Here is a 57,671-nt window from a genome sequence, read left to right as displayed (position 1 = left end):
CGGCAATGGTCGTATGTACATAGCCCATCGCATGCAGCACAAGCAGCAGGTCCGAGGTGACCAGCGAAATCAGCAGCAGGAAGTAGATGGACAGATAGTACAGGATATCGAAGCGGATTTTGGCCGCCGAGCGGTCGAACAGCAGCGGAATGTTTTTGACAATGACATAGATATTCCCCTTGGCCCAGCGCGTTCGCTGTTTGAACCAAACTTTCACAGTCTGCGGCTCCTGCTCCCAGGTAACGGATTTCGGCTGGAATTTGATCCGGTAGCCCATCATGTAAATGCGGAAGCTGATCTCCGTATCCTCAGCGATTGCTTTGACATCCCAGCCGCCGATGCTCTCCACAATAGACCTGCGCATAATGAAGTTGGTGCCGGGTATCGTGCACAGCTTGAACAGCTTCCAGCGCCCGGCCTGGGCCATCCATTGAAACGACAGCGTCTCAATGTTAATAAACCGGGTGAGCAGGCTCGCATCACGGTTGCGGGTCCGGAATTTGCCGATCACCGCACCAAGCGTGGCATCACTGCTGATCTCGGCGACCAGATACCTCAGCGCGGTCCGCTCAGGCGTGTTGTCCGCATCATAGATTGCAATTAATTCTCCTCTGCTGCGGGTGAAGCCGATATTCAGGGCATTGGACTTCCCTTTCCCGCCCGTGACCGCATCCGTGTTGATAATGATTAGATTGCGCTCCGGCTGGCGGCTCTGAATACGGCTCAGCAGCTCAGCGCTGTTGTCGGAGGAGTTGTCATTGATCACAATAATCTCGTACCGGTCATGCGGATAATCCAGCGCCAGCAGGGATTCGACGGTTTTGCTGATGACAACGCCCTCGTTGTGCGCAGGCACCATAATCGTGACAAAAGGATACTCGCCCTTAATCTCCGGGACATCCTCATTTTCGGTTTTAATATAATACAGATAGCCCGCTATAATCAGAGCCACATTGACCAGCAGCAGGGACCAGATGCAGATCACCGCAATTACCATCAGCACATCTGAGATCGTCATGTTTTCTCCTACATAAACTGAATTTGAGATCTTATATTTTGGTTATGGTCTTCACTACAGGGAATGTATGGACTTCCGTCTCTCCAACCTTTATATTCCTTTTTCAATTTCGCATTATTTGGATCTACTTTTCATTATTTGAAATATTTCTTCCGGTACAGCCTGTACCCGATAGAGAGCAGGCCTCCGAACAACAGCAGGGTCACAATAATCACGATGATAAAAAATTTGCTCTGCACACTGAACAGCTTCGTGAAGCTGCGTACCTGCTCTTTTTTGTATTGGTAGTCACTGCTCACAGCCTCCGGGGCATAACCGACATTCAGGGGAGCACCGTTCACCAGGACCACTCCATCCCCCGAGACTACCGTATTCTCATCCGTAACGGTCTTGTGCGGCCCCTGCTTGTAATCGGCAAAAGAGATCCACCGCCGCTCCAGCATCTGCAGCAGTGCATCCAGGCCGGCCTCATCTTCCGGAAGCTCTGCGGTTACTGCTGCATTCAGCGGCAGCTGCGGCATGGCATGGGAAGCGTGCTCCAGTTCCTGCAGAAACTCCGGTGTCAGACTGTAGAGAGAGGAAGCGAAAGCCTTGGAGACATTTGAAGGATCCATGTGCAGGACAGTCTTGTCCGGGAACAGCACAGCAGAGTCGAAAAAGCCCATTCCCGCCTCCGCATACTCCCTGTCATACGCCCAGTATAGGTTCGCACCGATGCCAAGCGGCGCAATGCCGTTTTTCACCAGCAGATTCACAAATCCGCCCATCTTCTGCCCGAGCGTATGATCACTGCTGTTAATGGACGGCATCACCTCCGGTGCATTCACCAGGATGCTGCCATTCCGCGACTGAACCACCTTCAGGGCGTCCAGGTAGCGCTGCATCGCCGGAAAACCGGTATTGCTGAACACCGGGCGGACGCTTGCGATAAACGGAATGCCCGCCTTGTACAGACGGTCTGCGGTTTCTTCCAGCAGGTCAAGATCGGAGAACGGATAGATCTCTCTCAGGACAAGAAAGGTCTGCGGCGCAGTCTTGTTCCCCAGCCATTCCCTAAGCACATAGGCCATGCCCACTACACTGGCATTGTCCCGCTCCAGATAAGGGACATACGTATAACTTCCGGCCGACGCCGCGAAGGGCAGCTTCCGGCCGCTGCTCTTCAGGATAAAGCTGCCATAGGTGCGTTCCGCCTTCACAGCCGCAATATAAGGCATATCCCTTACCTGAAGATCAGAAGCAGTGAATTCACCAACCGCGAGATCGGCAAGGTCTTCATCAGCAGTTCCCGTAGTCAGCTGCATGTCCTTCAACAGCCTGGCGGGAGGATGATAACCTACATGCAGTGCCTGCCCCGTATAGTGCTCCGTATCCTCAAGATAACTCCGGTTGGCAGGAGCAAGATCCGCAGCATTCATTACGGTGATGACCCGGGCAAACGAATCCATGGTCCCCGCCCCGTAATGATCCAGGCTGAGAAGCGTCACCTCGCTGCCCATGGCTGACAGCAGCCGCTGCAGCTCACTTACATTGCCTTCCCGGACAGTGCCTTTGCCCAGGCTGTCGTACAGAAGCAGCATCCTCTGCGGAGCGGAGGCGTCCTGCGCGGCCTGGGCCTGTACCGGCGGAGCGGCAGACAGCAATACAAGAACAGTAATGATCAGCGGCAGCAGCAGACTGGCAATCCTCCGTTGGTTCAAGCGCTCACACCCTTCTGCACCTCAGGATATTGTCCTGCCTTGCTGGCAGCAGGCTTGCGGCCGGCGGACACCTTGCGGCCGATTACGTCAGCCGCCAGCATGAAGGTGACCAAATCGAAGCACAAGGTGAACAGGAATTCATGCTTCGAAATGTCAGCGTCTCCCGCTCCGATAATCGAGACGAAAATTCCCGACAGGCCGACCCCCATGCTGGCCAGAATCAGCACCATCCGCTGTAAGGCCCGCATATTCCGGGTTCTGACAGCCTTCACGCAGGAAGGCATGTAGAGGCCAATAACCAGCGCCATCCAGAGCAGGATGAAACCAAAGGTTTTGGGCGCGAGCTTTTGCTTAAGCAGACTGTAGGCGGTAAAAAAATGGCTCTGGGCCCGGAAAGCCTTGCCCTCCGACTCTTCATAATTCCCCATCGCCGCAGGCTTGATTGAAAAAGCGCTGCGGGCCGCCACATTCAGGATGGAACCAAGCTGATCGGGATTCGCCGCATAGTGTTTGAGAATAGAGCCAAAGCCGTAGCGGCTGTAGAAATCCTTTTCCAGAATCGGCGAATTCACATCCACCGTCCCGTACTGCTCGTAATAAATACTGTCCTTCAGAATGGCGTACTGCTCATTGATTCCGAATGATTTTAGCGTTGTTTCCGGATTGGAGGATTCTTTCAGCACACCCCGGGTCATGGCATGATATTGGTTGATATTCACGAATTCTTTGGAGATATTCAGGTAGGTAGCTATCCCGGACAGCATCAGCAGCGCCATGGAGACAAGCGTCAGGCTGCGGAACAGACGGTCCCGCCGGATCCAGACGAGCGATATTCCGAGCACAGCAATAATCATCCCCACCGGGGCGTTCTGCTGCTTCGAGGTCGTCAGAATGATGCTGCTGAGGACGAACAGGCCGAGAAGGGCATAGTCGTTGTATCTTTTGCGGTAGAGCAGCAGCCAGGAGGCAAAAACGAAGATCATCATGATCATGACGACACTTTCACTGTAAAAAGAGTTGAAATAGGCGGTATAACCCGTATCTCCGAACACCAAAACGGCAATAACGGCAATAATCATGCCTTGCTTGCGCGACATTTTGCAGGTGACCGCCTCAATTAAAAGATAGATGGCGGCAACATAAAGAACCGTGTAAATGGCTGCCTGAAAACGGATGTCGAACACGGTGCTGCTGAAGAACAGCTTATTCAGGCCCATAGACAGCTTGATGAACAAGGACTGTGAGGAATCCAGGGTCGCGCCATTCTCGTTATAGTACTGATAGATTCCAAAATGCTTCACGAAATAGCCAAAATACTTGCTGTCATAGTCAGGCAGGCTGAAGTAAAGGCCATTGCTGTATATATTGCGGAAAAAGTCGCCGTTGTCGGCCATTCCTATGTAGGGAGCTGTAAACAAAGCAATCACCGTAACCAACAGTACACCGAAGGCTGCTGCAAAAGCGGGCGTAACCCGCAGTCCGGCGGGCATCAAATGCTGCCGCAGCGTTGTTTTTACCATGTTGTCTTCAATCATGCGGACTCACCTTCGTTACTGTGGTTTAGTGTGAATAAGAGTAGGCCAATAAAGCCATAAGATTGTCAAAAGAATACGCCTGTCCGGTATCCGTATTGCCGAATCCCCCGAATAGCGGACTGTCCGCATCCCTGATCTGGAATTCGTTCATTCTCGCAATAGCTGCTTGATAGAGTGACTCGTCTCCGGCCTCAGCGCCGATCATGGCCGCCAGGGCGTAGATCGCTGTGGAACGGATATCATTCAGCGGCTTCCCTTCACGGGAGTATTGCCCATACAGGGTTCCGGCCGCGACCTGTTCCTTGATATAGCGGATACTCGCAGGCTTCTGCTGGCCCGTCTCTGCCAAATGTAAAATGCTCAGCAGTGATTCCACCGTATTGATATTTTCAGAGCTGTAAGCTCCTGTATGATAATCGAATCTTGTCTCATAGAAAGGGAACGAATCCGAGAGGTAGCCCCCCTCCAGAATTCCATCCATGTTATGCATTAATATACCGCGTAATTCGCTGGATATCGATAGTTTTCGCAATGTGCCCAAATCAATATAACACAAAGTTACGAAGTTGTTCGTAGTTTTGTAATTTTTGTCATAAAAATCGTGCATGTATCCTTCTTTTACATTATTATCATAGAACCGCTCGGCGTATTTATCTGCCTGCTCCGTATAAGCCGGCTCATCAAAAACCTCTCCCGCCTCATACAGGGCGCCAATCAGCCGCAAGTCATCCACCGCAGCATTCACAGGATACTGCTTCTGCTGCTTGGGGCTGTAGCGGTAGCTGAAGCCGCCTTCCATGTCAAAGGTTTGCTGCGCCAACGCCCACTGGCCGGCAAACTGCTCCTTATCGCCGGCAAGCACAGCTGCGCTCATCAGGAGCGAGGCAGACTCGCTCAGCACCTCATGACCGCTGGCCGCTTCCCCGGATTCGTCTGTCTCCAGCAGATTAGTGTACACACCGTAAGGACCGGTAAGCTGTTTCGCAATAAATGTGCTCAGCTCCTGCCGCTCTATCCGGTTATCTGTACTTCGGCTGGTAATGGCCGATGGAGATGGCGATGCAGTTACCGTCTCACCCGCTGTAGCGGTGGGGCCGGTAGCTGCTTCTTTGCCGCCGCTGCAGGAAGCCAGCAGCAGAGAAAGTACAAGTAGGGTTGCTGCACTGCGTTTACTTGTCAATCCATCACATCCTAAGGAGGACTATCTGTCATCTATATTATATAACGGTAACATAAGTCACAGAATTAACTATACAATTGATCATTATGTGTCAAAATCAATAAAGGATGCAATTTTTTCTGGAGCAAACGGCTACGCCGTCCTTTCACTGGACAGTGTAGCCGCTTCAGTTCTCTTAGCCGATTATGATTAAATACCTTAAACATGTTCGGGCATTGCCTGCGAATGCCAGTTCAATGCGAAAGAGTTACACCGTTTTCACATAACGAAACCCCTGTACAGCAAACGACTCCGTAGTTGGAAGTACGATTTTTTTTCGTCGCTGAAAAAGCCTCGCCCAACAGGAGTCCGACAAGGCTCAAACTCTAACTTAACCAGTTGGAACCTGAGGATGAATCCATTTCAACGACCTCACCGCCACGGTGTATTAAGCTTAATTCGCTAGCCCTCAGTTTAAAGGCAATATACTTAGGAAACGTAAGGACATTTCCCTTCTCATCTGTGTAGCTGCTGATAGGTTCACCTTTAAACTGATGATTGATCGTATTGTCTTCAGTTACATGGGTTGTCCGATATTCACCATATTGAATCAAGAAAAATGGGGTATTCGGATTTTATGGTGGAAAAATCGATTCCCAGCAAGATTAATTCTTCTGACTCACGAACAACTCCAATAGGTGTCGTATTAAACATCGGGAAGTTTTCCTTCCGTAGATCGTAGCTATCAAGCCGCCTCTGGTACTTAGGCTTACGTTGCTTTTTAAGTCCCTCTGCAAAGAGTATTTTAGCTCGTAGGGCTTCAAAAGAGTATCCCCTACCTAAACGATTAATGACTCTAATAAGGCTGTTTAGAGACTCCGTATAAGCGTTTGTAATGCGATGGTCGAAGTAGGCGAATATTTCCTCTTCCCAGTTCTTCATAGCCTTTGTAAGTGGTTCAAAAGAGGATTGCAGTTCAGTTGGTATTTTAGCTTTCCATTCGATGTATTTAAGGAATGCCGTCTGTCTGCTATCACATTCCCAAATATCGAAATATGATTCCTTTAAGTCATAAGCAGTGCCGAGAGAAGGATGATTCTTTGTCCAAAGGTCAAGCGTAATTTTATCCATCTCTGTAAGCTCTATATGGCGTTTTAGGAGGATAAAACGGTCGTGCATCAGCCCGCGGCGTTCTTTTGCGATAATCCTTCTCGGAGCTGCTTACGAATGGTTTCTAACGCTTGGTTTGCCATACAGACAACGTGAAACTTATCGACGATGATAAGAGCTTTTGGCAATATAGCCCTCACGGCGTCCTTATACGGTTGCCACATATCCATTGTGACGTATCGTATTTGTCCTCTATTTGGAAGGCTTGAGAGGTAGCCTACAACGGTTGCCTTGTTACGATTGGGCAAAACATCTAATAAAGTACGTTCCTCAATGTTGGTTAAAACGCATCTTGGCTTAATAATGTGCTTCTCTATATAAGACAATAATCGTTTGGTGCAGTTTCGCTTTTCGTCTATGGTGTGGTCTAAGTGTTCCCAAAAGGTTCGATTGCAGTCTCTACAGCGATACCTCTGACGCTTTATAAGAAGGCCTACACGCTTACCGTGAATAGGCAAGTCCATGCAGATCTGTTCCCTGCTATCGTGTTTGTAGAGGTTGGCTATACATCCACAATGAGGGCAAGCCAAAGGTGGAGAGTTCGTCACCACTTGTATTAGAAAATCAAATTCATTCTCACTAATACTTAGGATGTTGAATTTTGAAAGATTTAGAATATCCATATGAATTTCTTCTATGCATTTATGATGCAAACTCCTTCTTTGTTTTCGCATGACTGGTCAAAATACCGCTGAATATGAAAGAAAACAACGAACCGGCAAAGCATATAGCCGCAAATATGCCTACGGCGGAAAAACCGTTAAAAGTCGCGTAAATCAGGCCTGCGATCCAAGAACCGAGCGTTGTCGCAGCGTACATGATTGAATTGGCTAAGCTGGAGATCGTGCCGCGGATGGTCGGATTTAATGAATTCAGCATTCCCAATATTAGGGGAAAAGCGATCCCCATGTTAACGAATATGAAAAAGTAAACACTTTCGAAAGCCGCAACCGATGGCAAATGAGGCAAAATAATAAAACATGCGATAGAGACAAGAAAGCCCATAACCAGCGTATTGAAACGGTTTAACGTTTTGATCACATAGGCACCGCCGAAGCTCCCGACTATATTCCCGAGACCAAGAAAAAACATAACGTACCCCGCTTGATCAATTGAAAGGTGAAAGCGATCCGTCACCCATTTTCCAATGAAAGAAAAGGCAGCAAAGAATCCACATTGAAATAAGAAATGAGCGAGGAAAGCCTTTCTCGCCATTCGGCTGTTCAATAGTGGGATGTATCTACTGAAAATCGGAGTCTTGGTTTTTTGGCCTTGATTCGGTTTCATTTCGGGCAAAGCATAGAAGATGAATACCGCTACCAATAATGCACATGCACCGATTGTAAAAAAAGGATAATACCAATGGGTTGAGGCAAGCAGACTTCCAATAGGGATGCCGAACGCTTGAGAAGCAGCCAAGCCTGCCATGACGATTCCTGATACTTTGGCGATTTTTGACGTTGGAAACAGAGCAGGGATCGAGGCCCAGACTTGAGGCGCCGTAAATGCTGCGCTGACTCCGGCTAAAAAACGGAAGAAGAACATCGACCAAAAACCTGTGGCAAAGCCGCATAACATGGTTGAAACCGAGAAGCATACCATGCCGGAAAGCATTACTTTTTTGCGATCCCATCCATCGGAAAGCGGTCCAGCAATCAGTGCAAAAATGGCATAACCTAAAGCATAAGACCCCACCATCCAACCGGAAAATTCGGTCGGGATATGAAACAAGCTCTGAAGAGTAGGGATAAGCGGAGAAATCAAAAACGTATCCGTACCGATAACAAACATGATGAGGAAAAATAAAGCAGTTAATTTGATCATTCTATTCACCCTTTGTAGTTAGTTCTATAGTTCAAAGATTATTGAACTAATGAAAAAAAAAGAATTTCTTTCTACAACGTATCCAGAAATCCGGGTAAGTAAGTTTGAAATGTCTCCAAATCGATGCTCATATACTTCGCTTGAGCTTCTTTTCGTACCTTGATCAATTTCGCCTCCTTTAAAGTACGTAAGTGATACGAAGTATTCGATTTCGTAGTATCGCGAATGTGTCCTACTTCTCCACAATTCATCTCCTTCTTGCTGGCGTATAGAGCTCGTATGATGTCCAATCTTGTTTCATCAGCTAACGCCTTAAATATTTTGACTCTGAGCTCATCATTTATTATTTTTTGAGTAGTCATAAAACCATTGTACTAAGATATCGCTACAAATCAAGTCTTTAGCAAAATACCACCATATTCTCCGATTTTTAAGGCAAATATTTTGATTTTGTCTCCACCATAAGATCCGAATACCTGAAAAATGTGATGAGCGCCATTATTAATGATACCGCATAATTTTGCCTGGACGGCTCATAACCTCCGGTTACGATCCGCCAAGTGTAGACCGACGTTGAAATCATACCCAAGGCAATCGCACCCAAAGGAAAAACGAACAAGATGGAATACGAATATAACTCGAAGTCCGTCAGACCTAGTATGCCGAGGGCAATGACTACCGACAATAACATTCCGAACAGACCGATTAGGTATGCCGGTAGAGCCTTCTTTGCGTTCTGCTCATTCTTGTTAATCCTGAAACTCATGAAATCGCCTTCATTCTGGACAACAGCCGAATTCATCATGCCACGGGGGTAAGTTGGAAAAAGGTTAACTAATTTGCCCCAGGACCCTATTCTCTGCAGATGAAGTGGAAAAAGGTACACTAATTCAGCTCATTTCGGCCCTAACGGAGTAAACTAGCCCAATTAAATTCCCTTTTTTCCACTTAACCCTCACAATTGTTTATTTTAGGTAAAATAAGTCCCTTTTTTCCAACTAGTCTTGGCGAATGAAGCCGGTGAGCAAGCCGTTTCCTGGATAACAAGAAAGAGAGCTGCCCGGGCCAACCCATCCCCTGCAGCTCTCTGGTTAATGTATTAGGATATGAGGCCTGCCGGCCTGCTAGCCCTTAATCTGCCGGTAAGTCTCCTCATCCGACACGATATAGAGCCTGGCGTCCTGCGGGATCGGCTGGTCCAGCTTGCGGTTGATGCCGAGATCTCCCCGGTCTGACAGCAGCGTCGCCCCCCGGCGCAGCAGTGCCTGAAAGGCATCGCCATAGGTATGCCAGGCGGCATCCCGCGGAATTTCATAGATGTCATCCCCATGCTCACGGCTGAGCAGCTGGGTGATGACCTCGGAATTCCCTTCCTGCAGCGCGGAACGGACTGCCAGTCTGGAAATGGCATCATGCGACAGCACGAACTCATTGACATGGACATGGCGGAAGTTTTGGATGTTCTTTTCCTGCATAATCTCCACAGTGGTATGTACCTCCGGGGCAATCCGCTCAATACTGGAGGCAATCAGCAGGGTTTTGCCATCCGTCAGGGAAGCCTCGTCGATCCGTGTATCCCCGAATACGATGGCAGCCTTGGCTCCTTCAATTCCAGCCTTCAACAGGATGTCGTCGCTGGAAGGGTCGCCGCTGATGAAGTGGACATGCTCCAGCTGCTGTAGCGGGTGCTGGCCGCTCTCGTCAATGATGACAATCCGGCAGTCCGGCGTATAGCAGAGAATCTCGTCAACAGCAGCTTGCGTTTTGCGGTTCCAATTGATCAGTACCACATGGTCTTTCCCGTGAAAGCTCAACGTCCCGGCTCCTCTCCTTCTTTGCAGTTCCCCCATGGCATCAATAACTTTCCCGATAACCAAACTGAGCAGTCCTATGCCAAAAACATACAGGAACATGGTAAACAGCTTACCTGCCACCGTGGCGGCAAAAAAGTCGCCGTAGCCCACGGTGGACATCGTTGTCATGACCCAATAAAAAGCGTTGAACCAGTTACTGAAGGTTCCCGGCTCCAATAAAAAGGCAATAGTTGCGCTAATCACAACAAAAGCCAGGATAATCAGCCCAATGGACTTCTTCTTCAGACGCATCAGCTTGCCGGACAAACGAAGCAGAAAATGCATCGGCTTAAATGATCAGACTGCTGACGGCAAATGCCGTGCCGACGAACACCAGGCAGAGCATCACGCCTACAGCAACATTCCCCTGCTTCAGATGATCCGAGATCTTGAACCCCGGCGTGAACAGCTCGAAGATCCAGTAGGCGGCAATCAGGCAGACATAGCCCACCGCGAACCAGAGCATCATGAACCAGATTGAGGTATTTGTATATGCCGCCACACCAAGGATAATCGCCGTAGCCAGAAATTTGCCGCCAAGGGCCAGCGCTACAGCCACATTGCCCTTCTTCAACTCATCCATGTCCTTGAACGGAGTCATCAGGGTAAATACAACCATCCCGAGCACCTGCAGCAGAATAATCGTCAACACACTCACTACCAGATTAATAACAATCGTCAATTTGCCCACCCCCGGAATTTTGCGTAGGCCGAATCATAATCGGCGAAATCATGCACTTCCTCCAGCACCACGGAGGCTTTCTTTTGTTTCTCCAGCGCCTTATACCGCTTATCATCGATCGGCTGCTTGATCCGGTTGCCGGAAGGCAGCTCAACCACGGCAAAATTTCTTGTTTTGTTCTTGTACTCTGTCTTGTATACCCCGACAAGATCCACATCCGTCGTAATGGACACCTTCAGACGGGTCAAATCTTCGGCAGCGGCCTTCTGGCTTGCATACGATTTGATCGTGGACCAGGAAGACAAGCGGATATCATTCTTCTGGTCCGCATCGGTTACCAGTTCGGCATCCATAAACTGCAGGGTCCATATCTTGTCGCCGGTGGCATAATTGCCGTCGTTCGGAAGCAGCTCATTGTCCGGCAGTACCGTCATATCGCTGCCGATAAGGTCCCCCACCGTACCTTCCACCACCCGGTAGTCCCACGGCACGCGCGATACGCTGTCGGTCGTCTCCGTATCTGTATGAAATACACTGTCCGAGTTGCCGGAACATGCGCCAAGCAGCAGCACTGCCATCAACAGCATGCCAAGAACTGCTCCAGCACGAATCTTGCTGCTCCATCGGTTACTATCCTTGTTCATCTTCAAGCCCTCTCACTCCTAACGCGATAAAATGGCTGGCGTTGCCTGTAATCGGCCCGCCTGCGCGGCCCAAAAGCCCGCAAGGCACGCCGTTGATCACGAACATGCCGGTCAGCAGGTGAAGCTCCCCTTCCGGGGTTTGGATACGGGCCAGCTCTGCCCGCTTCTGATATACCGTCGGGAACAGCACACTGCTGTCGAAGCCATCCTCATCGGCCAGCTCCAGCGCCCCGCTGTCATCGAAGATCCGCACCGAGCCGCCTTCACGGCCGAAGACGGACTTGGACACAAAGCTGCCGGAGAATACCGGCTTGTTGTAGGTTGGGAGAATGTAGCTGGCTATCGCCCGGCGTTCCTCCTCGCTGAAGAGCAGCCCCAGCTCATACATTCCCCATACGGCGGCGATCAGCCCCTTGGACTGCAGCAGGATGCTGTGCGGGCCGTTGAACAGCTGAAGCTGTCCGCTCTCAATGGCGTAGGCAAGCGCCTCGCCGCCATCGTCCACCGCCATCCATTCCTTCGGATAGAGGGCGAACATCCGCTTGATGATCCGGTTCTCCGCATCCCTGACCGTTCCTTCGTCGATCCACAGATCCAGACAGTCGACGCAGCGGATATCCAGACCGCTGTGCGCCACCAGCGCCTCAATCGTTCCGGAATCCTCCTGATGGGTCCCGTAAGCGACACAAGCTGCCGTATCCGGCTGTTCGATGCCCCAGGCAGCTGCCAGCTGTTCCTTCATTCCATTGTTCCGGCTTGAAATACCGGCTTGCCCGCAAATCCAAGGCGTAGCAATGGATGCTTCTACATAGCCGGTTGGTGTATCCGCATTCAGCTCCAGCAGCTTGATCGTGCCGTCGCCGGCTACCGCGAAATCGAATCTGGCGTACCGGCTGATCAGCCCCGGCTCCGGCAGCGGAGTGTCGTCCAGCATCTGCCACAGTACCGGAGGAATGCCCAGCAAATCATACAAATCATGCCGCCGGTGCACATAGCGGACGGCCTTGTCAAGGATGCTCCAGAGCTTAACGGAAGCCTCCTCAAGCTCCTTATAAGTCTCGCCGCGCATCACGGCCACCGCGTCGAGCCAGTATTCCTCATCTTCCAGATCAGCCCAGGTAAATCCAAGCTTATGCAGCTGTTCTACACGGGGTGCCCGTTCCAGTCCCGACTGGTCAAGGTATTCAAAGACGCTGTCTGCAGGGCTCATCCGCCAAAACCGCTTTTGCCGGAGCCTGATCTCGAGACAGAGCCTGATTTGCTGCTGGAGCTGCCGCTCTTGGACGAGCCCAGACCACTGGATTTGCCGCCGACTCCGCCTGCCTTGCTCGAAGTGTTCCTTCTGGTGATCGAGCCGGTGGACGAGGTGGAGGTACGGGGCTTAACCACTGAACCGGCTACAGGTTTGTTCTGAAAGCTGCCGCTGTTATAGCTTGGTGCCTTGTACTTAGTCCGTGTGCCGCCATAATAAGTTGGGCGGTCATTGTACCAGCTTCTTGATGAATAAAATGAGCCGCTGTTGAACAACATGTGGTACAGCAGCAGATCGTCCCAGCCGAAGCCGGAATTATAGCCGCCGTAATTGTTGATTACCGTTGTTCCGCCTGAGGTGACTACTCCTTGTCCTTCCTGCAGCACCTCTCCGGCATTTTCTTCCGGGTAAGGGATATTCCAGTCTACATTCTTGTCAAAATAAGCTTTGACTTCCTCCGTGGACCAGGACACCAGTGTCGGTTCCTCAGAGCTGCCGCCTGCTGCACCGGCTCCCCCCGGAATAAATAAAGCATTGGCCAGCAGGGCAATGCCCAGCGACGTAGACAATACCCGGATTGGTTTGCCGTCCGGGGTGAATAGTCTGGATGCCGCCGATTCTTTCACTGGTTCTTTCGCTGGTTCCTTTGCTTGTTCATCTTGTGCCAATTTGAGACCCTCCTCTCTGACCTTATTCTTCTGTGCGCATAGGGACGAGCAGGAGCTCAAGCTTTCCCGCATCCACATTCAGCCGCCCTTCCACGGCTTCATACTCCCGGCTGCCAACCACAATATAATTGACATGCTCCAGAGCCGCAACCATGTTCATGCTCCAGGTGCGCTCCTCAATGACACGCAGTTCGCCTTCCGGCATCTTTTCAAACAGAATCACATTCATTCCAGTATCCACTTTTTCCTCATCCTTCCTGATCACTATTATGCTTCTGATACGCTCTTAGCGCCATTTCGTTTCAACTCCATCCATCGGGAGCGCCGATATAAAAGCACCAGGCTCAGGGAACACAGACTTACCGCAAGCAGAAGGCCATAGACATTGCGGTAAGCGCCCGCTGGCGCCAGTGTCCGCTGGGCATGCAGCAGCAATCCGCAGACGGCAACGGAGACCGATCCGCCGAAGAACTGGATCAGCTGCAGCAGCCCCATCCCTGACCCGATCCAGGTGCGCGGCAATATGCCGGAGGCCTCATTATTCAGGGAAGCCATGGTTGCCGAAAAAGCCGGCGAGAAGCACAGGTACCCGAACAAGAGCACGAGCGGTGATGCCGGCAGCTCCAGTGCAAAGACAGCCAGGACAGCGGCCAGCACCCCGTGGCCAATCAGCAGAAAGCGCAAATTTCCGTACCGGTCAATCCAGCGGCCGACAAAACGGGTCAGAAATGCCGATACAATGGCACCGGGGGCAATATACAGCCCGATCATCAGCGCCGATTGATGGAATAGATTGGCCAGTGCAAGCGGCATCAGAAATAAATTACCCAGGTTCAGCACCAAAATACTGAAGCCGATGGCGGTCAGCTTCAGATACCCGGGCATTTGGAGCAGCTTGGGATTAATGAAGGAATCCCGGGCTTTGCGGAGATGTACGGCATGAATCCCAAAAGACACGGCACTCACCGCAAGCCATATGTAGGATTGGCTGGTTACAGCCACAAGCAGGCTCCCGGCATTGATAACCGTCAGCGCTGCTCCGTACAGATCAAAGACCGCCGCCTGGTGCTGCTCCTTGGGCAGCAAGTACAGCAGCACCGGCAGAACAAGCAGCACCAGGCAGGTAATGCCAAACAACCCGTTCCAGCCAAAATATTGGCTGATAAGGCCGCCTGCGATCGGTCCCAGACCGAAAGCCATAGCGCTTCCGACTGAAATCATGGCGATGGCGGCACCGCGTCTGGCCACGGGCACATACCGGCTGGCGAGCACCAGTCCAAGGCCAGCCATCACTCCGGCGCCTGCGGATTGGAGAATCCGCGTAATAAGCAGAACATTGAAGCTGTGCGCAAACAGCCCGGTTACCGAAGCCAGACCCAGCGTAGTCAGGCCGACCGTCAGCAGCCTGCGGATGGGCACCAGATCGGATAGTCTGCTGTAGATCACCGTAGACAGGGCATAGCCGATAGAATAGCTGGAGATCACCCACGATCCCAGATCGGCGGAAATATGCAGATCTTGAATAATTGTGGGCAGCGAGACATTGAACATAGTGGTGTTCATCACAACGATAAAGAGGCAGAAGGTCCATAGCGGCATTACGACTTTGTCATTCATTCTTACTCCATCCCTATCTATATTATCTGGCATGGCTCCACTAAATTCTATGCTCTTGCAATATTATTGGCAATATATTCTACAATACTCTCTGGACCCAGCTGTCTATAAGGCTGCCGGGATGGACGCCAAGCTCGCTATACAGCAGGGCCTTGTATTTCTCGTAGTGTTTCCTGAATCCGATAAAATCACCCAGGTCGGCATAACTCCGCAGGGCCAGCCGGCAAATATCCTCCGAATACGGATCGATCTCCTGCAGGGAAATCAGGCGGGCCAATGCCTCACGCGGCCGGGCTGAGCCCAATTCGTATTCCGCAGAACGAAGAGCCATCTGCAGATAGGCGGTCTGCAGCTCCTTGCGCTTCGGCTCGGCCCAGTCATAATGATTCTCGGCAAGATAGTCCCCCCGGTACAAGGACAGCACCTTTTCCCGGCTGGCCCATTCCTGATCGGTCTCCACAGGAGTTCCACGCCACCCCCGCACGAATTCCTCCACATCGTAAGACACGTTCTTATAGGTTAGACGGTAACGTTCCTGCGAGAACTCGACAAGCACGTCCATGCCCCAGTTCTTCAGCAGCTTGCGGATATGATAGACTGTCGTATGCAGATTGGTTACCGCCTTCTCCGGCCCGAAGTCCGGCCAGACCAGATCAACAATGGTATCCTTGAGCATCCATTGCCCGTGATTATGGAGCAGCAGGGCAAAAACCTGCTGCGCTTTGCTGGTCCGCCACTGCAGCTTCCTTCCAGGTTCCCCGGTATCCAGAAATTCCAGCCGCTTGAAGCCGAGAATAGAGAGGGCCCGCGCTTCAGCAGCGGGCTCCGTTTCCCTCACGGACTGCTTCTCATAGCTCTCCAGCCGCTCCAGCGTTTTGCCTAACCGCTGGGAGGTTACCGGCTTCAGCAGGTAATCAATCGCGTTCAGCTCAAAAGCCTCAATAGCATACTCGCTATAGGCAGTAATGTAGACGACACGGATACTACGGTCCAGGACCGCGATATGCTCCGCGGCCTCAAGCCCGTTCATCTCCGGCATGCCGATATCGAGAAAGACAATATCGGCCCGCTCCTGCTGCAGGTGCTGCAGGCCCAGCCGTGCCGAGGTATACTTTCCGCTGATCTCCAGCCGTCCATCCTTGGCCAGCAGACGTTCAAGGTGCTGAAGCGCAGGTTTCTCATCATCGATCAATATTGCCTTCATGGGCCGGATTCACCTCTTGTTTCCTATTCTCGGGTTGTGCCCGTTCTCGGTATGGTATAAGAAATCGTCGTTCCCTGGTCCGGCACGCTTATGACAGACAGACCTGCCCCGTACATTTTGAGCAGCCGGCGCTGGATGTTGCGGAGGCCGATGCCCCCTTCGGTCCGCTCTTCCGACAAAATCTCAGCGATCCGCTCCTGCGGCATGCCGACGCCGTCATCCGTTACGGCAACAACCAGATGCCGGGGAAGCTCTCTGATGGACAGGGTCAAGGTACCGCCGGATTCCTTCTGCATCAGTCCGTGGTTCACGGCATTCTCCACAATCGGTTGAATGGAGAGCGGCGGCACCAGCGCCATCGTATCCTGCGGCAGATCAAAAACAATGTTGAGGCGGTCATCAAAGCGTGCTTTTTCCAGGGCAAGGTATGATCTTACCAGCTTCAGCTCTTTCCCGATCGGCACGGTCTGTCCGCGGTTCTGGAAGTCGAAGCTGCTGCGCAGATACTGGCTTAGATCCAAGAGCAGCTCCGTGGCCATATCAGGATCATCGGGACAGACCGAGATAATGGCATTCAGCGCATTGTACAGAAAATGCGGCTTGATCTGGGCCTGCAGAAAAGCGATTTCTGTCTGTACCGAGGTGCGGATGGATTTGCGCATATCCAGCAGCGTACGCACACGCGCCTTGAATTCACGAAGCTCTACCGGTGTACTCAGGTAATCATTGGCGCCCGCCTCAAAGGCCGCCTGGATATCTTCCGGCCGGTTGCTGGCTGTAAGCACCAGAATGGGCAGCTCCGACAGGATAAACCGTTCGCGGATCGCCTTGCATAATACAAAGCCGGACATACCGGGCATGACCCAATCGGTAATAATCAGATCCAGTTCAGGAAAGTCCCGCATTTGCAGAAGCGCTTCGGGACCGCTCTCCGCTGTGATGACTGTATGATTCTCCAGACGCAGCGCATTAGCCAGCACCTGGCGGTTGACGGGATCATTATCGACGATCAGTATGAAGCAGCTTTCTTCTCCGCCAGGGAGATCGGGCAGCCCGCTTGCCATTTCCATAGCGGCTGCAGACTCCCATCCCGTAGGCTCCAGAACCTCCTGATCCGTAAAGGCCGTTCTCTCCTTTAATATCGGCAGTGTAAAGGTAAATTCCGAACCTTCCCCGGGGGTAGACTGCACTTCAATACTTCCGCCGTTCAGCTCCACCAGCTTCTGGGTAATGCCGAGGCCCAGACCGAGCCCATGATAGGTTTTTTTGGCATCCGCGGCCTTTGGATCATAGGCATCAAAGATCGTTCCCAGACGCTCAGGGGCAATCCCCTGTCCGGTATCCGCCACGATGACGGCCACATACTCTTCTTTAACCTTGGCAGAGAGTGTTATCACACCTTTATGGGTATGGTTCACGGCATTTGCCAACAGATTGAACAGAATCTGCGACAGACGTTCCTCGTCCGTCTCCAGCAGCGGCAGCGGCTCCGGCAGCTCCAGCCTGAACTCCAGGCCCCTCCTTGCGGATATGTGGCTGGTAACCTCCAGGACAGAGGACGCAACCATACGCAAATCCACCGCCTGCCGCTTCAGAAACAAATCCCCGTGGTTCAGCTTGGCGAAATCCGACATGTCGTTGATTAACGAGCCCAGGCGTTTTCCCGTCGAAACAATCATGGACAGCTGTTCCTTTTGCTGCGGATTTAAAGCTCCTGAAGCGCCATCAGCCAGTGTCTGGGCCATATTCACAATGCCCTGCAGCGGCTTGCGCAGTTCATATGAGGTATCCGCCATGAAATCGTCCTTCAGGCCATCCAGGGTAACCAAACGGCGGGACAGCTGCTCTACCTCAAGAAATGAGGACTTGTATTTTCGGGTCATCATTATGGCCTGTACGAACCCGAACAGGATGATTTCATAAGAAATTACATTATAGCTGAGGTGTATACTCGATAAGCTAATCAGATAATACAGGATCACCACGCTCAGACTCTCAATGCTGACCATCATGAGAAACGTATTCTTGGGCTGCTGCTTGGTGCCCTTGACCATGACATAAAGCACAAAGCTGAGGCTGACAGAACCCCAGGTGAGCAGCAGAGCCTCCAGGAAGCTGAAATAATAGGCAGGTACGCATACCGCGATAACCAGCAGCAGGGAAGTAATGAACTTCGAAGCCTTCATCACAGCCTGGGGCATCGGATAATTAATGGAGTTGGCCACGTACCGGAGCAAATAATAGTAGACCAGCGTGGAAGAGATTAACTGCAGCTTTAGTACGATTTCATAAGGCAGGCCCGGCAGGCCGCAGGCAATCAGCTTTTCTCCGTGGGTCAGAATGTACACGAACGCCGACATGCAGAAGAGACCCAGATACAGCGTAATCCCCCGGCCTTCCCTGACTCTGGAGAACATCAGCAGAAATATGGATAGAATGAAAAAACCGCACATCGCCGCCCCATCCGCAATCAGCGCAAATTCCCGGTGCTTCAGAATGGCGGTCTGGTCTCCAAGGATGACCGGCTGGACAATCCCGCCCGAAGAGTAGCTGTAATTGGACACTTGCACAATGATCTCCAGCCTGTCCCCGGTGACAGACGCAAAGCCCGTATAAGGGATGTTGTTCTGTTTGCCGGCGGAGACAGAACTGGACGGAATACCGCTGCTGCCGATTTCCTGGCCGTTCATATACACTTTGCTTGCCGTGCGGATATTACTCGTTCGCAGGCCGTAAACGACGGTTTCACCCGGCGTGATCAAGGCCTGCATCCGGTATGTGGCATAGCCTTTAGCCGTACTTTTACCTCTTGCGGAAATATAATCATTCCACTTATCCGGGACATTGATCATTGTGGAGATAGCAGGCGGAGACGCATGCCCCGGCTGGAAATCCCCGGGCTCAAGCAGCCTATTGCGGTAGAACTCCCACTCCCCGTTAAGCCTGACCAGACCATCCGCTCCAAAGTCCCAACCGCGTAAATCCATGAGTCCCTGCCGCAAAACCGGCTTGTGCTGTGCATCCGTTATCAGTTGAACGGTCGAGAACAGCGGAAGAATGAGAACCAGCAGGAGACTGCCTGCAATACTCTGCCAATATTTCTTCATCCTCTCTCCCCTCTCATCCGCGATTAGCAAATTATACCGTGGAACACTTTAATAGATAAAGCAAAAAAAGCCGATTCCAATTATATTTCGGAATCGGCAGAATAACTTTTTAGCGTTCAGGACTTGCAATATTTTACTTAACTTGGACTTCGGGTGCTGCGGCAGCAGGGGCAACGTTGTCCTGTGCTCTGGAGAGGAAGATATTCAGAATAATGGCGGTCAGCGAGCCGGAGACAATTCCATTCTGGAGCAGCATTCTGGCGAATTCAGGCAGCTGGTCGAACATGGAGGGCAGCACTGCTGACCCCAGTCCCACAGCGATACTGCAAGCCGCAATCAGCAGATTGCCGTCCTTGCGCAGGTCAACCTCAGAAAGGATCGACATCCCGGATGCCGCCACGGAGCCGAACATGACAATCATCGCACCGCCAAGCACGGCATTCGGTACCACGGTCGTCAGCGCCGCCAGCTTGGGCAGCAGCCCGAGCACAACCATAATTCCGCCTGCCGCAAAAATAACATTGCGCGTCTTGACGCGGGTCAGCGACAGCAGGCCGACATTCTGGGAAAACGCCGTATACGGGAAGGCGTTGAACAGACCGCCCAGCATGATTGCAAGCCCTTCGGAGCGCAAGCCATTCACGACTTGCTTCTGCTCCACCTGCTGGTCCGTAGCCTTGCCTACGGCAAAATACACACCCGTTGATTCCACCATAGAGACGATGTTGACGATAATCATCGTGAAGATGGCGGTAATGCTGAATTCAGGCCACCCGAAATAGAAGGGCCGGGCAATGCTGACCCACGAGGCGCTGCCCACGGTAGAGAAATGAACGATACCCATTGCATAACCGATCACGGTACCGGCTACGAGCCCGACCAGGACCGATACCGAGCGCATAAAGCCTGTCGTGAACCGGTTCACGGCCAGAATCACAAGCAGCGTGATAAGGCCCAGCAGCAGATTGCGGGGCGCTCCAAAATCGGCGCTGCCCTGGCCTCCCGCCACATTGTTCATGGCTACCGGAATCAATGACAAGCCAATGATCGTGACTACAGAGCCGGTAACTACTGTAGGGAAGAACTTCAGCAGCTTCCCGTAAACCGGGGCTGCCAGAACGACGAACAGGCCGGAAATAATGATCGCTCCGTAGGCGGTTGCCAGATTAGAGCCCGAAGCGATAGCGATGATCGGGCTGACTGCAGTGAACGTACAGCCCAGCACAACCGGAAGCCCGCTGCCGAAATGTTTGCTGCTGATAATCTGCAGCAGAGTAGCCAGACCGCAGGTGAACAGATCCGCCGCGATCAGGTAGGCCATTTGCGTTCCGCTTAGATTCAGCGCCCCTCCGACAACAAGCGGCACAATGACCGCTCCGGCATACATCGCCAGCACATGCTGCAGCCCGAGGGCTAATATTTTCTGTTTGCTTAACATTCCACACTCTCCTTGATCATTTCTGCTGTTTCTGGATTTCCGATAAAATGGACTTCCCCCGGCGACATCGACGCGATTCTGGCCAGTGCATGGACAGCAATGCCTCTGTCTTCAAGCAGGCTCCGGCCTGCCTGAAAGCTTTTCTCGATCACACAGCCCACGCCCAGCAGCTCCGCTCCCGATTCATTCACAATATCCGCCAGTCCCACCAGCGCTGCCCCCGTAGCCAGAAAGTCATCGATAATCAGCACTTTATCCCCCGGACCCAGGTACTTCTGCGAGATGCTGATCCGGTAATCCTCCTGACGGGTAAAAGAATGCACCGGTGCCGAATAGACGCCTTCGGATTGGGTAACAGCTTTCTTTTTCTTGGCATAAATGAACGGCACTCCCAGCGCAATTCCGGTGGCCATGGCGAACTGGATGCCGCTGGCCTCAACGGTCAGGACCTTGGTAACCGGCAGATGCCCGAAGATGCGCCCGAACTCTTCTCCAATCTGCAGCGCAAGCTGCGTGTCCACCTGATGATTCAAAAAAGAGTCCACCTTAAGCACCGTATCCGACAGAATGAGACCCTCTTCCCTTATGCGTTCCTCTAGAACTTTCATGCTGCAAATGCCCTCCCTTTTCAAGAACTGAACGGCTACGCCATCCTTGACTGAATCAATTTTTAGTTTAGCTATGCTTGGATAACCCTTTATCAATCCTTCGCCGACTCTAAGTGGAAAAAGGTTAACTAATTGAGCTCATTTCGCTCCTGACGAAGGAATATGACCCCATTAAGTTCCCTTTTTCCACTTAAATCTCTCAATTGTTGATTTTTAGGAGGAATAAGTTCCCATTTTCCACTTAGCATTGCTCACCTGCGTCAAGAAGTGAAATCATAATTTCCTAAACACAAAAAAAGACAGATCCCCTTGAGCGCTTCTCTCAAGTGAATCTGTCCTTCTGGGTTTTTGTCCCTTAGTGGTGTAACACATACCTGTGTCCGCATCGCTTGGACCAGCCTCTCTTATGCCATAGCATAAAAAAGCGGAACCCTAGATGCGCTATTTCACTCATAGTCGGATAATTACAATGGTTATCCGGTAGAAACTTATGGGCCTTATTCCCAAGATTATATGAGTTATAGAATAGTCTTTTATTAAAAACCTTCGTATATCTTACACGCTCGATACGATCCATACAAGCAAAATTTTAAATACTTTCAGGAGTTTTCCCGGCTTTTCATTGGAGTTTCATTTTTGTTCAAAAATCAGGGCTGCTGGGCTGCTGCTGGTTTATCCTCCTGCGGCGCCCGGATTGCTCACGCTTCCCGGCTGACCGCATTAATGGTAAGGGAACCTATACTACGGGAGGAATGAGACGGATGGCTAGACCCATACAGAAACGGCAGGACCGGATCATCGTCATTATTCAAAAAGGAGCACGGAAGATCATTACCCGCACCCCGCTGGCAGGAGTAGACCGGCTGGTGTTCGTCATCAACAACCAATATACCAATGCGGCGAATACGACACAGATTGCCAGCGGAGCCGGAAGAAGCAGCGCCAGCGGGAGCAACGCAGCCATTGCATCACCCTATACCCGCCAGCAGCAGAGTGTCGGTGCCGGAGGTGACGCAACAAACCTGGGAAGCAGAGGACGGCGCGGCGGCAAGGCATACCTGCCCCTTCCCTACCTGCACGGCAAAGAGGTGGTCGTTGTCATTAATAACCAGACCGTTAAGCTCCCTAAGGGCAGCAGGACCTCCTCAGCGACTCAAGTCGGCAGCGGGGGAGGAACGTACAGCGCAGGGGGAACCAACGCAGCCATTGACAGTCCTGCAACAAGACAGCAGCAGGCAGTCGGCGGCGGGACGGGCGGTCATGCGTTGAACAAGGCTGCTGCCAAGCGGCGGCGGGGCAGCAGGCATTCCCGTTAGCAACCTTCCGGACACAAAAGCGCGAATTTCATAGACAACACCGAAAATTTCTGTAAAAATAGCAATTTTTCGGTGTTTTTTCGGTGTTTTCCTTTCATCGCATCGCTTCTTTTCTTAACGGCTCTCGTCTCCGAACTGGAGAACGTGAGCTGGAGTACCGCAGGGAAGCGGAGCAGGAGAACTTAGCAAAAACCGCAAGCTCCCTTGGATAGGGCTTGCGGTTTTTGCTGTGCCGCGATGCGGCCGCCTTGAAATGCTGGAGCAGGCTTACTCTTGCAGGCCGCCGGCAGGAGCCGGATGTGCAGCGATGTACTCCAGCGCGTTATAGATCATTTCCGCCGCTTCGGCGCGGGTGATACCGGCAGCCGGATGGTATTTGCCCGCACTGTCCAGACTGGCGATATGGAGCGCCAGCGCCCGCTGAATGGAGCCGTCGTAGCCGTTGGTGAAGTCAGCACTGTCTGCAATGTCCACCGGCATGATTTTGATCATCGGAAGATTGCTGTGCTTTTCGATTGTCAGCATGAGCTGATGGGTGAACTCCTCACGGGTCCAATTCTTCGCAGGATCAAGATCAGGGGATAGACCAATGTCATTGTTAGCTGCAATAATCAGGGCATTTGCATACCAGGCATCGTTATTGGCATTGGCAAAATAGTCGGTAGCCTGCGGTGCCTTGACGAAACGGAGCAGATCAATATTCAGCCCAAAGGCATTAACGAACATCTGAATACCTTGGGCCGCTGTAACCGCCGCATTTGGCATAAATTGAGTATCGCTGACTCCATGAATAACACCACGCTGCTGCAATTGGGCGATTTTATCCCTGGCCGGCGTGCCGGAAAGATCCTGAAACGCTGCGGCTGCGGCAACGCCCTGTCCGGCAAAAGCCAAAGCCAGCAGTACTGCTGCGGCAGTTGATGCCATTTTCTTCAATCCATTCGTCTTCATTGGGGTCACCTCTCAGCAGGATTTATAAGTAAGGGATCGGCCTCTTCTTTCTTCCAGACGAATAAATTGCTAAAAGGTTGCAGCCCTAATGGTTCAACACATTGTCCTCCAGTACGGCGAATTTATCCCCATACTCCTTGATGATATGCTGCTCTCCCCAGGCACATAAGGAATCGAGAATCGACTGCAGCGTCCGCCCGTAATCGCTCAGCTCATATTCCACCTTCGGCGGCACCTGATTGTAGCTGATCCGGTTGACAATTCCGTCCTGCTCCAGCTCTCTCAGCTGCTGGGTCAGCATTTTCTGGGTGATGTTCGGCATATGGCGTTTTAAATCGCTTGTCCGCATTTTACCATGCGTCAGATGGCAAAGGATCACACACTTCCACTTCCCTCCGATGACTTCAAGTGTAGCTTCAACCGATATATTATATTTTTTGGCCACGATCAGCCCTCCTGATTGGTTATAGTTACTTTTTAGAACCTATAGCACCAAAAAGTGCGTACTATCCTTCGCCGCTGCAATAATTCATAATAGCACTTACCGGCCGGTGATTACTATAGTGTAGGAGTGAGAAATCATGTCTTTGGATCGAAAAAGAAGTACTCTTGCGCTGCTGGCTCTAGCCATTAGCGCCTTCGCGATTGGAACAACCGAGTTTATCAGTGTCGGGCTGCTGCCCCTGATCTCTGATGACCTGCATATATCCCTGACGACAGCAGGATTAACCGTAACGCTGTATGCGCTTGGCGTCACCTTCGGCGCACCGGTGCTGACCTCGCTGACCACGGCCGTCTCGCGCAAAACCCTGCTGCTGGCGTTAATGCTGCTCTTCATCGCCGGTAACAGCCTGGCGGCCGCTGCGGGCGGGATTTCCATGCTGCTCGTGGCCCGCATCATTTCCGCGCTCGCTCATGGCCTGTTCATGTCCATCGCTTCTACCATCGCCGCGGACCTGGTAACTGAGGACCGGCGGGCAAGCGCCATCTCTATTATGTTCACCGGTCTTACGGTAGCTACTGTGACCGGGGTGCCCCTTGGCACATTTCTCGGGCAGCAGCTTGGCTGGCGGGCTGCTTTTATCGCCATCGCCGCTGTCGGTCTTATCGCACTGATCGCGAACCTGCTCCTGATCCCTTCTGCCCTGCGCAAAGGTACACGGACCCCGCTGCGCGATCAGGTCAAGCTGGTGACGAACGGACGTCTGCTGCTCGCTTTTGCCATTACCGCTCTGGGCTACGGGGGGACCTTTGTTGTGTTCACGTACCTCTCCCCTCTGCTGCATGAGATCAGCGGTTTTCAGGAACAGACGGTTGCTGTGATTCTCCTGGTCTACGGAATAGCCATTGCCATCGGCAACGTCATTGGAGGGAAAGCGGCCAACCGCAAGCCGCTGAACGCTTTGTTCTACATGTTTGCCTTCCAGGCAGTGGTCCTGCTGGTGCTTACCTTTACGGCTCCCTTTAAAGCCGCTGCTCTGATCACCATTTTCTTCATGGGTCTGCTCGCCTTCATGAATGTACCCGGCCTGCAGGTCTACGTAGTGATGCTGGCTGACCGGTTCGCACCCAGTGCGAGAGATGTCGCTTCAGCGGTGAATATAGCTGCCTTTAATGCGGGCATCGCCATCGGTGCCTATCTTGGAGGCCTGGTGACCGATCATCTGGGACTGATCCATACTCCATGGATCGGAGCCATCATGGTACTGGGGGCAGTGATTCTTACCGTCTGGAGCCGGGCGCTCCAAAATAGGGACGGGCGCAAGCTCCCGAGCCAGGCAGCCTGAGCCTTAACAAAGTTGCGGATAAGGATTCGCTTTAGAGGATTTATTTCCGCTCATCTCAGATTCATGCATTTTCATACTATACCCATTCAGGAGGTTTTTTCATTATGGCATTGCATTTACAGGATACGACCCGCTTGCATAGCGGTGTGAATATGCCCTGGTTCGGGCTGGGGGTTTTTCAAGTGGAGGAAGGCGCAGAATTGATACAAGCGGTAAAATCCGCTATTGCCCACGGCTACCGCAGTGTGGATACCGCTGCCATCTATCAGAATGAGCGCGGTGTGGGCCAGGCTGTGGCTGAAGCTCTGGCCGAGAACAAGCTGGACCGCGAAGATCTGTTCATCACCTCCAAGGTGTGGAACGCCGATCTCGGATATGAGGCGACCCTTGCCGCCTATGATGCCAGTCTGGAGAAGCTGGGGCTGGACTATCTGGATTTATACCTGATTCATTGGCCGGTACAGGGCAAATACAAGGAAGCCTGGAGAGCGCTCGAAACCTTGTATAAGTCCGGACGGGTCAAAGCCATCGGAGTCAGCAACTTCCAGATTCATCATCTGGAGGATGTGATGCGGGATGCGGAGATCACACCGATGGTCAATCAGGTGGAACTGCATCCTTACTTGTCCCAGCGGGAGCTGCGCCGCTTCTGCGAAGCGCAGGGTATCCAGATTGAAGCCTGGTCGCCCCTCATGCAGGGACAGCTGCTTGACCAGCCTGTGCTTCAGGAGATTGCCGCCGCACACGGCAAATCGGTTGCTCAAGTAATCCTGCGCTGGGATCTGCAGCATGGAATAGTTACCATCCCCAAATCCACCAAGGAACACCGGATCACCGAGAATGCCTCCGTGTTCGATTTCGAGCTGAGCACCGGGGAAATGGAGCGGATTGACGGGCTTAATCAGGACAAGCGGACCGGCCCCGATCCAGACCATTTTGATTTCTAAGCAAGCACTGATCCGGTGTTTGAATCTTTATAACTGAAATAGACGGCTGCGCCGCCCCCCACGGGACAGTGCAGCCGTCTTGAATTTCAGTCTAGCGTTACCTGGAGAACGACTCCTCATGAACCCTACGGAAGCTCCAAGTCGAAAAAGGTTAACTAATTTGCCCCGGCACCCTGCTCTCCGCAGGTTAAGTGGAAAAAGGTTAACGAATTCAGGTCATTTCGCTATTGGACGGGGAATATACCCCGAACAAATTTACTTTTTCCATTAAAATCTCAGAATTTTCGAATTCCGGGAAAAATAAGCTCCCTTTTTTCACCTGGCGCTTGTGAAGAAGCCGGTGAGCAAGCGCCAGGTGGAATGAGGATAACTAATGGAGCCGGTTTACGCTCTTACCTGTGAATTTACTTTATACTTTTCCCCACTATTCTCTCCTTTCAACAAGCTTTCAAAGCCATTGAAGTAGATGATTTCCGCTTCGCTTCATTTGCCTCGCCTGCAGCTCCCCCGTGCCCCGTGATTCTCCTCTTCCGTTTGCCCCATTCCTTCCCGGTCCCTCCTGTACAGAAAAATCCAAAGGTCCAGCACAAACCGCACGCATTCAGGTCACACGCTGCCTACAATAGAGATCAGGATCGGCAGCACCAGGAAGGACGCGAGTGTTGTCCACAGAATACACCGGGACACAAGCGCAGGTGAGCTGCCGAAGCGTTCAGCCAGCACCACTGAATTGACCGCAACCGGCATGGAAGCCAGAATAAGCAGGACGGCGAACAGCGTACCCGAAATGTTCAGCAGGAACAGCAGCAGCGCAGCGGTCAATGGTGCCAGCAGCAGGCGGACCGACATGCCCGTCCAGAAGGCCAGCTGCACATTGCGTGCAGCCTGTGCGGTCTGCACCCTGACCATCTGCACCCCCAGTATGGCCAACACCACCGGGGAATACGCTCCAGCCACCATTGACACGCCCGAAGCAATCTCCTGCGGCATATGCAGGCCGAGCGCCCGCAGAAGCAGCGCCAGAATCGCTGCGTAGATCGCCGGCAATGCGAACACTGAGCGGACAGCGCTGCCGGCAGAGAACTGGGACCTTGCCGCAAAATACACCCCGATGGTGTTGACAATGACCATCTGGGCAATGACATAGACCGAAGCTTTGTCCAGCCCCAGCTGTCCAAAAGCCAGCAGCACCAGCGGCAGACCGTAATTGACACTGTTGGTGAAAGTGGAGACTAGGGTCAGGCCTGCTGCCTCGGCCGGAGCCAGCTTCAGCACTCTGCCGATCAGCTTCGCCAGCGCCCACAGCACCAGCAGGTTCAGCAGGGAGAAGGCCAGTGTTTTGTACACGTCGTTGAAGGAAATCTCCGCCGTCTCGAGCGTGTCCAGAATAATCGCCGGACTCAGGAAATACAGATACAGCGTTAACAGCGGTTTGGTATCCAGGTTCTTGTACCGTCCCAGCAGCGCCCCCGATATGACCGGAATGGACAACGGCACAATCACCTCGACCAGAGTGGACAATACCTTGTCAATCAATAGCGAGGACTCCTCTATTCTAATGTTACTTTTACTATAAGCCCCACGGATGGACCCGTCTAAGATATGGAAGCAATATGCTTAATAGCAAACGCCTATGAACAACATAACTTCCCAAAGGATAGTATTGTGGTATGATTAGCACAAATTGTGATGATCACAGGAGGTTGACTGAAATGGATATTACGGAGCCCGTCATTCTGACCAAAGGAACCCCCGGCGAAGCCTGTCCCATTGCCAAAACGCTGGATGTCATCGGAACCAAATGGACGTTCCTGATTATCCGTGATCTGCTGATCGAAGGCACCATGCGCTTCAGTGATCTGCTGCGCTCTCTTACAGGCATCAGTCCGAAGACACTCGCCTTGCGGCTGCGTGAGCTTGAGAACCACGGAATTCTTATGCGCACTGTATATCCCGAGGTGCCGCCGCGCGTGGAATACACGCTGACGAAGAAGGGGGAACAGCTGGAGGGCATTTTTATTGAACTCAAGAGATACGGGCTTGCGCTCTGAGTAGTAACGTTAAAAAAAGTTCATACCTGCCAGCTCAGCCCCCGCAAAAAACTTTCTTTCCGGTAACTGTATGTACAGAATGTAACTACTTCCCCAAAGGAAGTATGAGGACTATACTCTCCTCACAAGGCAGTTCATTTTGAGGAGGAATCAACATGTTAACAGGACAGAAAATAGTAATTATCGGCGGCAGCTCGGGCATCGGCCTGGCAACCGCAAAACTCGCCGCCGCGGAAGGAGCCGAAGTGGTTCTTGCCAGCCGTTCGGCACAGAAGCTGGGGCAGGCCAAAGCGGCATTGGGACCTGATGCAAGCGTGGCTACCTATACGCTGGATATTACGTCCGAGGATCAAGTGCGGTCCTTATTCGCAGAGCTGGGAGCCTTCGACCATCTGGTGATCACCGCAGCCGAAACCAGCGGCGGCCCCTTTCTCACCACAGCCTCCAGTGCCGCGCGGCAGCTGATGGACAATAAGTTCTGGGGCCAGTATTATGCGGCCAAATACGCCGCGCCGCACCTGAACCCCCACGGCTCCATCACCTTGTTCTCGGGGGTTGTAGCCTTCAAGACCATGACGGGATCGTCTGTACTGGGCGCAGTGAATGCAGCCGTAGCCAATCTGGGCCAGACCCTGGCTCTGGAACTGGCCCCGCTGCGGGTGAACACCGTATCGCCGGGGATCATCGACACCCCCTCCCGCGCGGGAATGGCCGAAGAAGCCCGCAGTGCTTTTTACAGCGGCGTAGCGGCTAAGCTGCCCGTACAGCGCGTAGGCACAGCCTCCGACGTTGCCGAAGGCGTGCTCTATCTGATCCGTAACGGCTTCGTCACAGGCACAGTACTTCATGTAGAGGGCGGGCACACCCTCATTTGACCTGTCTGTTTGCGGAGAGAAGCTTAACCCAGGCAATTTCCTCAAAAAACCCTGCCTCCTTAACAATACAGGAGGCAGGGTTTGGTTTTGCAGGGACCGCTTTTTACAGCAATTTGATCTCCAGCAGCTCATATTGGATAATACCCATGGGTGCGTTTACGCTGATGATGTCGCCGACTTTTTTGCCGAGCAGCTCTTTGCCCAGCGGACTTTCATACGAAATCTTGTTGTTCAGCACATCAGCCTCAGCCGGTCCGACGACTCTATATTCAATCTTCTCGGAGTACTCCACATCATTTAGAGTGACAATAGAGCCGACACTGACCTTGCTCAGGTCCATACTGCTCTCATCCACAATCTGTGCTTTGGTCAGCATTTTCTCCAGGATCATGATGCGTGTCTCCATAAACGACTGATCTTCCTTCGCCGAATGGTACTCGCTGTTCTCCTTGAGGTCCCCGTAGCTGATCGCCAGCTTAAGCCGGGCCGCAAGCTCCTTGCGCTTCACGGTCTTCAGATCCCTCAGCTCTTCCTCTAACTTGGCTAGTCCCTCTTTTGTCAGAAACACTTCTTCATTCGACATGGTATACAACTCCTACTTTCGCTCGCTTTATTATATATTCTACCCCATAATCGGCTAACATGCGAAGAGAAAGCGCCGCCGCGACAAATTGCCACAAATCCAGCACAGGTAAAATCACCCAAAATCGTATAGAATATTAACAGGTGCTTTTTAATGCTTAAGTAAATGTAAGGTACCCAATCCCACAACAGTCAGGAGTACAAGAAGTCCATGTTCATGCAATCCCGGAAATTCCACCGTATTAAAAGCTGTCTGGCTGCGCTGGTTCTCCTATCGGCAGCAGTCCTGCCTACCACCGCTGCGGCGAAGCCTGCAGCCACCTCCACTGCGCCCGCGGGCTATGATGTCGTTGTCATCGGAAGCGAAATTCAAGGCGCACTGCTCGCCAAGGAAGCCGTCAAGGCCGGCCTGAAAGTGCTGATGCTTGATCCCCGCAGCAAACCGGGCGGCGAATTGATTCAAGGGCAGATGTTCTTTCTCGATGATGTGAATGACAACCAGAAGAGAAGCCTCGTACAGGGCGAGATCAAGAGTCTCTTCAATGGCTACAAAGCCGGAACCATCCGCAAGGCCGCCGATTTCCAAAGGTATTATGACAAGGTCATCCAAGGGATTCCGCTGAAGAGCGGGATTGTTCTGGACCGGGTGGACACAAAGGCGACAAGCAGCGGGAAGACGCTGAATACTCTCACCTATCACGGCAAAGACGGCGTCAAGGTTACGATTCGGTCCCGGTATTGGGTGGAGAACACCGATTACAATGCCCTGAGCGGGCGATTGAGGGAAGCCCGGATTCCCGGAATGGAAACGATCTATAACAGTACAGTGCCCGATTATATGGCGGCAACCTATATGCTTAATTTCAAGAATGTGGACTGGAACCTGCTGCATCAGCGCATTCTGGAGGATTATCCGCTCACCAATGTCCGTAAGAAATATGGCCCCAACACGTATGTGGACTGGCACTTTGCAACAGGGTTCAGCAACATTACCAATAGATACTCCACCAAGGATAAGCAGCTCCGGCTGCGCGGATTAAACGCTTCCTACCAAAAAAACGGCCAGGTAATCATCAACGGCCTGCTGATATATGATGTCAACCCGGCGGACCCTAAATCTGTGGAGTCTGCGGTACGGAAAGGAAAGGCTGAGGCCCCTTACATTCTGAGCTTTTTGCGCAAGAATATCCCCGGGTTCGCCAAAGCCGAACTGAACGGATTCCCCGAGTACCTCTATATCCGTGACTATAACCGCTATGAGACCAAATACGTTCTGGAGTACACGGACTTAATGTCCAGCCGGATGTTCTGGGACAATGTGAGCATTGGCGGGTACTCGATTGATTTGCAGGGAACCCGGGCGATTCCTACCGGAATCGGCTTTGGCAAGCCGGATCGTTACGGGCTGCCGCTGCGTTCCTTTGAGCTGAAATCCTATGACAATGTGCTCGTAACCGGTAAAAATGTCGGCGCCAGCATCAAAGCCTATGGCAGCGCAAGAATCATGCCTACCACTGCCTTAGCAGCTCAGACGATCGGCATCATTCTGGGGCGGGAGCGGAACAAACGGCTGGACGATCTGAATGTGGAAGATTTCCAGAGAATCCGTTCTTATCTAAAAAAGGATTATCAGATCAACCTGCAGTAAGCTGATCACCGTCTATACCAAAAACCGCCCCTTCCGGTCCGTTAAGAACCTGGAGGGGCGGTTTGCTGATGGACATAGAGTCCGGCTGAAGCGGAGACTGCTGCTGGATTAGGACTGCCCGGCTTTTTGTCATCCTGCTTACCGGCAGCGCATTAACTGTTTGCCTCCCGCTTGACAGCCGCTGCGTTCCGTACAGCCGCTTGGGGTTTGGCGGTTCCGGTTCTGAGCAGGAAGGTCAAAGGAACCGCCAGAATCCCGATGACTGTGGCGGTCAGGAACACATCCTGAACCCCCATTGTCATGCCCTGCGCCTTAATCAGCGCCCCAGCCGCAGAAGCTCCGCCGCTAAGCTCCTTCTGATGCGTTAAGGCTCTCGAAGCCAGCAGAGAGCTGAAGATAGCAATCGACAGCGCTCCGGTTGCCTGACGTACCCAGTTGGTGACGGAGGAAGCATGGCCGGTGATCTGCTTCGGCACGGAAGACATTCCTGCATTCGTAACCGGCATAAAGGCCAAGGCAATCCCGATATTGCGGACCGCCATCAGCCATGCGAGCTGAACGTAAGTTGCTGCAAGTGTGATATGGCTAAGCTCCCAGGTTGAGGCGACCAGCAGCAGGATACCGCTAAGGATGAGCCAGAATGGCCCCACCTTGCTGTAGAGCTTGCCGACAACCGGAGACATGACGGCCATGGCGATGGAGCCCGGCAGCAGAATCAGCGCTGTTGTGAGCGGAGTGGACTGCTGGATATCCTGCAGAAAGACCGGAATCAGGAACGTCCCTGAATATAGGGCAACGGTGATAATGCAGTTAATTATCAGACTGTAAGTGAACCGGTTTTGCCGGAATACCTTCAGATTCAGGAGCGGCTCCTTCAAGGAGAGCTCCCTGCGGACGAAGTACATCAGCGCAATGGCTCCGATGATCAACAACGTCAGTGTTTTCCAGGAGGCCCAGCCCCAGCTATTCCCTTTATTGAAGGCCAGGATAATGAACGCACTGCTGAGAATAACCGTCACAAAACCCGGCAGATCAAAGCTTTTGGTCTCCCCGGCGTTACGCTGGAACGGCAGGCACTTCAGCGCGGCGGCAATCGCTATAATTCCAATCGGGAGATTAATCATGAACAGCGATTTCCAGCCAAAATATCCGGTCAGCCATCCCCCGAGTGTCGGTCCAAGTGCGGGTGCCAGCATGGAGGACAAGCTCCAGAGACTCATTGCGAATGCCTGCTTTTCTTTTTGAATAAATTGATAAATCATGGTCATTGTGGTGGGAATGATCAGTCCGCCGAATACCCCCTGCACAATACGGAAGATCACCAGCGAATGAATGCTCCAGGCGATCATGCATAATCCTGAGAACAGTGTAAAACCGGATAACGCGAACACATAGAGGTACTTATAGCTCCATTTATCACCAAAATAGCCCACCACCGGTGCGATCACGCCTGTAGCGAGCAGGTAGCCGGTAATCATCCACTGGACGGTCCCGATCTCCGCATGAAAATCCTTCATAAACACCGGAAACGCCACGTTAATGGTCGTCGTACTCAGGATCGCCATGAAATTCCCGAAAAAAATAGCTAAAATAATCAGCCAAAACGATGATTTACGAGCCGTTTGATCATTCAATTCATTCTCTCCTCCGTTAAAAACAAGGAAATCTTATCCGCTTCCTCTGTAATTTAGGTGTATAGTACAATTAAATTGTTATATGTGTATTATACAACTACATTTATGAAAGTCAATATGACTTGTTTCATGCCCTTTCATTCCTGGCTGTGATTTTTGCTTGTTGCTCTGCATGTTCACTATAATAATGGAGAAGAGTACTCAGTAAAGGAAGGAAACTATGCCATGGACGATAAAAAAGATGATAAAAACCTGGAGTCTCTTAACAATGAGCTGATGACACTCATCCGCCGGTCCTCTCTGGACAAAAAGCACGGCGGGCTGGACCGCTCGACATATACGCTGCTCTACCATTTGGCTCATCATGAGAAGGTTGGGGTGAAGGCACTGGCCGAAGAGTTCGGCCTCGACACCTCTACGATCAGCAGACAGACCAGTGTGCTTGAAGCCAAAGGCTATGCCGTCCGGGTACCTGATCCGATGGACGGAAGATCCAGCTATTTTGAGATCACCCTGCTTGGCACACGCAAGCTCGAAGAAGCACGGAACATCCGTCTGGAGAGGTATGAAGAGATCTTTGAGGATTGGTCCCCGGAGGACTGCCACGCCTTCAGCGGGCTGCTGGCCAGACTGAACCGTAAACTGGCGCAGCGCAGCGCCGGGGCGAAAGGATTGACGGAAGAGGCTGAAGCTGGTAGATTGAATTAATCATACAATATAAGTCGGAATTACAATGCGGACATATTAAATTTTGCCAAAGGGGCTGGGCAGCATGAACTTTATCTTCTTTTCTCCTCATTTTCCCAGGAACAGCGCGGACTTCTGCAGTCAGCTGCATCAGCAGGGTGCTACAGTGCTCGGGATCGGGGATGCCGAATATGATCAGCTGGAGGACAAGCTGAAGTCGGCATTAACGGAGTATTACAAAGTAAGCAGCTTGGAAAATTACGACGAGATCCTGCGGGCTGTAGGCTACTTTACCCATCAATACGGCAAAATTGACCGCTTCGAATCCTTGAATGAATATTGGCTGGAGCAGGACGCTGCGATCCGTACGGATTTCAACATTTACGGCACCAAGACGGATTTTGTCTATAACCTCAAGCAGAAATCCAAGATGAAAGAGTTTTTCCGTAAAAGCGGAGTAGACACTGTGCAGTTCTCCACCGGCACTACCCGGGACAGCGTCCAGGATTTCATCCGCAGTGCCGGTTTTCCGCTGGTGGTCAAGCCCGACCTTGGTTCCGGGGCCAGCATGACCTACAAGATCAATAGTGAAGCTGAGCTGCAGCAGTTTTTTGACACCAAACCGGATGATGTTGCCTTTATTATTGAGGAGTTCATTGACGGCGTCATTCTGACCTATGACGGACTGGTCGATATTGAGGGCAACGTGGTGTTCGCGGTCAGCCATCTGTTCGAAAACAGCGTGATGGACGTTGTCAATACGGACAACCACCTGTACTATTTCTGTCTTAAGGATGTCAGTCCTGAGGTGGAGCTGGCTGGAAAGAACATTCTGAAGGCTTTTGATATCAAAGAGCGCTTCTTCCATATCGAATTGTTCAAGTCCAATAAGGATGGGCGGATTATTGCCCTTGAAGTTAATATGCGTCCACCCGGTGCTTGGATGACCGATGCGATCAACTTTTCCTATGATGTGGATGTATACAGGGAGTGGGCACGCATGGTTGTGCACAATGAAGCCGGCGGCCCCTTTGAAGGCAAATATTATACCGGCTATGCCAGCCGCAAGCAGCATAAGCATTATTCCCACAGTCACGAGGATATTTACCGGACGTATGGGGACAAGATCGTCAATTATGCCGGGATTGAAGAAGTGTTCAGCCGGGCCATGGGGAACAGCGCCTATCAATTCCGTTCTGCCAGTCTGGAGGACGTCAGGGACATCGTGAATTATATTCAACAAGAAGAGGGATAGGATGTGTTGACGGATGAGGATAAGCTACCATAAAGAATACAGCCGCCACCTTCACAGAGACATGGAATACAAAGTGTACGGCCATGCCGGCAAACCGATGCTGGTCTTTCCAACTTCACTGGGGCGCTTCTACCAGTACGAGGATTCCGGGATGATTCAGACCCTTTCGGAGTTCATCAATGCCGGCAAGCTGCAGATTTGGGCCTGCGACACCCTTGATGAGGAGACCTTTTTCTCCGGACACTGGAACCATGAGGATAAGGTGCAGCGGCATGAGCAGTACGACAAATACATCATGCAGGAGCTGATTCCCGGCATTCTGCGGTCAAGCAAAGAAAACAACGGCGGCAGCGGCCAGAAGATTCTCATTTCGGGCTGCTCCATGGGTGCATACTACAGTGCCAGCTTCTTTTTCCGCCATCCGCATGTATTCGATACCCTGATTGCGCTTAGCGGTGTCTATTCCACCTATTACTTCTTTGGTGATTATATGAGCGAAACGGTCTACCTGAACTCGCCGCTGCATTACCTGCCGAACCTGACCGATGACTATTACCTGAACGCCTACCGCAGCAGCCGGATTATTCTCTGCGCCGGTCAGGGCGCCTATGAAGACGAAATGCTCCATGAGACCCGCTTGCTCCAGGACCTGCTCCAGCGCAAAGCTATCCCGGCACAGATTGATTACTGGGGCCACGATGTGGATCACGACTGGCCATGGTGGAACAAGCAGATTCATTATTATGTGGGCGGGTGCTTGTAGGCAGAGCCTGCTACTAACTTAGTCAATAGACATCCATTCCGCCGCGCCGCTGTCCAATAAACACAAATAGACCGCCCCCTCCCAAAGGTATGCGGTCTATTTGTTCGTTATCCATTTGCGGGCCCCGATGAACCGCCGGGGCCGTGTGCCAGCTTAAGCCGGCAGATGCTCCTTACAGAACAGGACCAACGCTGCCTCTTCATCCTCTTCCATATCAAAATCCAAAATCCGGCCGGTTGTGGTCTCAAGCAGATCGTAGTTGATAATGCTGGTATCCTCATCCTCCACCTTCACGATCACCCGTGCGGATACCCCATTTTCTTCATACAGCTCATCATCCTCCGGCACATCCAGGTTAATGACGAACTCATATCGCTTGCCGCTTAAAATCCCGAATGGATCTCTTACGTTCTCTACGGTGTAGCTTGTAAATGTCAACACTTCGCATTCCTCTTTTCTTCAATCATCTGGTTATTGTATCATACAATCCACGACAGAAGCTTCCACAATTACGCGCGGCTGAATTAATCACTAAGAAAATGACTGCCAGTTCCCCCGGAGCGTACGCCTTCAAAAGCTGACGGTAATACTCGGCCGCCCGCTCAATTCCTCCGCATGAATCCCCCACAGTCGGTCTCCCAACAGCACAGGAGCTACGGTTAACGCCAGCTCTGCAAGCTTTTGCTGCAGCCTCTGCTGACTCTGCTTCCCTATCTCATCCCGCAGATAGCCCAGTTGTTCAAGCTTGCCTATAAACTGCTCAGGCAGCACCATCAGTCTGCCCCTATTCTCTAACCGCATCCATTGTGCCAGCATCCTCATAAGCTTCGGGCATTGCCTATTCTTTTATACCCGGAAAGGAGTTGTCTGTCACTGATCCAAAACAGCTCCAGTATGACTTCCATATACAGAAGCTGGTTTTCACTCTATGTATGACAAAACGGCCGCAAAAAGCGACTGCTTCTTGTTCATCCTCCCCGCTTCAGAAATAGTAGTCCATGTAAAGCAGCATTCTTACTGGCAGGAGGAAGAAAGGCTGCGTAGTGTACATATGCGTAATAGCCGCAGTGACGCCCACTGAGAACTACTTGCCGGCTAATACAAAAGCGGAGCCAGGTGGATGACTTTGCCTGGCTCCGCTCCTTTGTAATTGAAGGGTGGCTCAATCAAAGGTATTTTTACCTTTGATTTCGGCCTTCCGCGCCTTGGCGGCCCATTCAAAGGTATTTTTACCCTTGATTTCAGCCTTCCGCGCCAAGTTGGCCCATTCAAAGGTATTTTTACCTTTGATTTCGGCCTTCCGCGCCAAGTTGGCCCATTCAAAGGTATTTTTACCTTTGATTTCAGCCATCCGCGCCCTGTCGGCTCATTCAAAGGTATTTTTACCTTTGATTTCAGCCATCTGCGCCTTGGCGACCCATTCAAAGGTATTTTTACCTTTGATTTTGGCGATCGGCGCCTTGCTGGCTCAATCAAAGGTATTTTTACCTTTGATTTCGGCCTTCCGCGCCTTGGCGGCCCATTCAAAGGTATTTTTACCTTTGTTTCCCGCCATCCGCACCTTGTTGGCTCAATCAAAGGTATTTTTACCTTTGTTTCCCGCCATCCGCACCTTGTTGGCTCATTCAAAGGTATTTTTACCTTTGATTTCAGCCATCCGCGCCTTGGCGGCCCATTCAAAGGTATTTTTACCCTTGATTTCAGCCATCCCGCCAAGAGGGACAAGTCCGGCGGATTTATCAGTATTTCTGCCGTTGCCTCCCTCCCACTCCGTCGCGGGGGCAGATTTATCGGCTTTCTGCCGTTGTCTCCCTCCCACTCCGTCGCGGGGGTGGATTTATCGGCATTTCTGCCGTTGTTCCTCCCCATTCCCGTCACCGCACGGAGCTATCAGCATTTCCGCCTTCCTGCGGCCCACTACCGGCTCTCTGCGCGCAGCGTAGGTTTACCCGCCCGCCACCGGCTCTCCGCGCGGGGCTTACCCGGCAGCCACGCCGCTCGGGCTAGCGCCGCCTTTGGCCTTTTGGATCTGCTTGCTGCGCAGCTGGCCGCAGGCGGCGTCGATATCGACGCCGTGCTCCAGGCGGGTGCTTACGCTGACGCCCTGCTTTTTGAGCGTATCGAAGAAGGCCCGCACGGACTCGCGCTCGCTCCGCTGGTATTGGCTGTGCTCATCCACCGGATTGTACGGGATCAGGTTCACGTTGGCCATCTGCCGCCGGTCCCCGATCAGCTCGGCCAGCTCCAGGGCATGCTCCTGGCGGTCATTGATATCCTTGAGCAGAATGTACTCCAGGGTAATTCTCCGGTTCGTCTTCTCCAGATAGTAATCGATAGCGGGCATTAACTTCTCTATAGGAATAGCGCGGTTGATCTTCATGATCCGTGTCCGCAGCTCATTATTGGGCGCATGTAAAGAAATTGCCAGGTTAACCTGCATATTGGCATCGGCGAATTCTCTGATTTTGTCAGCCAGACCGCTTGTGGACACTGTGATGCCCTTACCGGCAATCGCCAGTCCCTTGTGATCCTTGATGATCGTCAGGAAATTCAGCAGATTCGTAAAGTTATCGAACGGCTCGCCGATCCCCATCACCACCACATGGCTGACCCTTTGACCCAGCCCCAGCCCGTCCAGATGATGCTGAACCTTCATAATCTGCTCGACAATCTCTCCGCTGGAGAGGTCGCGGCTCTTCGCCAGCAGACCGCTTGCACAAAAGCTGCAGCCGATGTTGCAGCCCACCTGTGTTGTCACGCAGACGGACAAACCATATTTCTGCCGCATCAGCACCGTTTCGATCAAATTGCCATCCTTCAGGCGGAACAGAAACTTGATCGTACCGTCAGCCGACTCCTGCTTCACATGCTCATCCATCGTTTGAAAAACAAAATGCTCGGACAGCAGCTGCACCGTCTCGCCGTTCACCTCGGTCATTTCCGCAAAATCCTTCACCCGCTGGCGGTACAGGGATTCCCATATCCGGGATGCGCGGGATTTCTTATGGCCGTGCTCTACGAGCCAGGACGCCAGTTGCTCCAAAGTTAATCCATAAATGGATTGTTTATTCATGATTTATCCTCTTTTCAAAACATTAAAGTTCAATTCATTCTACCTTGCAGAACCCCGTCTAACAACATGCACTTATTGTCTCAAATTTTTTTTATTAAAACAAGAAGAATCCCCTGCTGTCCCCGCTTTACCCACAATTTGTAACACGCTGCAAGCCTCAAGAAGTGCATTGTTCCTATAATGAGAAAATATTCCGTACTACATCCGTCGCTGCCAGCCATTAACTTAGCAGCATTGATCCATGTAAAAAGCGTACCCGCCACTTCGGATACGCTTTATCAACATGAACAGCCGCTGCCCGCCCTATTATCTGAAAATGGCGAATTTCAGCTGTTTGCTTTTAAGATATTTTATAATTGCAGGCAGTGCTTGGACCGTTACTGCTTTTTCATGAAGAAGATAGATGCCCCCGGAGGGATCGGTATGGTAAAAATATTGGGTGATCTGCTCCGCAGTATCCGCCTTCCAGTCTTCAGGATCACGGTTCCAGAGCAGCACCTTCAGCTTCTGTTTCCCGGCTTCAGCAGCCACGGAACCATTGATAGCTCCATAGGGCGGACGAAACACAGTTACCGGCTTTCCGGTATTCTGCTCCAGCACCTGGACTGACCGCAGCAGGTTATTATGGTTCTCTCCGCTGCTGTTTTTCGTCAGGTCGCTGTGATCCCAGGAGTGACTGCCCACCGGCATCCCATGCTCATCGGCATAGCGGACCGCCTGCGGGTAATGCTGGGCGTTCTGGCCGATGAACAAAAAGTTCGCTGCCACTCCATGCGCCAGCAGAATATCGACAATTTCCTGAGTGTACTTGGACGGGCCGTCGTCAAAGGATAAAGCCACATACCCCTTGGCCAGATTATATTCATAGCTGCTTCCGTCCAGCGCCAAAGTTTCAACCAGCGGACTCTGTACCTCTTGTAGCTCTGATTCTGATTCTGCCTCTGGTCCTAGTCCTGCTTCCGCCTCTGGTCCTGGTTCTGATTCTGCAGCTAGCTCTGATCCTGCCTCCCGTTCCGGCTCCTGCACTGGTACGGTTTCCGGCACAGGTACAGCCTCAGCCTCTGCACCTTGAAATGATGCTTGGTGAATCACAGGGACATAGGCTAGAACACTGCTGCGGGCAGAGAGTTCCCGTTCTGTAAAGTTCTCATGGGCTTCAGCACTGTTGAATATGGTACCATCCATCCGCAGGAAGAACAATACGAACAGCAGGCTGAATAGAATACACCTCAGGACAATCGGGCGGGCCAGGCGGAAGGTTCCGGCACTGCGCGTGAGCGGCCCCGTCTGCTGCGGCTCAGGTGAAGGCAGCTCCGCTGGAACCGCGCCTGCTTCAAGCGGCGGAAAGGTTAGCTCCTTCAATTGAAGCAGCTGTGAGACATAAGCTTCAGAACAGGCAAAATACAGTGTCTCGGAGCAGGTACTGTTCATTTTGATAAGAGAGCTGAAATATGTACGGCGAAAGGGGTCCCATTTCGGGTAAAGCGACAACCGTACTCTATGTCCTTGAGAAGAGGCCAGCATATTCATTTGCAGGTATGTAAATTCATCGATGAGGAGAACTTTTCGGGTGAATCCGCCGCTGCGGGTTAGACCTACCTCCAGCTGATAGCTGTCCTGCTTATGTTCAAGCGACAGCAATTCTACGATCAGCGCGGCTTGTTGTTCAAGAAGAGGCATAGATGTTACGTATTCCCGTTTCCGTCTGTGTGATCTCCGCTTGAGGTGTTCCCCCCAAAGGGCACTGTCATCCGTGTGGCGAAATCGTTAATCATGCTGGAGAGGTAGGCTTTCTCCTGCCGGATTGTTTCGTATTTCTGTTTCACATGGGCATTTTCGGTTTCGAGACGTCCGATCTTTTCTTCCAGCTCGTTCATTTTCTTCAGCTTTTCCGAAATGGCATCATTATGCTTCTGGACCAGATTGGCATACTTTTGCCGCTCCAGCTCAATAGTGCTCTTAAGCTCATCCATTTCCGAAGACAGGGTGCCGTACATTTCACGGTGGTCCTCCATCACCTGATCGACCTTCAGATTGCGCTCCACCAGCTTATGTTCGAGCTCCAGAATACTCTTCTCGCGCTCTTCAATGACCTTGTTCAGATTCTTCAGATCCTTGTTCAGCCGCTCCACATGTCCGCTGGTATGGGTCAAACGGTCCTGAAGCTCATGATTAGTCGTCTCTGCATGGGTTCTAGCCTGGATAATTTGCTCCACAGCAAAAATAAGATCCAGTGATTTCTTGTCCAGCTGTGCTTTGCCGGTGGAAATGAGGCTGGACAGGTTCTCGCCCGTTTCATTATTTACCTTTTCTTCAGGCGGGTCTTCCGCCAATTGAACCTTTTGAACCACGCCGGGCCTGGGCTGCTTATCCGCCGCCGCGTCCTTTTTCTTGAAAAAAGGGGTCGCCATCTATGCTATCACCTCATTATATTGTCAAAAAATGTCGAGCCTATACGCATTTATTATAGTTGATTTAGCCTGCCTGTAAGTGAGCCTTTATATCTAAGTTTCTTAAATGTATCCAAAGGCCTATTTTCAAAAAAAAGACATCCTTTTGGATGTCTTCGTCCCCTAACGAAATGCTCCTATTTATAGCGGCAATCCGGCCTCCAGCTTGTTCAGCGCTTCTTCCAGCAGGGCCAGAAAGTCTGCCTCGGGATGCTCTGCATAATACTGCATCACCGATATGTTGACACCGGTGACCGCCCCCGCAAAAGCACGCACCGCCAAATCGTCCCGCTCTCTGCCCGTACGCCTGCAAGTCAATTCGATGATCAGGTCCATCATGCTGACCATATTATTAATCATCGCGGCCCGCAGCTCCGGCACTGACATCACCAGCTCGTTGCGTTCACGCATTGTCGACAATTCCTGTGGCGTCATCTCCTTTGCGCCCGACAGCATCGCATTGCGCAGCGCCATCAGCGGGGTCAGGTGGGCGGGCTGGCTCTCAAAGGAGGCAACCAGCAGCGGATCATAATTATCGATAAGCAGCACATCCTCCTTGGTGGAAAAATAGCGAAAAAAAGTGCTGTAGGAAATTTCCGCCGCTTCTGCGATTTGCTCTACCGTTGTTGCTTTATAGCCATACTGCCGAAAAAGCTGCAGCGCATGCAGCTGAATGCTTGCCATTGTCTTTGCCTTTTTGCGTTCACGCAATCCTGCTTGTGTAGATTTCACAGACAAACCGCTCACTCCCCGATCATTATTCCCGGATTCTTGTCCTCCTCCAGTTTAGCACGATCTCTGCCTGAACCTGAAATAATCTGTATGCTGCCTCCTGCACCATCAACGATGACCCTGTCGCCCGTCTTTAAGCGTACAGAGGCGTCCCCGCACCCTACAACCGCCGGGATGCCAAGCTCTCTGGCTACAATCGCTGCATGGGACAGGGGGGCGCCAATATCGGTGATGATTGCCGCCGCCTTGGGAAAACAAAGCGTCCAGCCCACATTGGTCTTCGCTGCCACCAGAATTTCTCCCGGCAGCAGCTGCTCTCCCTCCGCCGGTGTGGCAAGCACCCGTACTACGCCTTCAACCCGTCCGGCCGCACCGGGAAATCCTCTAAGGACATCCGCAGCCATACTGCGAAGCGCCTGAACGGGAGCTTCGGCATCATAAGCATCCACTCTGCGGTCAGGGTCCTTCGACCAGAGGAACGGATCGAATCTTCCCCGGATCACGGATGGCAGGGGCGGCAAAGCCTGATATTTCGCATAGGTTTCTTTTCGAGCGGCTACATGCTGCAGCATCGGCAGATCGCCTTCGGCCAGCCATTTCAGAATTTCATCCAGGTACAGAAAAAACACCTCTTCCCCAATGCCCGCAAGCTTGCCTGCCTTAAGCGCAAATGCCCGGTTCAACCGGAATACCCTGGTCCATTCCGAGCGGACGGCCTCGCGCACTTTCGGCCCTTCCGCGGCAGACTGTATCCGGCGGCGGAGCTGTTCCGGCTTCATGGATATCTTCTTCTCCGTCCGCCTCCAGGCAGCATCGTAGAGCTGCTGCTGCTGGTTGACAAGATCCTCCACTTGTATTGGCAAATCCCCATATTGCTCAAGCTGTCTGATTAGCCAGAACTCATCTTCTGCAGGCTCAGCAATGGAGAGCTCGAATTCATGCGGCCCGCGATGCCCGTATTTCTGCAGATATTCTTCATGGCTCATCTCATTCTTAAGAATTCTGGAAATGCCCAGGACCGGACCCAAACTCTCCAGTTCTGTGCCTCCGCTAATGCTGGACAGCAGAATTTCCGCATCCCTGCTGCCCAGTTGCTTACTGAGCTTTTTCTTGAATTTTACAAATTTCTGCATGGGGGCACTGGCCCCCTCCAGCGCAGCCCATAATGCCGCTATATTTCTTGGCCACAGCTCACGCTCCCACAGCATCAGCAGCTCCTCCCTGCTCTCGATGTCTTCCAGCCGCGTGCGAATCTGCTTACACCATTCCGGGGTTTCCTTCACAAACTGGGGCAAATTCCGCACAGCCTGCCGGGTGCGCCGGGTACTGTATACGATCCGCGGCAGCAGGGTCCTGATTAATTCCAGCCTCTTATACGGGTACTTTGGCAGGGCGGCTTCCTCCGGGATTGGGCCGAACAAGTCACTCATTTGACGCAGGATCGGCTTCACCTTCAAGCCAAAAGCCGAAAAAACGGAAACAGGCAAGCTGATATTGGAATACACCCGTCCACATATATTGCCGGATAACAAATAGTGGCCCGGGATAACATTATGCTCTTCATCAAGGGCGCGGAGAAACGACCAGCTCAGCGGGGTGAATACGTCCGCAATCGATTCGCCTACATTGGTGTTGGTCCAGAGAAAATCTCCAGTCATAGAATCGTTGCATTCAAAATGGTCGAGGTTCCCTGCGCTCAGAGTGGTAATGGGACGGGCCTGCAGCAAATATACCTTGCCTTGGACAGCCGCCCATTCAATGTCCTGGGGGCAGCCCATCTGACGTTCAATCCTGCAGGCGTAACGGTACAGCCGGGTTGCGATCTTTTTGCATTCGAGCGGCCCCTTATATTTGCCTTTAGGCTGGGACACGGTGAACAGGGCGGCATTTGCTTCCCCGGATACCAGCTGTTCTCCTAAACCGTGCACATAGTTCCCCTGCATCTCCAGGCGGCTGCCCGTGACAGGATCTGCTGTAAACAATACTCCTGACAGCTCGGATGGAATCATCCGCTGAATGACAACGGCCATGGAACGGACCTCATGCTCCCCTTGAATACTGCTGTTGTATACCTGAACTCTTTCTGCAAATTGGGACTGATAGACAGTATCCAGAGCAGCCCAGAGCTGATCATCCGTCTCTACGCCGAGTACAGACTCAAACTCCCCGGCAAAAGAAGCTCCCGCCGCATCCTCACCGAGCCCTGAGGACCGCACGGCAAATGCCGCACCGGGGTGCTTGCTGCGTATAGCCGACAGTTGTGCCAAAATCTCCTCCTGGACTGCTTCCTCCATAACCCCGCCCTGCAGCGCTTCCGGGAACACTACAAAACCTTCAGGCACAGGATAGCCTTGCTGGTACAGCAGGCTTAGCATCGCGCCTTTGCCCCCTGCGTGTTCTCGAAGCTGCGGCGTGATTTCCTGGAAACCGGCAACCTTGCTTGACATACAAAGACCCCCATCCAAAATATGAAACTTAGTATCATATTAAACTTATATATTATTTCATACTATATGTCAATATTTTCAGGCGGAACAAAATCGCCGTTGAATAACAAGCCGGAGCTTACGTAGCAGCGCTTCCCCACCGTTCCGGATACGCATCCTTGTCTGAATAGATTTCAGTTTAGCGTTGCCTGGAGAACCTTTTGAATTCTTCGAAAATTTCAAGTGGAAAAAGGTTAACTAATTCTGCTGGTTTGGCTTCTAACGGAGTAATATCGCCTAATTAATCTCCCTTTTTCCAACTAGCACGGCTCACCTGCTTTTTCACAAGCACCAGTTGAAGAAAAGGCAATAAAATCCGGCTGATTTTCACCCGTTTGAGTGAATTCGCGCATACTTATCCCCAACTTTATGCACATTTTATCCACAATAAAAAGAAATCATAATTTCCTAAACAACAAAAAAAGCGCAACCCCCCGGGATCGCGCTTCCAGCTATTTCTGACTTATTTGTACAAGACCTTCTCCACATTGTATTTGGCTCTAAGCTTATTCACAATGTATGTTTCATAGATTTCCCTGTCGACGGCATCATCGATGATGCAAACTTCAATCTTGGCCACCTCGTCACGGTGCGGCTTCATCACCGAAACATTATCTTCAAAATGCTTTTTGATCCGCGGTCTCAGCTTTCTGGCTTTGCCCACGAACAGCAGCTCATCCTTGTCGTTATAGAACATGAAGATGCCGCCCTTTTCCCGGGTAATCAGATGGAAATCCGTGAATCCGTAGATATGGCTAAGTACAGGATTCTCCTGCTTCATAATGGTAACATCCGGTGTTGGAATCGTAATGCTGATCATTGTAGTTCACTTCCCTCTTGTATATAGACATAAATAGTATCATAGTTCCAGAACCCTGACTACACAGATACACCGGCGGATTAAGCAGCAAGTTGCTTCTGACAAGGCCGGCCCGGCTGTTATTGGATCAGCAGCTTAGCGGGATCAGCAGCTCAGCGGAATCATCGGACGCTACTGGGACTCACTGCTATTTATGCCATGCCGAAAGTCATGGCTTCTTCCGGAGAATCCTACAAGCGGGACTGCGCCGCGGAGCTATGACATTGGTGTTCACAAAGCCTTGGCCTGCCGGCTCTGGATCGCACGGATTGTCTCCCTAATGCCCTCTTCAAATGATGTCGCCGGGATTGGGCCGACCAAACGCTCATATTTGCGGCCGCTTAAGCGCAGCGGTTCCTTCGTCAGATAGAGCATCTCCACAATCTCTTTCATGACCGGTACAAACAGGCCCAGCAGCGATAAACCCACAGTCCCCACCGGGATGACCGGTTTGGACTTCCCGCTTGCAACCCGGGCAATGCGGACGATCTCCTTACCCGAGATCGTGCCTGCTCCGGGAATGTTCCAGTTCTGCCCGTAGGCCTCTTCCCGGAGGGCAAGCTCGACGATCATCACCGCTGCATCCGGCAGATACACATATTCACGCGGCACCGTCATATTCCCGACGAACATTCCCGGTTTGCCGGCAGCAATGGCTTCAAGCGTAGAACCCAGATATGAGGCTTCGTTGGCAGCAGCGCCATAGTAATCGGGCAGGCGGACAATCATCCGCTCCGTCCGGCTCCAACGCGGGCTGAAGAACATCCGCTCGAACTCCAGCTTGACTTTGCCTTTTTTCGTATGCGGGTTCTTGGGGAATTCCTCGCTGATCGGCTGCTCATCCTTTCTTCGTCCATAGGGATAAATTCCATCAATCGCAATTACACGGGTACCGAGTCTGTTCGCCGCTTCCATCACGGCTTCGCCCATGGGGAGCAGCTTAGTGCTCATTTCGTGGTACGGGACCGACGCACAGTGAAAAATAACATCTGCCCCTTGCGCAGCTTGGCAGACATCCTCCGCCTTGAACACATCCCCTGTCTTAAGGCTAAGCCCAGCCGGATTGCCCAATTTCTCAGCGAACTGCTCCAGTTTAGGTAAAGTTCTTCCAAACGCCACCGTGCTCACGCCTCTCTTCAGCAGTTCCGCAATAATAACCGTTCCAGTTCCTCCGGTTGCGCCTAATACAACAGCCTTCTTTACATTGTTGTTCATCATTAGTATTCCTCCTGATTGGTTTTGTATTATTAGTGATTAATCAATAACCTAAATTCAAAAAAATTATAACCTCCGTTGTGTCTACATGAACATTTCACATATGCTTACTATTCATGCGCTTGTCATTCATACGCTTTCTATTTCCACAGTGATTGATCAGTCACTACTTAAAAACTGTGAAGCAGCTAAGAGGATAACCCTTAGGTGAGCGGCTGGTTATTTTGCCATCCGGCTCACTTCAGATGCTTCGGCTTCAGCTCTGGCATCTCCAGCGCCATTGCAATGTGGCAGAGCATGCCGTTGGCCATGAATGTACTGACCTCCACCTCGGGATTGGCGATCCCGGCAGCGGTAAACTTATTTTCCATCAACTGTGTCACCCTGTTCATTCCGGCCTGCATCGAACTGCGGATCGCTTCATCGCGAATGCCCAAGGCCTGCACCTGCAGAATGATTTCACTGGGATGGGTCTCCATCATTTGCTCATACACCCGGATCGATTCCTCCAGCAGTGTATCTCCGGACGCCTCAACGTCTGTGAATGTGCGGATTGTCCGTTCAAACGCCCGGTCCAGCGCCGCTACAAACAATTCCTCCTTGTTCTTGAACAGCTTGAAAATGTACGGCTGGGAGATCCCTACCTTTTCTGCCACCTGTGCGGTTGTCGCCTTGAAATAGCCATGCTCGGCAAATACAACTACTGCGGCTTCCAGGATCTGTTCCCGGCGGTTTACTGAGGTAGCTTCTTCCTTCGCCCGTACTTCTCCCGATACTTTGGTCATGTCGGCCTCCTGTGGTTATTCAGTAATAGGTTTATAAAAATGTTTGGTTATTGGTCAATCACTATCTTGTTTTGAAGTATACACTGACTTTCTCCGGAATACAAGTTTTATTTGAATTTTTTTACGGTTCCCCTTAAAGAGTAAGAATGCGGCACGAGTAAAAAAACAGCTGCGCCGTCCTTGACTTCAGGACGCCGTCAGCTGTTTTTTGGGAGATCCGGCCAGATTGCCGTTTCCCCGCTTATGTCTTTAATTTCGGCTCCGCAGCTTGGACAGCAGTCTGAGGATCTCCACATAGAGCCACACCAGCGTGACCATGAGGCCGAAGGCCCCATACCATTCCATGTATTTTGGAGCTCCCTGCTGCGCCCCGTGCTCAATAAAATCAAAATCAAGCACCAAATTGAGCGCGGCAACGATGACAATAATAACCGAAATGCCGATTCCGATCAGGCTGTTGCTATGCAAGTAAGGCACGGTTACACCGAACAACCCCAGCACAAAGCTCAGCAGATATACGATGGCGATTCCGGCAGTGGCGGCAAATACGCCTAGCTTGAATTTTTCCGTGGCTCTGATTATTCTTGTCTTGTAGGCAAGCAGTAGAGCAACAAAGATGCCCAGGGTCAATAATGCAGCCTGCAAAGTGATACCATAGTACAAGCCTTCATATGACGCTGAGATTGCTCCAAGAAACAGCCCTTCCGCCAGCGCATAGACCGGTACCAGATAAGGTGCAGCGGCCGGCTTAAAGCTGATAATCAATGCCAACACGAAGCCGGTCAGCGCCCCGCCGATAGCGTAAGCAGATACATCCTGTCCGTTAAAATACATCGACCAGGCGCTGAAGGCACCTGCCAGCAGAATGGTCAGGGTAATAAAGGTTTTGTTGACCGTTCCGTTAATGCTCATACGCTCCTGTCCGGAGTACCGTTCTTCGCGTTCAAACGTTTTTTCATTTAACGCGGGATTCCCGCTGCGTCCGATCAAAAGATCATCTCATTTCATCTTATTTTGTGTCTATAATAGCATATTGCGGCATGAAAACATTGCGGTGATCCGCAAATGCTGATATAACCAACCTAGCTAAAAAATCTGAGGAGGGGTCTTAATTTGAGCAAATTCGGAATGTATGCCAAGTTCACATCTAAACCGGGAGACCGCGAGGCGTTGGCGGCGATTCTGCTCGAAGCTGCCGCTGCAGCTGAGACGGTAAATGAATGTGAGCTGTACATCGTCAATCTTTCAGAGAGTGAGCCGGATGTCCTCTGGGTCACTGAAGTATGGAGTAATGCTGAAGCACATGCGGCTTCACTGAAAGACGAGGCGACCCGGGCCACCATCCAGCGGGCCATGCCGTTGATTGCAGGTGTCGAACCCATCCCGCTTGTTCCGGTGGGAGGCAAGGGGCTGGTGTTTGGAGCTAAGGACGCTTAGGGTTTCAGCGAGAAAGATAAGGATGGTTTGTGGCGTGAAAAATCCTTGCATTTTGAAAAAGGCAATAATGCAGCTCTCTTATAGAGTGTATTATTGCCTTTTTTCTTCATTTCATTTCCGCTATTCTGGCGATAATCCGTCTTTTGCGGTAGAGCATCCGGGCCGCCTCGGCGACATCCTCCAGCGCCTTGCGGTTGGTGTAGGCACCGAAGAACATCCCCGCTACCGGGATGGCCTGCAGCATCTTTTTCCAGCCCCAATTGTCGCGGTACACCGTGATGACCTCCTTCCAGCCCTGAATCTTGGAGACAGCCTCATTCGTTCCTGGCGTAATATCCCCGGTCCCCCCGGCCTGCAGGTTGAGCTCCTTCAGAATAGTCCGCTTGCCGACAATATCCGAAGAAGCGAACTGCATGACCTTGACGGTAAAGATCCGCTCCGCTTTATCCGCAGGATTGTAGCCATAGCAGAGGCCAATCTCCTGAATGACTTTCAGAGACAAGCCCAGAACCGCAGGGATATCCGCCGCCAGCGTGAACACCCCGCCGAACCCCGTTGTCGCTCCCTGCGCGGTGGCAACATTCCTGCTGCTCTGCGTTAGCTGCTCTGCAGCCTTATCCATTACGGACAGGGGAAAAGGGCCCTCCCCGCTTCCTCCAGCCGCGCGGCTTGCGGTCTGCATGAGCGACCCAACCTTGCGTCCGGCCACCAGATAGTTGCCTCCATTCTGGATATAGCTCCCCAGCTCGTCCAGCAGCTTGCCCAGCTTCTCATGAATAAATTTCGGTGTAAGCTTGTCGAGCACCTTGAATGGCAGACGGGTGAGATGGTCCCAGATCATCAGCTTGTTCTGTTCTTTTTCCCACTTCGTGATTTCGGCAAGCGCAGCATTCAGCTCCTCCGCAGTCTCCAGACGGGAGAAGGCCCCGGCAGTTTCCGTCATATTTAAGCCCCCTTAAAGATACTTGTTTGTTTAGATAGTACGTTTATTGCAGGTTATCGGTTCTGTTAATTTTATAACCCGTTTGGGGGTGTTTGAATGATTGGGGAAAAATCCTTCAGACCTTATTGCTTAGTGCCGGCGGCAAGCCCTGATGGGATCAAGTGGAAAAGGTCAGTAAATTAGGCTGAGCACCTTGTACTCCGCAGACCTAAGTGGAATAAGGGCAGCTAATTCTCTTGAGCAGCCGGTTCTTCTTAGATTAAGTGGAAAAAGGTACACTAACTCAGCTCATTTCACCCCCAATGAGGGAGTGTGGCCCCATTAAGTTTCCTTTTTCCACCTAAACCTCACAATTATTGATTTTGGGGTAAAATAAGATCCCTTTTTCCAACTAGCGCTTGCCCGCCGCCTGGAGAGCATATAACTCTATATATTTAAAAAAGCATTTCCGGATCAAACCGGAAATGCCGGAACTTCGATTTTCTATTGCTCAGTGTTGCTATTTGCTGATTCTGCGAGGCCCAGCCGCTGTTTCTCCTCGGCCAGCCTGTCTTCGGTGAGATCCACACCACGGCCCCCGACCGAGCCCTCCGGAGCATGGCTGACTGCCTCCTCCGCGTGCTGCAGACTGTTCTCCGCCTGCGTAAGAGTCTGATCGTTCGGGTGGCTAAGCGCCTGAGATACGGAGTTGTGCAGCCGGGTCACCGCATCCTGGGCCTGATCCACGGTACTGTTGGTCCGCAGACTGGATTCATAATGCTTCATCTTGTTAACCGCTCCCTTCAGGGTTACTGTCCAATCCTCTTTAGGATGGATAGCGGGAGCATATCTTATGCAGGGCCGGGCTAGGGCAAGGCAGAGCGGGGCAGACCAGACCAGGCGAGGCGGGGACGGGCGGCCCATTCAACGGCATGTGGCCGTTGCTGCAGGCTCCTCTGGCCTGCCAGGGCAGGCGGGCCCGGGTGGGCCAGGCGGGGTGCCCCTTCGTAGCGGGGTGGGCCCACGGAGCAGGGCCTGTAGGGCCAGGCCAGGCGGCGGCTTCTACGCCGCCTACACCAGGAACATGGCGACGATCGTAGTCGCCACAAGCCCAAGCAGGACCGGCTTCAGGTTGCGCCGGGCCAGCTCAAACGGGCTGACGCCGCAGATGGCAGCCGCCGGAATGAGCGCCCACGGAATCAGGGTGCCGCCGCCGACCCAGATGGCGGCCACCTGTCCCAGGGCGGTCAATGTCGCCGCGCCGGAGTGAATGGCGGCGGCGAACAGCTGGGCAATCGAGCCGGCCAGCGAGATGCCAGAGAAGCCGGAGCCGTCGAGGCCGGTGATCGCGCCGATCGCCGTCATCGTCACGGCTCCCACGGCCCCGTTAAGCGGCACGTGATCCGCCAGGGCCACGCCAAGGTCGTTCACGATGCCATGCGAGCCGTCCGGCAGCACCTTGCCGAAGAGCTCGGTGAACGCCGAGTCGCCGAGGTAGAAGAAGGCGGCGATGGGGATGACTGGCCCGAAGACCTTGAAGCCGAAGACAAAACCTTCAATAAGGTAGGAGGTGACCTTTTCCAGCCCCTGGTTACGGTGGGCAAGCAGCGTGACCGAGATCAGAATGAGCACGGCGGTGCCACCAACCAGTGCCGTAGCGTCTCTGCCTTGCAGATTCAGCGCGAACATCGCTGCCACATCAAGCAGAAAAAGCAGAGGTATGGCAATAGCAAGCCCTTGGCGGAGACGGGCAGCCAATAGAACAGGCGCTTCTTCCCGCCCTTCGGTTTCCGGTCCCCTTAGCTTGCCTGTGCTGCCTTGGACGGCAACCAGCCCGTCTCTCCAGGTGCCGTTCTGCTGGTCGCGGCGCATCATCCAGAATGCAGCGATTGTAGTCACAAGCCCCATTACAATAACCAGCGGGATGCTTGCTTCCATCACGCTGGCCACCGGAAGGCCTGCGGCATCTGCCGTGAGCTTCGGAGCCCCCTGGATAATATAATCTCCCGACAAGGCGATTCCATGGCCGAACAGGTTCATCGCTACTGCCGCCCCAAGTGCTGGCAGTCCTACCCGGAGAGCTACCGGCAGCAGAACTGCACCCACCAGCGCAACGGCAGGCGAAGGCCAGAAGAAAAAGGAGGTGACCATCATTATCAATCCAATGCCCCAGTATGCCATGGCCGGTGTACGTATGAACCGGGTAAGCGGGGCAACCATCGTCTCGTTAATACCTGTAATCATTAGAATCCGGCTCATAGCCACAATAATGGATATGATCATAATCGTTCCCAGCAGTTCCTTGGTCGCATAAACAAAAGAGTTGAAAATCCCTGACACCGAACCGCTGAGCGTCTCAGCAGCAAGCAACCCCAAGGCAAAAATCCCGGCCACACAGATCATCGTCGTATCGCGCCGCCGGATCATAAGCACCATAATGAACACAATAAAGGCCATATAAACCCAGTGTATCGCAGTAAGCTGAATGCCCATTATTGAACACGCCCTCTCTTCACCCTGCAGGTTGGTCCTATAGGGTATGCGGGAGAATAGGCGGTTGTTCATCTATGCATTTTACAGCAATTTGTTAGATCTTCTGGCCCGCATCAGTTGAATCTGGTGCAGCCTGTCATGAGCAGCTACTCCGTCTACCAGGTTCGCTGCAGAGTCTCCACCTTGAAGAGAAGTTTCCGTAGCCGAAAGGAGATTTCTAGATAAAATAGGGAGGGCTGCCTCCCAGGCATGCCGTCTCTCAGCAGCCGCCCCTGTTTCCTCTGCTTGTTCATTCCGGTTCTCCACATCCGAGTGCTTGCCTGTCTCTGTATCCTTCGGAGAGGCTGCGGCAGACCATAGGGTAACTGAACCGTCCTGATGCACAATCAGGCTGTGGCTTAGGCCCCTCCCGCCACTCAGCAGCTGCAATGGATTGTGGCTTGTCTGTTCTTGAGTAACGTATGGGTCAAGGGCTCCATACACTTTATTGCGCATGGCTGGGTCCTTGGCCATCTGCTGCAGAATGTTGGGCGCAATGATAATTTCCCGTTCGCCGCCGCTCAGCCCGGAATGCTCCAATTCTTTTCCACCCTTGGACACGGTCTGAATCCGCACTCTAACCCCATATTTCCGCTTTAGCCGCTCCGCCTGATCCAGTGTCGCCGCGTTGACCGCGGCCAAGGTTTCGTTAAAACTGAGCGCAGAGGCCGGGTTGGACGAATGGTTCTCTGGCTGCTGCGGCGGCCGGGTCAAAGAAACCCCGCTGATCCCTGTAATCGGAATATACACACAGCATCCCTCCTCTCTTCACTTAAATGCAAGTTATCCTTAATATCGGCCGGAACAGAACGATTTCTTAAGCTTCGGCGATGCAGACTGGCATGGGCAGGCCATACGGCTGTGAGGTCTTTTAAATATGGAAGCTCCCGTTTCCGCACCAAAAAAAAGGGAAGCCGGAGGCTCCCCTTAAAAGTACGGTTAATGTTTATTTTGCCAAAGCCCCTGCTGCAGCATCTTCCCCGCCCAGACGGCCCGAGGTGAAGGAGTAGCCTAGGCCCACGCCGTTGCCGACATAGGTATCATTGAACAATACGCCTTCGGATTCGAGGCCCACCGCATACAGGCCCTTGACCGGCACACGTTTGCCGTTCAGCACCTGGAACTGGGTATTGACCAGCAATCCCCCCACCGATCCCAGATTGTTGACTTCGGCGATGATCGCGTAGTATGGACCGCCCTGTCCCATAGGAACCAGGTATTCCTTAGCTTTGCCAAACTCGGTATCTACCCCGGTCTTCGTTGCTTCCTGGTATTGGTTGAAATCATGTGCAAACACTTCTGTGTCCAGACCGGCATTCTGGGCCAGCTCTTCAATGGTGCTGCCTTTGTAGCCATCGCCGTTGGCAACCATGGATTCGAATACCTTGTCCGCATCCTTCCACGGCGTATCCAGCTTGAACTGACCGGCAAATGTGGCGTAGAATTCCGGCGGCATTCCCGGCAGGGAAGGCGCTTTGACACCGTTCATTCCTTTAGCCTTCAGAGCATCGATCTGCGCCTGCGAAATAATGACCAGATGATACGCTCCGTTAAAAGCACTGGTATTGGCAGCTGCTACGGAGGTGAGCGTCGCCGCCTCGTCTCTGAATCTCGCTCCTGAAGGACCGACATTCATCAGGGTAGGCAGGTAGGAAAGCATCAGCGGATAGCTGGCTTCGAACGGCGTGTATTCAGCCTTCAGCTTCTCCGTGGCTCTGGCCAGGGTCTGATGCAGCATCTGCCCGCCGAAGTTATCAGGAACCTTGGCTCCGGCATCCCAGGCCATTTTCAGCCCTTCGCCGATATTCTGGCCGAGCCCCCCGTTAACACCTTCAAAGCCAAATGCCTCTTTGACCATTTCTTTGTTGCCTGCATAGCCGCCGGTTGCCATAATAATGCTTTTTCCGGTAATTTCAAGCGTCGTGCCGTCTGCTTTCTCGGCAACTACACCAGTCACCTCACCGTTTGCGCCCGTAATCAGCTTTTTGGCAGTCGTTTCGGTGATTACCTGTCCGCCGCCCTTCTCTACCGAAGCAGCCAGCATCGCCCGCAGTGTGGGTTGGCGCGTTTCGTAGGCCGGAAGCATGTGCAGCTGTTCTCCGGCAAAGTTGATGAAGGTGGTTTTGTAGCCTTTTTTGTTCAGCCAGTCATAGGTTTCCCCCGACTTCGTTACATACTGGCGGATCGCCGCCGCATCCACTCTCCAGTGGTTGTTCACAATCCAGTCGGAGATTTCCTTTTCTACACTCACTTTAAGCCCGCTGCTGACCGCAGCCGAGGAATTGTAGAACTTGCCCGCCCAGGACAGGTTGCTTGCTCCGCCAATGGTGGCTGTTTTCTCAATAATAATAACCTTGGCCCCTTTGTCCGCCGCCGATACGGCTGCTGAAACACCGGATGCCCCTGCGCCTACAACGACAACATCCGCCGACAGCTGCTCGGTTTTGCCTTCACCGGCTTTGGCTACCTTCCGGGACTTGAATGCTTCTACGTTGCCGCCCGCCTGCTTTAGTGCATCCTCAACAGCAGTCAGAATGGCCGCGCTGGATTCGGAGGCCCCGCTGACCGCATCAATCGCAAGCGTCTGGCCTGAGATGATCTCATCCTTGATCTTGTTGATCGCTTCAACGCCGATTCCGGCCGTCTCTTTCTGGTTGAGCACCTTGATGCCGGTGATTGTGGATTGGGCATCCAGGGTAACCTCCACCTGAATTTTTCCGTCTTTTCCATCGGCCTCCGCCTTATAGGTTCCTGCTTTAAAAGAAGCCGGCACCTCGTTGTCATCCCCCGCCTGCTGAGTCGCCTCGGGCGACGCCGACGGCTGCCCGGAGGCTGCCGGTTCAGCAGTATTATTGCCGCTGCAGCCGCTGATCAGCGACAGCAGCATGATGAGGCACACGGATAACATGAATATTTTGCTCTGTGCTTGCTTGCGCATTGGTTCTCCCCCTGTGTGTTTGGTAGGCGGCCCCTGTCTCTCTGGAAGGACCACCGGACTACGCACAGAGTGTAAACCTTGGTGCGGCACCAAGGTCAATGAATGTTATGTGAAATTATTCTCAAATGGGATGTCGATCTCCAGATAGGTTTGGTTGCCCTTGCTCATCCGTTCGGTGAATAGAATCTTGCCGCGGATATCTCCGGTGATGGCGAGGCCCTCTGCCTCGGCATAATCCAGCATGAATTGAAAGGACTCCCGGCCAAGATCCTCCTCATAGGAGCTGGCAATGACTGCGGTAATGCAGGTGGACGGGCCGATATACTCCATACTCTCATTCACGCCGACCTCCAGCTTCCGCTGATCCTCCTCCAGCAAGGCCAGCCCCCAGCTGTATTCCAGCTCCGCAGCTCCCGGGATATTCTCCGAATTTTCGATTCTGAAGGAATAGAAGGTAAAGGGAAGCAGCTCCATCCAAGCCTGGACCGTTTGTTTCAGGCACTCCTTTTGCAGCAATTGATTCTTGTCTGTCTGCTGGATGCGGTACATGCCCGGCACCTCCCTGATCCGGCAGGTATAAAAGGCTTCCCCGATCCGTCCAAGCTCCGCGTGGATCTCATTGATTTTGTCCAGCAGCATCACGCTGCGCCTAATCTCCTCCTCCAGCTGCTGCCGTGCGTCGGCAATGGACTGGATGACCTGCTCCGCAGGCGCATCGTTGATCAGCCCCGCTACATCCTGCAGCGGAATCTGCATACTCCGGTACCACCGGCTCGACAGCAAATTCCTCGCGTCCAAATCGCTGAAATAACGGTAATTATTGTGTTGATCCTTCATCGGGCGCACAATATCATGCTTCTCATACAGCCGCAGGGTATCCGCCGTCACACCCAGGATCGAGGCAAATTCTCCGATAGAATATTTCATATAAAGCCCCCCAGCTTCGTATCGCTCTATCTTATCCTGTATTTCATGATAGAGGGTTTTTGCGGGGGGCTTTGTGGGTTATGTCACACGGGCAGGACGAATCTCCGTTGATCGTTTATACTAAAAAATACAAGAATCTATGACTTGGAAGTGAACCTCATGAATTTGGCGGAGAAGGTGGCGGGCCTTCCTTTATCTCCCGGGGTCTACCTGATGAAGGACAGTCTGGGCCATATTATCTATGTCGGCAAGGCCAAGCAGCTGAAGAAACGGGTCCAGTCCTACTTTTACAATGCCAAGGGCCATTCCCCTAAAGTGAAGCAGCTGGTCAGAAACATCCGGGACCTCGATTATAAGCTGACCGATACGGAGTTTGAAGCCTTCATGCTGGAGTGCCAGCTGATTAAAGAAATCAAGCCCATGTATAATAAAAAAATGAAAAACCCGCTCGCCTACAGCTATATAGTTATCCGCACAGATACCGCCTACCGGCAGTTGGCGGTGACCTATGATTCCGCGGAGTATGGGGACAGCCTGTATTTCGGCCCTTATACCAGCAGAAGCACGGTTGAACGGGCGGTGCAGGGAATTAAGGAAAGCCAGAGAATCCTTTGCAGCACACCCCATGCCAGGAACGCGCTTTGTCTCAATCACTCCCTTGGTCTATGCCTCGGTATGTGCGGGGGCGGAGAGGCGCTGGAGCGGTACGAACAGATAATGCACAGCGTGGCCGGGCTGCTGAACGGGAATGATCTCCGTATTCTGGACGAGCTGCAGCAGCGGATGAATCTGGCAGCAGAGAATTTCGAGTTCGAAACCGCCGCCAAATACCGCGATTATTGCACAGCTGTCCGCTCCCTGCTGCAGAAGGAGAAGGTGATCGGCTTCACCGAGCAGAACAAAAATATCGTGGTGCTGGAGCCGATGCAGGAGCAGATGTTCAAGCTGATCCTGATCCGGGGCAGCGAGATTCTGGACCGTGCCAGGCTGGATGCCGGGCAGATGAGCGCAGAGCAGCTGTGCGGGGTCATACAGTCCGCCATCAAGAACAGCTTCAGCATGCCTCCGCACGGAGATCCGGGTGTAATCAGCCGCCATAAGCTGGATGAAGCCCAGATCATATACAGCTATCTGACGGGCAGCTCCGGAAGCTATTCTGTGATTCCCCAGGAATGGCTGGAGGCAGAGGACGGCGCGGCAGTTGCTGAAGCGGTCCGGGAGCTGCTGGAAGGCTATTCCGAAGTCGCGCCACGCTAAAGTGCAGAAAGGAAACCACAAGCACAAACCCGCCGGCGGCGCTTCAACAACGGTATTTTTGCCGTTGTTTCGGGGCAAACCCG

The 57,671-nt window shown here is 52.3% G+C and carries 52 protein-coding genes, 1 pseudogene and 1 riboswitch (1 of these 54 running past the window's edge); of the genes and pseudogenes, 12 read left to right on the top strand and 41 right to left on the bottom strand.

Annotated elements, in window-relative coordinates; all coding sequences use genetic code 11:
• From BLQ82_RS26820 to BLQ82_RS26730, 19 genes and pseudogenes are all read right to left on the bottom strand, one after another.
• Positions 1 to 1,018, bottom strand: partial view of a glycosyltransferase family 2 protein gene (locus BLQ82_RS26820; protein WP_062525707.1) — the 5' portion only. It extends 233 nt beyond the left edge of the window; 1,018 of the gene's 1,251 nt are visible here — the first part of the coding sequence; it begins with the start codon at positions 1,016 to 1,018; the stop codon falls past the left edge of the window.
• 134 nt (positions 1,019 to 1,152) lie between these two features.
• Positions 1,153 to 2,718, bottom strand: coding sequence for a hypothetical protein (locus BLQ82_RS26815; RefSeq protein ID WP_062525709.1), 1,566 nt, complete (start codon positions 2,716 to 2,718; stop codon positions 1,153 to 1,155).
• Positions 2,715 to 4,253: a glycan biosynthesis hexose transferase WsfD gene (gene wsfD, locus BLQ82_RS26810; protein WP_062525711.1), complete on the bottom strand. Its 1,539-nt coding sequence runs from the start codon at positions 4,251 to 4,253 to the stop codon at positions 2,715 to 2,717. The genes BLQ82_RS26815 and wsfD overlap by 4 nt, the downstream gene beginning before the upstream one ends.
• A 25-nt stretch (positions 4,254 to 4,278) precedes the next feature.
• A complete protein-coding gene (locus tag BLQ82_RS26805) occupies positions 4,279 to 5,433 on the bottom strand; it encodes a glycosyl hydrolase family 8 (RefSeq protein WP_062525713.1) in 1,155 nt (384 codons plus the stop codon).
• A 576-nt stretch (positions 5,434 to 6,009) separates the two neighbouring features.
• Positions 6,010 to 7,205: pseudogene (locus tag BLQ82_RS26800) on the bottom strand (ISL3 family transposase).
• 19 nt (positions 7,206 to 7,224) lie between these two features.
• Positions 7,225 to 8,406, bottom strand: a complete 1,182-nt coding sequence (locus BLQ82_RS26795) for an MFS transporter (RefSeq protein ID WP_062525715.1) — start codon at positions 8,404 to 8,406, stop codon at positions 7,225 to 7,227.
• Between the two features lie 71 nt (positions 8,407 to 8,477).
• Positions 8,478 to 8,768: an ArsR/SmtB family transcription factor gene (locus BLQ82_RS26790; RefSeq protein WP_039273287.1), complete on the bottom strand. Its 291-nt coding sequence runs from the start codon at positions 8,766 to 8,768 to the stop codon at positions 8,478 to 8,480.
• Positions 8,769 to 8,836: 68 nt separating this feature from the next.
• Complete coding sequence (locus BLQ82_RS26785; RefSeq protein ID WP_143013567.1) at positions 8,837 to 9,172, bottom strand: hypothetical protein; 336 nt, start codon at positions 9,170 to 9,172, stop codon at positions 8,837 to 8,839.
• Between the two features lie 358 nt (positions 9,173 to 9,530).
• The gene (locus tag BLQ82_RS26780; RefSeq protein ID WP_062525719.1) at positions 9,531 to 10,544 is read right to left on the bottom strand and encodes a potassium channel family protein; all 1,014 of its coding nucleotides are present in this window, start codon (positions 10,542 to 10,544) and stop codon (positions 9,531 to 9,533) included.
• 4 nt (positions 10,545 to 10,548) lie between these two features.
• Entirely contained in the window at positions 10,549 to 10,941 is a 393-nt protein-coding gene (locus BLQ82_RS26775; protein ID WP_020427415.1) for a DUF350 domain-containing protein, read from the bottom strand.
• Positions 10,938 to 11,528: a signal peptide protein gene (locus BLQ82_RS26770; protein WP_425281121.1), complete on the bottom strand. Its 591-nt coding sequence runs from the start codon at positions 11,526 to 11,528 to the stop codon at positions 10,938 to 10,940. The genes BLQ82_RS26775 and BLQ82_RS26770 overlap by 4 nt, the downstream gene beginning before the upstream one ends.
• Positions 11,529 to 11,571: 43 nt before the next feature.
• On the bottom strand, positions 11,572 to 12,795 hold the full coding sequence (locus BLQ82_RS26765) for a glutathionylspermidine synthase family protein (protein ID WP_062525721.1): 1,224 nt from the start codon (positions 12,793 to 12,795) through the stop codon (positions 11,572 to 11,574).
• Entirely contained in the window at positions 12,792 to 13,505 is a 714-nt protein-coding gene (locus tag BLQ82_RS26760) for a hypothetical protein (protein ID WP_082722763.1), read from the bottom strand. The genes BLQ82_RS26765 and BLQ82_RS26760 overlap by 4 nt, the downstream gene beginning before the upstream one ends.
• A gap of 22 nt (positions 13,506 to 13,527) precedes the next feature.
• Positions 13,528 to 13,746: a hypothetical protein gene (locus BLQ82_RS26755; protein WP_208810739.1), complete on the bottom strand. Its 219-nt coding sequence runs from the start codon at positions 13,744 to 13,746 to the stop codon at positions 13,528 to 13,530.
• 26 nt (positions 13,747 to 13,772) lie between these two features.
• Positions 13,773 to 15,122 carry an MFS transporter gene (locus tag BLQ82_RS26750; RefSeq protein ID WP_062525723.1) on the bottom strand — a complete coding sequence of 450 codons (1,350 nt, stop codon included), beginning with the start codon at positions 15,120 to 15,122 and terminating at the stop codon, positions 13,773 to 13,775.
• A gap of 79 nt (positions 15,123 to 15,201) precedes the next feature.
• Positions 15,202 to 16,326 (bottom strand): response regulator, encoded by a 1,125-nt coding sequence (locus BLQ82_RS26745; protein WP_062525725.1) that lies wholly within the window; start codon positions 16,324 to 16,326, stop codon positions 15,202 to 15,204.
• 23 nt (positions 16,327 to 16,349) lie between these two features.
• Positions 16,350 to 19,433, bottom strand: coding sequence for a hybrid sensor histidine kinase/response regulator (locus BLQ82_RS26740; RefSeq protein ID WP_062525727.1), 3,084 nt, complete (start codon positions 19,431 to 19,433; stop codon positions 16,350 to 16,352).
• Positions 19,434 to 19,566: 133 nt separating this feature from the next.
• Positions 19,567 to 20,871 carry a nucleobase:cation symporter-2 family protein gene (locus BLQ82_RS26735; RefSeq protein ID WP_062525728.1) on the bottom strand — a complete coding sequence of 435 codons (1,305 nt, stop codon included), beginning with the start codon at positions 20,869 to 20,871 and terminating at the stop codon, positions 19,567 to 19,569.
• Entirely contained in the window at positions 20,865 to 21,479 is a 615-nt protein-coding gene (locus BLQ82_RS26730; RefSeq protein ID WP_062525730.1) for a xanthine phosphoribosyltransferase, read from the bottom strand. Before BLQ82_RS26730 ends, BLQ82_RS26735 begins: the two co-directional genes overlap by 7 nt.
• 433 nt (positions 21,480 to 21,912) lie before the next feature.
• A riboswitch (purine riboswitch) is annotated at positions 21,913 to 22,016 on the bottom strand.
• A gap of 224 nt (positions 22,017 to 22,240) precedes the next feature.
• Here BLQ82_RS26730 and BLQ82_RS26725 point away from each other — a divergent pair.
• The gene (locus tag BLQ82_RS26725; RefSeq protein ID WP_062525732.1) at positions 22,241 to 22,795 is read left to right on the top strand and encodes a hypothetical protein; all 555 of its coding nucleotides are present in this window, start codon (positions 22,241 to 22,243) and stop codon (positions 22,793 to 22,795) included.
• A gap of 267 nt (positions 22,796 to 23,062) precedes the next feature.
• Here BLQ82_RS26725 and BLQ82_RS26720 read toward each other — a convergent pair whose 3' ends face one another.
• Complete coding sequence (locus tag BLQ82_RS26720) at positions 23,063 to 23,746, bottom strand: S-layer homology domain-containing protein (protein WP_062525734.1); 684 nt, start codon at positions 23,744 to 23,746, stop codon at positions 23,063 to 23,065.
• An 85-nt stretch (positions 23,747 to 23,831) separates the two neighbouring features.
• Entirely contained in the window at positions 23,832 to 24,194 is a 363-nt protein-coding gene (locus BLQ82_RS26715) for a winged helix-turn-helix transcriptional regulator (RefSeq protein ID WP_143013566.1), read from the bottom strand.
• Positions 24,195 to 24,327: 133 nt separating this feature from the next.
• On the opposite strand from BLQ82_RS26715, the gene BLQ82_RS26710 reads away from it, so the two are divergent.
• Positions 24,328 to 25,533, top strand: a complete 1,206-nt coding sequence (locus tag BLQ82_RS26710) for an MFS transporter (RefSeq protein WP_062525738.1) — start codon at positions 24,328 to 24,330, stop codon at positions 25,531 to 25,533.
• Between the two features lie 104 nt (positions 25,534 to 25,637).
• Entirely contained in the window at positions 25,638 to 26,480 is an 843-nt protein-coding gene (locus tag BLQ82_RS26705) for an aldo/keto reductase (RefSeq protein ID WP_062525739.1), read from the top strand.
• A 606-nt stretch (positions 26,481 to 27,086) separates the two neighbouring features.
• On the opposite strand, the gene BLQ82_RS26700 is transcribed toward BLQ82_RS26705, so the two are convergent.
• Positions 27,087 to 28,016: an AEC family transporter gene (locus BLQ82_RS26700; protein ID WP_062525742.1), complete on the bottom strand. Its 930-nt coding sequence runs from the start codon at positions 28,014 to 28,016 to the stop codon at positions 27,087 to 27,089.
• A gap of 176 nt (positions 28,017 to 28,192) precedes the next feature.
• On the opposite strand from BLQ82_RS26700, the gene BLQ82_RS26695 reads away from it, so the two are divergent.
• Both BLQ82_RS26695 and BLQ82_RS26690 read left to right on the top strand, forming a co-directional pair.
• Entirely contained in the window at positions 28,193 to 28,531 is a 339-nt protein-coding gene (locus BLQ82_RS26695; RefSeq protein WP_062525744.1) for a winged helix-turn-helix transcriptional regulator, read from the top strand.
• Positions 28,532 to 28,686: 155 nt separating this feature from the next.
• Positions 28,687 to 29,406, top strand: coding sequence for an SDR family oxidoreductase (locus tag BLQ82_RS26690; protein WP_062525746.1), 720 nt, complete (start codon positions 28,687 to 28,689; stop codon positions 29,404 to 29,406).
• Between the two features lie 103 nt (positions 29,407 to 29,509).
• Here BLQ82_RS26690 and greA read toward each other — a convergent pair whose 3' ends face one another.
• On the bottom strand, positions 29,510 to 29,989 hold the full coding sequence (gene greA / locus BLQ82_RS26685) for a transcription elongation factor GreA (protein WP_062525748.1): 480 nt from the start codon (positions 29,987 to 29,989) through the stop codon (positions 29,510 to 29,512).
• 210 nt (positions 29,990 to 30,199) lie between these two features.
• Between greA and BLQ82_RS26680 the strand changes: the two genes are divergently transcribed.
• A complete protein-coding gene (locus BLQ82_RS26680) occupies positions 30,200 to 31,636 on the top strand; it encodes an FAD-dependent oxidoreductase (RefSeq protein ID WP_082722764.1) in 1,437 nt (478 codons plus the stop codon).
• Between the two features lie 152 nt (positions 31,637 to 31,788).
• Here the strand turns inward: BLQ82_RS26680 and BLQ82_RS26675 are convergent, their stop codons facing one another.
• On the bottom strand, positions 31,789 to 33,270 hold the full coding sequence (locus BLQ82_RS26675; RefSeq protein WP_062525751.1) for an MDR family MFS transporter: 1,482 nt from the start codon (positions 33,268 to 33,270) through the stop codon (positions 31,789 to 31,791).
• Positions 33,271 to 33,495: 225 nt separating this feature from the next.
• On the opposite strand from BLQ82_RS26675, the gene BLQ82_RS26670 reads away from it, so the two are divergent.
• The 3 genes from BLQ82_RS26670 (at position 33,496) to BLQ82_RS26660 (ending at position 35,975) form a co-directional block, all read left to right on the top strand.
• Entirely contained in the window at positions 33,496 to 33,978 is a 483-nt protein-coding gene (locus BLQ82_RS26670) for a MarR family winged helix-turn-helix transcriptional regulator (RefSeq protein WP_074648670.1), read from the top strand.
• Positions 33,979 to 34,042: 64 nt separating this feature from the next.
• Positions 34,043 to 35,212, top strand: coding sequence for an ATP-grasp domain-containing protein (locus BLQ82_RS26665; RefSeq protein WP_062525753.1), 1,170 nt, complete (start codon positions 34,043 to 34,045; stop codon positions 35,210 to 35,212).
• Positions 35,213 to 35,225: 13 nt separating this feature from the next.
• Positions 35,226 to 35,975, top strand: coding sequence for an esterase family protein (locus BLQ82_RS26660; protein WP_062525754.1), 750 nt, complete (start codon positions 35,226 to 35,228; stop codon positions 35,973 to 35,975).
• 153 nt (positions 35,976 to 36,128) lie between these two features.
• Here the strand turns inward: BLQ82_RS26660 and BLQ82_RS26655 are convergent, their stop codons facing one another.
• Both BLQ82_RS26655 and BLQ82_RS26650 read right to left on the bottom strand, forming a co-directional pair.
• Complete coding sequence (locus BLQ82_RS26655; protein WP_062525756.1) at positions 36,129 to 36,416, bottom strand: DUF6509 family protein; 288 nt, start codon at positions 36,414 to 36,416, stop codon at positions 36,129 to 36,131.
• 129 nt (positions 36,417 to 36,545) lie between these two features.
• The gene (locus tag BLQ82_RS26650) at positions 36,546 to 36,776 is read right to left on the bottom strand and encodes a hypothetical protein (protein WP_143013565.1); all 231 of its coding nucleotides are present in this window, start codon (positions 36,774 to 36,776) and stop codon (positions 36,546 to 36,548) included.
• A gap of 356 nt (positions 36,777 to 37,132) precedes the next feature.
• On the opposite strand from BLQ82_RS26650, the gene BLQ82_RS31650 reads away from it, so the two are divergent.
• Positions 37,133 to 37,918, top strand: coding sequence for a hypothetical protein (locus tag BLQ82_RS31650; RefSeq protein ID WP_143013563.1), 786 nt, complete (start codon positions 37,133 to 37,135; stop codon positions 37,916 to 37,918).
• Positions 37,919 to 37,953: 35 nt separating this feature from the next.
• Here the strand turns inward: BLQ82_RS31650 and rlmN are convergent, their stop codons facing one another.
• From rlmN to BLQ82_RS26595, 9 genes are all read right to left on the bottom strand, one after another.
• A complete protein-coding gene (gene rlmN / locus BLQ82_RS26635; RefSeq protein ID WP_062525764.1) occupies positions 37,954 to 39,048 on the bottom strand; it encodes a dual-specificity RNA methyltransferase RlmN in 1,095 nt (364 codons plus the stop codon).
• 306 nt (positions 39,049 to 39,354) lie between these two features.
• A complete protein-coding gene (locus BLQ82_RS26630) occupies positions 39,355 to 40,728 on the bottom strand; it encodes a polysaccharide deacetylase family protein (protein WP_062525766.1) in 1,374 nt (457 codons plus the stop codon).
• Positions 40,729 to 40,733: 5 nt separating this feature from the next.
• Complete coding sequence (locus BLQ82_RS26625; RefSeq protein WP_062525768.1) at positions 40,734 to 41,459, bottom strand: hypothetical protein; 726 nt, start codon at positions 41,457 to 41,459, stop codon at positions 40,734 to 40,736.
• 180 nt (positions 41,460 to 41,639) lie between these two features.
• Positions 41,640 to 42,230: an acyl-CoA-like ligand-binding transcription factor gene (locus BLQ82_RS26620; protein WP_341874845.1), complete on the bottom strand. Its 591-nt coding sequence runs from the start codon at positions 42,228 to 42,230 to the stop codon at positions 41,640 to 41,642.
• Positions 42,231 to 42,241: 11 nt separating this feature from the next.
• Positions 42,242 to 44,677 (bottom strand): PEP/pyruvate-binding domain-containing protein, encoded by a 2,436-nt coding sequence (locus tag BLQ82_RS26615; RefSeq protein ID WP_062525770.1) that lies wholly within the window; start codon positions 44,675 to 44,677, stop codon positions 42,242 to 42,244.
• A gap of 502 nt (positions 44,678 to 45,179) precedes the next feature.
• Positions 45,180 to 45,536: a nucleotide excision repair endonuclease gene (locus BLQ82_RS26610; RefSeq protein ID WP_062525772.1), complete on the bottom strand. Its 357-nt coding sequence runs from the start codon at positions 45,534 to 45,536 to the stop codon at positions 45,180 to 45,182.
• Between the two features lie 270 nt (positions 45,537 to 45,806).
• A complete protein-coding gene (locus BLQ82_RS26605; protein ID WP_143013562.1) occupies positions 45,807 to 46,790 on the bottom strand; it encodes an NAD-dependent epimerase/dehydratase family protein in 984 nt (327 codons plus the stop codon).
• 236 nt (positions 46,791 to 47,026) lie between these two features.
• Complete coding sequence (locus BLQ82_RS26600; protein WP_062525776.1) at positions 47,027 to 47,575, bottom strand: TetR/AcrR family transcriptional regulator; 549 nt, start codon at positions 47,573 to 47,575, stop codon at positions 47,027 to 47,029.
• A 249-nt stretch (positions 47,576 to 47,824) separates the two neighbouring features.
• Positions 47,825 to 48,565, bottom strand: a complete 741-nt coding sequence (locus BLQ82_RS26595) for a Bax inhibitor-1/YccA family protein (RefSeq protein WP_062525778.1) — start codon at positions 48,563 to 48,565, stop codon at positions 47,825 to 47,827.
• Between the two features lie 123 nt (positions 48,566 to 48,688).
• On the opposite strand from BLQ82_RS26595, the gene BLQ82_RS26590 reads away from it, so the two are divergent.
• On the top strand, positions 48,689 to 49,012 hold the full coding sequence (locus BLQ82_RS26590; protein ID WP_062525779.1) for a putative quinol monooxygenase: 324 nt from the start codon (positions 48,689 to 48,691) through the stop codon (positions 49,010 to 49,012).
• Between the two features lie 106 nt (positions 49,013 to 49,118).
• Here the strand turns inward: BLQ82_RS26590 and BLQ82_RS26585 are convergent, their stop codons facing one another.
• The 6 genes from BLQ82_RS26585 to BLQ82_RS26560 form a co-directional block, all read right to left on the bottom strand.
• Entirely contained in the window at positions 49,119 to 49,955 is an 837-nt protein-coding gene (locus BLQ82_RS26585) for an EcsC family protein (RefSeq protein ID WP_062525781.1), read from the bottom strand.
• Between the two features lie 483 nt (positions 49,956 to 50,438).
• Positions 50,439 to 50,720 (bottom strand): hypothetical protein, encoded by a 282-nt coding sequence (locus BLQ82_RS26580; protein ID WP_062525783.1) that lies wholly within the window; start codon positions 50,718 to 50,720, stop codon positions 50,439 to 50,441.
• A 285-nt stretch (positions 50,721 to 51,005) separates the two neighbouring features.
• On the bottom strand, positions 51,006 to 52,427 hold the full coding sequence (locus BLQ82_RS26575) for a hypothetical protein (RefSeq protein ID WP_062525785.1): 1,422 nt from the start codon (positions 52,425 to 52,427) through the stop codon (positions 51,006 to 51,008).
• 81 nt (positions 52,428 to 52,508) lie between these two features.
• Positions 52,509 to 53,216, bottom strand: a complete 708-nt coding sequence (locus BLQ82_RS26570) for a DUF6033 family protein (RefSeq protein WP_062525787.1) — start codon at positions 53,214 to 53,216, stop codon at positions 52,509 to 52,511.
• A gap of 196 nt (positions 53,217 to 53,412) precedes the next feature.
• Positions 53,413 to 55,404 (bottom strand): FAD-binding protein, encoded by a 1,992-nt coding sequence (locus BLQ82_RS26565; RefSeq protein WP_062525789.1) that lies wholly within the window; start codon positions 55,402 to 55,404, stop codon positions 53,413 to 53,415.
• 105 nt (positions 55,405 to 55,509) lie between these two features.
• Positions 55,510 to 56,331: a MerR family transcriptional regulator gene (locus BLQ82_RS26560; protein ID WP_062525791.1), complete on the bottom strand. Its 822-nt coding sequence runs from the start codon at positions 56,329 to 56,331 to the stop codon at positions 55,510 to 55,512.
• Positions 56,332 to 56,490: 159 nt separating this feature from the next.
• On the opposite strand from BLQ82_RS26560, the gene BLQ82_RS26555 reads away from it, so the two are divergent.
• Positions 56,491 to 57,588 carry a UvrB/UvrC motif-containing protein gene (locus BLQ82_RS26555; RefSeq protein ID WP_062525794.1) on the top strand — a complete coding sequence of 366 codons (1,098 nt, stop codon included), beginning with the start codon at positions 56,491 to 56,493 and terminating at the stop codon, positions 57,586 to 57,588.
• Positions 57,589 to 57,671 lie beyond the last annotated feature (83 nt).

This window comes from Paenibacillus jilunlii (assembly GCF_900102965.1).
Lineage (GTDB): Bacteria > Bacillota > Bacilli > Paenibacillales > Paenibacillaceae > Paenibacillus_AQ > Paenibacillus_AQ jilunlii.
The sequence above is the reverse complement of the archived record's forward strand: the minus strand, read 5'-3'. Positions and strand labels throughout refer to the sequence as shown.

What these genes read in the sequence shown, in the direction of transcription:
- wsfD (WP_062525711.1), bottom strand. Translation starts at nt 4,253, where the DNA reads ATGATTGAAGACAACATGGTAAAAACAACGCTGCGGCAGCATTTGATG.
- BLQ82_RS26795 (WP_062525715.1), bottom strand. Translation starts at nt 8,406, where the DNA reads ATGATCAAATTAACTGCTTTATTTTTCCTCATCATGTTTGTTATCGGT.
- BLQ82_RS26790 (WP_039273287.1), bottom strand. Translation starts at nt 8,768, where the DNA reads ATGACTACTCAAAAAATAATAAATGATGAGCTCAGAGTCAAAATATTT.
- BLQ82_RS26785 (WP_143013567.1), bottom strand. Translation starts at nt 9,172, where the DNA reads ATGAGTTTCAGGATTAACAAGAATGAGCAGAACGCAAAGAAGGCTCTA.
- BLQ82_RS26780 (WP_062525719.1), bottom strand. Translation starts at nt 10,544, where the DNA reads ATGCATTTTCTGCTTCGTTTGTCCGGCAAGCTGATGCGTCTGAAGAAG.
- BLQ82_RS26770 (WP_425281121.1), bottom strand. Translation starts at nt 11,528, where the DNA reads ATGCTGTTGATGGCAGTGCTGCTGCTTGGCGCATGTTCCGGCAACTCG.
- BLQ82_RS26765 (WP_062525721.1), bottom strand. Translation starts at nt 12,795, where the DNA reads ATGAGCCCTGCAGACAGCGTCTTTGAATACCTTGACCAGTCGGGACTG.
- BLQ82_RS26750 (WP_062525723.1), bottom strand. Translation starts at nt 15,122, where the DNA reads ATGAATGACAAAGTCGTAATGCCGCTATGGACCTTCTGCCTCTTTATC.
- BLQ82_RS26745 (WP_062525725.1), bottom strand. Translation starts at nt 16,326, where the DNA reads ATGAAGGCAATATTGATCGATGATGAGAAACCTGCGCTTCAGCACCTT.
- BLQ82_RS26740 (WP_062525727.1), bottom strand. Translation starts at nt 19,433, where the DNA reads ATGAAGAAATATTGGCAGAGTATTGCAGGCAGTCTCCTGCTGGTTCTC.
- BLQ82_RS26735 (WP_062525728.1), bottom strand. Translation starts at nt 20,871, where the DNA reads ATGTTAAGCAAACAGAAAATATTAGCCCTCGGGCTGCAGCATGTGCTG.
- BLQ82_RS26730 (WP_062525730.1), bottom strand. Translation starts at nt 21,479, where the DNA reads ATGAAAGTTCTAGAGGAACGCATAAGGGAAGAGGGTCTCATTCTGTCG.
- BLQ82_RS26725 (WP_062525732.1), top strand. Translation starts at nt 22,241, where the DNA reads ATGGCTAGACCCATACAGAAACGGCAGGACCGGATCATCGTCATTATT.
- BLQ82_RS26720 (WP_062525734.1), bottom strand. Translation starts at nt 23,746, where the DNA reads ATGAAGACGAATGGATTGAAGAAAATGGCATCAACTGCCGCAGCAGTA.
- BLQ82_RS26710 (WP_062525738.1), top strand. Translation starts at nt 24,328, where the DNA reads ATGTCTTTGGATCGAAAAAGAAGTACTCTTGCGCTGCTGGCTCTAGCC.
- BLQ82_RS26705 (WP_062525739.1), top strand. Translation starts at nt 25,638, where the DNA reads ATGGCATTGCATTTACAGGATACGACCCGCTTGCATAGCGGTGTGAAT.
- BLQ82_RS26695 (WP_062525744.1), top strand. Translation starts at nt 28,193, where the DNA reads ATGGATATTACGGAGCCCGTCATTCTGACCAAAGGAACCCCCGGCGAA.
- BLQ82_RS26690 (WP_062525746.1), top strand. Translation starts at nt 28,687, where the DNA reads ATGTTAACAGGACAGAAAATAGTAATTATCGGCGGCAGCTCGGGCATC.
- greA (WP_062525748.1), bottom strand. Translation starts at nt 29,989, where the DNA reads ATGTCGAATGAAGAAGTGTTTCTGACAAAAGAGGGACTAGCCAAGTTA.
- BLQ82_RS26680 (WP_082722764.1), top strand. Translation starts at nt 30,200, where the DNA reads ATGTTCATGCAATCCCGGAAATTCCACCGTATTAAAAGCTGTCTGGCT.
- BLQ82_RS26670 (WP_074648670.1), top strand. Translation starts at nt 33,496, where the DNA reads ATGGACGATAAAAAAGATGATAAAAACCTGGAGTCTCTTAACAATGAG.
- BLQ82_RS26665 (WP_062525753.1), top strand. Translation starts at nt 34,043, where the DNA reads ATGAACTTTATCTTCTTTTCTCCTCATTTTCCCAGGAACAGCGCGGAC.
- BLQ82_RS26660 (WP_062525754.1), top strand. Translation starts at nt 35,226, where the DNA reads ATGAGGATAAGCTACCATAAAGAATACAGCCGCCACCTTCACAGAGAC.
- BLQ82_RS26650 (WP_143013565.1), bottom strand. Translation starts at nt 36,776, where the DNA reads ATGCGGTTAGAGAATAGGGGCAGACTGATGGTGCTGCCTGAGCAGTTT.
- rlmN (WP_062525764.1), bottom strand. Translation starts at nt 39,048, where the DNA reads ATGAATAAACAATCCATTTATGGATTAACTTTGGAGCAACTGGCGTCC.
- BLQ82_RS26630 (WP_062525766.1), bottom strand. Translation starts at nt 40,728, where the DNA reads ATGCCTCTTCTTGAACAACAAGCCGCGCTGATCGTAGAATTGCTGTCG.
- BLQ82_RS26625 (WP_062525768.1), bottom strand. Translation starts at nt 41,459, where the DNA reads ATGGCGACCCCTTTTTTCAAGAAAAAGGACGCGGCGGCGGATAAGCAG.
- BLQ82_RS26615 (WP_062525770.1), bottom strand. Translation starts at nt 44,677, where the DNA reads ATGTCAAGCAAGGTTGCCGGTTTCCAGGAAATCACGCCGCAGCTTCGA.
- BLQ82_RS26610 (WP_062525772.1), bottom strand. Translation starts at nt 45,536, where the DNA reads ATGATCAGCATTACGATTCCAACACCGGATGTTACCATTATGAAGCAG.
- BLQ82_RS26605 (WP_143013562.1), bottom strand. Translation starts at nt 46,790, where the DNA reads ATGAACAACAATGTAAAGAAGGCTGTTGTATTAGGCGCAACCGGAGGA.
- BLQ82_RS26600 (WP_062525776.1), bottom strand. Translation starts at nt 47,575, where the DNA reads ATGACCAAAGTATCGGGAGAAGTACGGGCGAAGGAAGAAGCTACCTCA.
- BLQ82_RS26585 (WP_062525781.1), bottom strand. Translation starts at nt 49,955, where the DNA reads ATGACGGAAACTGCCGGGGCCTTCTCCCGTCTGGAGACTGCGGAGGAG.
- BLQ82_RS26580 (WP_062525783.1), bottom strand. Translation starts at nt 50,720, where the DNA reads ATGAAGCATTATGAATCCAGTCTGCGGACCAACAGTACCGTGGATCAG.
- BLQ82_RS26575 (WP_062525785.1), bottom strand. Translation starts at nt 52,427, where the DNA reads ATGGGCATTCAGCTTACTGCGATACACTGGGTTTATATGGCCTTTATT.
- BLQ82_RS26565 (WP_062525789.1), bottom strand. Translation starts at nt 55,404, where the DNA reads ATGCGCAAGCAAGCACAGAGCAAAATATTCATGTTATCCGTGTGCCTC.
- BLQ82_RS26560 (WP_062525791.1), bottom strand. Translation starts at nt 56,331, where the DNA reads ATGAAATATTCTATCGGAGAATTTGCCTCGATCCTGGGTGTGACGGCG.
- BLQ82_RS26555 (WP_062525794.1), top strand. Translation starts at nt 56,491, where the DNA reads ATGAATTTGGCGGAGAAGGTGGCGGGCCTTCCTTTATCTCCCGGGGTC.